The following is a 57671-nucleotide window of genomic DNA, read 5'->3' on the forward strand; positions in this document are numbered from 1 at the left end:
GGCTGCCAGGGCGTCAACGGCGGCGGGTGGGCGCACTATGTGGGGCAGGAGAAATGCCGCCCCATCACCGGGTGGACCCAGCTGGCGTCGGCGCTGGACTGGTCGCGCCCGCCGCGGCAGATGATCCAGACCGCCTACTGGTACCTGCATTCCGACCAGTTCCGCTACGACTGGTTCGGCGCCGACACGCTCTCGGCCGCGCACGGGGGCGGCCGCCTGGCCGGTATGACCACCGCCGATGTGATCGCGCAGGCGGCCCGGCTGGGCTGGATGCCGTCCTATCCCACCTTCGACCGCAATCCGCTGGACCTGGTCGACGCGGCCGCGTCGGACGGCGGATCGCTGGCCGGATACGTGGTCTCCGAACTGCGGGCCGGGCGGATGCGGTTCGCCTGCGAGGATCCGGACGCGCCGGAGAACTTCCCGCGGGTGCTGAGCGTGTGGCGGGCGAATCTACTCGGGTCGTCGGCCAAGGGCAACGAATACTTCCTGGAACATCTGCTCGGCACCGAATCCTCGCTGCGCGCCTCACCCACCCCGGCCGGCGCTCGGCCCCGCGATGTGGTGTGGCGGCCCGAGGCGCCGCGCGGCAAACTCGATCTGCTGCTCACCCTGGATTTCCGGATGACCAGCACCACCCTGTTCTCCGATGTCGTGCTGCCGGCTGCCACCTGGTACGAGAAACACGATCTCAACACCACCGATATGCACCCGTTCGTGCATTCGTTCAACCCGGCCATCGCGCCGCCCTGGCAGACCCGCAGCGATTGGGATGCCTTCCAGGCGATCGCCGAGAAGTTCAGCGAGCTGGCGGGGCCGCGGCTCGGGGTGCGCAAGGATGTGGTCGCAGTGCCGCTGCTGCACGACACCCCGGACGAACTTGCCACACCGCACGGGCGGGTCGCGGATTGGAAGTACGGCGAAGCCGAACCGATCCCCGGCGTCACCATGCCGAAACTCGTCGTGGTCGAACGTGATTACGGCGCCGTCGGCGCCAAAATGCGTGCCCTGGGGCCGCTCGCGGAAAAGCTCGGCGCCACCACCAAGGGCGTCACCTTCGATCTCGCCCCGGAAGTCGACTATCTACGCCACAAGAACGGCATGATCCGCGGTGGCCCCGCCGACGGCAGGCCGTCACTACAGCGCGGGATCCAGGCCGCCGAGGCGGTTCTGGCGCTGTCGGGCACCACCAACGGTCGCCTCGCCACCGAGGGTTTCCGCACTCTGGAGCAGCGCACCGGCGTGCCGCTGGCCGATCTCGCCGCCGAACACGAGGGCAAACGCATCACCTTCGCCGATACCCAGGCCGCGCCGGTACCGGTGATCACGTCACCGGAATGGTCGGGGTCGGAGTCGGGTGGTCGCCGGTATTCGCCGTTCACCATCAATGTCGAACGCCGCAAACCGTGGCATACGCTCACCGGCCGCCAGCATTTCTATCTCGACCACGACTGGATGTCCGAACTGGGTGAGGGGCTGCCCGTTTACCGACCACCGCTGAACATGGCGGCGCTGTTCGGTGAACCGGGTATCGGCTCGGTGGGCGAACTCGGCGTCACCGTCCGCTACCTCACCCCGCACAGCAAATGGTCCATCCACTCCGAATACCAGGACAACCTGTTCATGCTGAGCCTGTCCCGGGGCGGTCCGACGATCTGGATGTCGCCACAGGACGCGGCGAAGGCCGGGGTCGCGGACAACGAATGGGTCGAGGCAGTCAACCGCAACGGCGTGGTGGTGGCGCGGGCCGTGGTTTCGCATCGGATGCCCGCCGGCACGGTGTACATGTATCACGCGCAGGACCGGCTCATCGATGTCCCGATCAGCGAAACCTCCGGGCAGCGCGGCGGTATCCACAATTCGCTCACCCGCCTGCTGATCAAACCCAGCCACCTCATCGGCGGCTACGCCCAGCTCAGCTTCGCGTTCAACTATCTCGGTCCCACCGGAAATCAACGCGACGAGGTGACGGTGATCCGTCGTCGCGGTCAGGAGGTGAGTTACTGATGCGGGTCATGGCGCAGATGGCGATGGTGATGAATCTCGACAAATGTATCGGCTGCCATACCTGTTCGGTGACGTGCAAACAGGCGTGGACCAATCGCTCCGGAGTCGAATACGTCTGGTTCAACAATGTGGAAACCCGACCCGGACAGGGTTATCCACGCACCTACGAGGACCAGGAGAAATGGCGGGGCGGCTGGGAACTCAACCGCCGCGGCAATCTGAAACTCAAAGGTGGCGGAAGGTGGCGGAAATTATTCACCATCTTCAGCAACCCCATCCTGCCCGAACTGAAGGACTACTACGAACCCTGGACCTACGACTACGAGAACCTCACCACCGCACCCGCCCAGCGGCACACCCCGGTGGCCCGGCCGAAATCGCTGATCACCGGCAAGGATACGAAGATCGAATGGTCGGCGAACTGGGACGACGACCTCGGTGGCGCCACCGAATACGGCGACCGCGATCCGCTGCTGGGCAAACTCGCCGAGAAGGTCCGGTTCGAATTCGAGCAGACCTTCATGTTCTATCTGCCCCGGATCTGCGAACACTGCCTGAACCCCTCGTGCGCGGCGTCATGTCCGTCCGGAGCCATCTACAAGCGCAGCGAAGACGGGATCGTCCTGGTCGATCAGGACCGTTGCCGCGGCTGGCGTATGTGCGTTTCCGGCTGCCCCTACAAGAAGGTGTACTTCAACCACCGCACCGGAAAAGCGGAGAAATGTACATTCTGCTTTCCGCGGGTCGAGGTGGGGCTCCCCACCGTTTGCGCGGAAACCTGCGTGGGCCGGTTGCGCTATATCGGCCTGGTGCTCTACGACGCGGACAAGGTACTCGAAGCCGCCGCCACCCCCGACGAACAAGGTCTCTACCAGGCGCAACGTGATGTATTCCTGGACCCGGCCGATCCGGAGGTCCGGCGGGAAGCCGAACGCGCCGGAATACCTTACGACTGGGTGGAAGCCGCGGACAGGTCACCGATCTACGCGCTCATCAACACCTACAAGGTCGCGCTGCCGCTGCATCCGGAATACCGCACCATGCCGATGGTCTGGTACATCCCGCCGCTGTCGCCGGTGGTCGATATCGTCCGCGATACCGGTCACGATGCGGAGGATTACGATAATCTCTTCGCCGCCATCGAGGCCCTGCGCATCCCGGTCGACTATCTCGCCCAATTGTTCACCGCCGGCGATCCCGCCCCGGTCACCGATGTCCTGCGCCGGCTGGCCGCCATGCGCAGCTATATGCGCGATATCAATTTCGGCCGGGAACCCCGGGAGCGGATAGCCGAGGCGGTCGGGATGACCGGCGAAGAGGTCTACGATATGTTCCGCCTGCTCGCGCTGGCCAAATACGATGAGCGCTACGTTATTCCGCCCGCACATGCCGAACAGGCGCACGGTCTGGAAGAACTCGCCACCGAATGCAGCCTCGATTACGAAGGCGGCCCGGGAATGACCGCGTCGGGGCCGTTCGGGGAAAGCTCCGGCGGGCCGGCACCGATCGCCGTCGAGAACTTCCACATGCTGCGCAACCGGCAGACCGCCGATACAACGACCACCGTGCACGGGCAGGGCCGGGTGAACCTGCTCAACTGGGACGGTAAAGCCCCCGACGGGCTGTTCCCGCCCACCGGAGACAACCCGTCCGGATCGGAGCGGCTGTGAAGAAAACCGTGAAAATCGATCCCGCCCTCCGTTCCGCCGCCTGGCAGGCGCAATCACTGCTGGTCGGCTACCCGGACGAAACGCTGCACCGCAACCTGCACCTGCTCGGCGCGGTCGCCGTGGCCCTGCCGCCACCGGTCGGCGATCCAGTCGCCCGGTTCCTCGCTCACGTGCAGCGCAGCTCCCTGTTCGAACTGGCCGCCGACTACGTCGCCACCTTCGACCACCGCAAACGCTTCAGCCCCTACCTCACCTACTTCGCCTATGGCGATACCCGCAAACGTGGAGTGGCGCTGCTGCGTTTCAAACAGGCCTACCAGGCCGCCGGACTCCAGTTGAGTGAGGAAGAGCTACCCGACCACCTCTCCGTGGTTCTGGAATTCGCCGCCTCCGGTCACGCCGAAACCGGGGTGCGGTTGCTCACCGAACATCGCGCCGGCCTGGAACTGATGCGCCGCGGCCTGCACGAAACCGGTTCGCCGTGGGCGGATGTACTCGATTCGGTGATCGCTACGCTGCCCGCCCTGGCCGGTCGCGAAGAAGACGCCATCACCCGCCTCATCGCCGAAGGCCCCCCGGAGGAATCCGTCGGCCTCGCACCGTTCACTCCACCCCAATACCTCCCCGATCCAGCCATGCCCCAACAGCGCCGGAACCATGTTGCCCGCCAACCTGGATAGGCGTCCCAGCCCCCAGGGGCGAGGCGTATCGTCTGCCGCCCTCCGTGAACGGCTCACCCCACCGGGCGGGGCCCGCCCCTGGTCTGGAGCGACGGAGCGGGGGAGCGAAGCGGAGGAGCGCAGGAGTGAAGACCAGGGGTTAATAGGGCCCCGCCCTCGAGACGCGGAGCGTCTCCAAAATTACAGCCCGCCCCTTCACGGTCGGTCCACCCGGTGGAGCTTTCCGGTCGGCCCACTCCGGCAGTGCCTTACGAGTAGTCCAATCCGGCGCCGCCTTCCGGATGATCACCCCGACAGCGCCTTCCAACCTGCCGACCCCACGGCCCTGGTAACCGGACCCCGACTCCACGCCGCCGGTGGCGACGCCGAACTCACAGAGGTGCGTTGATGAATGCGATATTCCACGCCGCGGCGGCCGAACAGCTCACCACAGTCGACATCCTCGTGTGGGTCGCCCTGCCCTACGCCTCCATCGCCATCTTCCTCGTCGGCCATTACTGGCGTTACCGCTACGACAAGTTCGGCTGGACCACCCGTTCCTCCCAGCTCTACGAGAACCACCTGCTCCGCCTGGGCAGCCCCCTGTTCCATTTCGGAATCCTGCTGGTGATCCTCGGCCATATCGTCGGTCTGCTCATCCCCGAAGGCTGGACCGAAGCCGTCGGCATCAGCGAACCCATCTATCACGCAATGTCCGTCGGCCTCGGCGTCCTCGCCGGCGCCGCCACCCTCGTAGGCGCCGCGATACTCATCTACCGCCGCCGCACCACGGGCCCGGTGTTTTCCGCGACCACCCGCAACGACAAGATCATGTATGTCCTGCTCATCGGCACCCTCGTCCTCGGCTTCGGTACCACCGTGATCAGCAACGCCATCGGCCGACCCCACGATTACCGCCACACCGTCGCCCCCTGGTTCCGCTCCATCCTCTCCTTCCGCCCCGACACCGACCTGATCCTCGCCGCCCCCCTCGGCTTCCAGCTCCATGTGATCGCCGCGTGGATCCTTTTCGCTTTTTGGCCCTTCACCAGGCTGGTCCATGTGTTCTCGATGCCTATCGGCTACCTGACCAGGCCCTATATCGTCTACCGGAGTAGGGATGTGGAACTGGGGTCCCGGCGCGAGCGGCGCGGCTGGGAGCGGATCCAGTAGGACTACTCGCTGGACCGGCGGCCTCTGCCGGAGTTGCACGCTGACGGCGTTCCGCGGCCGCTTTGTTCAACCAGACGTCCTTGACGTAATGATTACGTCAACATATCATCGGGTTGTGTTGTATCCGACGCCGGCCCTGACCGTCGGCGATGCGCGTGTGCTGTCCGAAGTCGACGGCATGCGTGAGGAATTGCGGCATCAGTTGCAGAAAGTTCCGGCCAAATGGGCGGGTGGGCTGCGCAGGTTCCTCACAGCGGATGCTGTGGCGGCTTCGAATTCCATCGAAGGGTTCAAGGTCGAAACCATTGATGTCGAGGACTTGATGGCGGGTGAGCGTGATGTGGATGTCTCCGATGAGGACCGGGCGGAGACGCTCGCCTACGAGCAGATGATGACCTACATCCAGACGCTTCACGATGTGGGGGATTTCTGTTACGGCAAAGGTCTGATCAATGCTCTGCATTGGATGTTGCAGGGGCATCGACATTCCACGCGAAAGCCTGCGGGGCAGTGGCGGCGGGGTCCGGTGTATGTCGCCGATGCGCGAGATCCGAGCATTGCCGCGTACACGGCGCCGGAGGCTCCCGCGGTTCCCGAGTTGATGACCGAACTGGTGGAGTGGTTGAACGCCGACGATGGCACACATGCGCTGGTGCGTGCTGCGATGGCGCATCTGCATCTGGTGTCGATTCATCCCTGGGCGGATGGGAACGGCCGGATGTCCCGGTCGCTGCAAACGCTGATGATCGCGCGCGAAGGGGTGCTTGCGCCTGAGTTCTCGTCGATCGAGGCATGGCTCGGTCGGCCGGGTAATACCTGGGAGTACTACCAGGTGCTCGGTCGGCGCGGCAATGAATACCGGCCGGAGCGGGATGTATCGGAGTGGGTCCGATTCAATTTGACCGCCTATCATCAGCAGGCACAAACCGTGCGGGCGCGGTTTGTGCGCTCCGGTCGGGTGTGGGAGCGGTTATGCGAGTTCGCCCGTGTGGAGTCGCTCGATGAACGTCTGGTGACCGCTCTGCACGATGTGGCGATATCGGGACGGGTACGGCGAAGTCGCTACGAGCAGAACGAGAATCTCAACCTTCAGCAAGCTCAGCGCGACCTACGTGAACTGGCGCGCAGGGAGATCCTGGAACCGATGGGCCGCACCCGCGCTCGCATTTATGTTGCCGGCCTGCGGTTCCCGGAAGCGGTGCTGGAGATCGCCAGTACGCCGACGTCGCTGACCGACCCGTACGCGGCTGGATAGTTGTTCGTAACTACTGGCCGGGTCATGCGTGCACCACTGCCGGCCTGGGGCTCATTCTGGCCTGCGATTGCGAATGCGTGTTAACTTATTCTCGAACGGTCACTAACTTGGGAGGCCGTGCCGAGCAGTTCAGGAGGGACCCATGCAGTCCGCGGTCATCGTTGATGTGGTTCGCACGCCGTCCGGAAAAGGCAAGATGGGCGGGGGTTTGTCGGGGGTGCATCCGGCGACCCTTCTGGCGGGGGTGCTCGAGAAGCTGATCCAGCGCAACGATCTGGATCCGGCGCTGGTCGACGATGTGGTGGGAGGGTGCGTCACCCAGAGTGGTGAGCAGGCGTTCAATATTTCGCGGACTGCGGTGCTCGCGGCCGGGTTCCCGGAATCGGTGCCCGCGACCACTGTGGACCGGCAGTGCGGGTCCAGTCAGCAGGCGGCGCATTTCGCGGCGCAGGGGGTGATGTCGGGCGCTTATGACATCGCGATCGCCTGTGGTGTGGAGTCGATGAGCCGAGTGCCGATGTTCTCCAATGCGCAGGGGCAGGACGCCAACGGTGGGCCGATCGCGCATCGATATCCGGAGGGGCTGGTTCAGCAGGGGATCGCGGCCGAGATCCTGGCCGCGCGCTGGAAGCTCGATCGTTCGATCCTCGATGAGTTCGCGGCGCGGTCGCATCGCCTGGCGGCCGAGACCGCGGCGGCGGGCGGGTTCGACCGGGAGTTGGTCGCCGCAGGTGAGCTCACCGCGGACGAAACCATCCGGGCCGGATCCACTCCGGAGAAGCTGGCGGGCCTGAAGCCGGCGTTCGTCGACGAGCAGTACACCCAGCGTTTTCCGGAGATCGACTGGTCGATCACCCCGGGCAACTCCTCGCCGCTCACCGACGGCGCCTCGGCCGCGTTGATCATGAGTGAGCAGACGGCGGCGAAGCTGGGACTGACCCCGCGGGCCCGTTTTCATTCGTTCGCGGTGCTCGGCGACGACCCGCTGCTCATGCTGACCGCGCCCGTCCCGGCGTCGAAGAAGGTGCTGGACCGGGCCGGCCTGACAATCGACGATATCGATGCCTACGAGGTGAACGAGGCCTTCGCCCCGGTGCCGCTGGTGTGGCAGCAAGAATTGGGCGCCGACCCGGAGAAGCTGAATCCGCGCGGCGGAGCGATCGCCCTGGGGCATCCGCTGGGTGCCTCGGGGGTGCGGATTCTGGCAACCATGGTCAATCATCTGGAACAGACCGGTGGTCGCTACGGGCTGCAAACCATGTGCGAAGCGGGTGGACTGGCGAACGCCACCATTATCGAACGGCTCTGATACCGGACGGACCGCACCCTCCCGGCCGTACGCCTGGAGGGGGCGGTCCATCGGTGCGTCGTGGGCCCGGGCTGTGGTTCGGGCTTGCCGCCGGAGAAGGGGCCACGACGCGGCCGCGGGTCAGTAGCGGCGTGCTCCGACCACGGGCGAATACGACATGGGCGAGATCTCCACGATGGAGGTCGCGGCGTGGATCACCTGGCCGTCACCGGCGTAGAGGGCGGAATGGCCGCCGCCGCTGTAGGAAATCACATCACCGACGTGTAGCTGGTCGAGCGGGACCGGTGTGCCGGCGGAGAGCTGGGACCAGCTGGTGCGGGGGACATCCACGCCCGCCTGCTGGTACGCCCACTTCACCAGTCCGGAGCAGTCGAAGGTGCTGGGGCCGGTCCCGCCGGAGACGTACGGGGCGCCGAGTTTACTGCGCGCCGCCTGGATTGCGAGATCGCCCGGGGCGGGGGTGAATTGCGGTGCCGGTTCCGGGGTGGTGATGCCGGGAACCCCGGCCGGTAGCGGAATGTGATCGGGAACTTCGAAAACACCGAGTCCGGGCACTGATACCGGCCGGGCTTCGGCGGGTGCGGCGGTGCAGAGAACGGAACCTGCCGCCGCGGCGAGAACGGCCATGACGGCCATGCGTTTTCGGACTAGCGGTACTGACTCCATAATTGCGGTCCTCCGTGCTCAGGTCGAGAGCCGGTGGATCACAAAACTTTCACCGCCGATTGCGCGGCGAGGAATTCACCGACTACTCGAACAGCGTTGGAAATACACCACAGCTATATGTCGGTCCTGCAAACCCGGGGAGTCATATTTCGCCGTCTGTCGCGCAGAGTTCGGAAACGACACGGACAAGTTGGCTAACGGAACGATAACGGTTCGTCTTTATCCAGCGTACGGCGTGTATCGGGGTTACGACGGCCGATACCGGGCCTTGATGTGGAACCGTTCGCCCTGCGGGCCGAAAAGGCTCAGGTATTCGACGGGGTGTTCGTCGGCATTGCCGAACCAGTGGGGGAGATGGGTGTCGAATTCGGCGACCTCGCCGGGGGTGAGCACCATATCCCGGTCGCCGAGGATCAGGCGCATTTTGCCGTTGAGAACGTAGAGCCAGTGATAACCCTCATGGGTGTGCAGGTCGGGTTCGGCCCAGGATCGGCCGGACAGGATCTGCTTATAGGCCTGCAGGCCGCCGGGTTTACGAGTGAGGGGGATCAGGGTCTGGCCGTGCCGGGTGACAGGGCGGATATTGACCCGGGGGTCGCCGGTTTCCGGTGCGGCGACCAGTTCGTCCAGCGGGACGCGATGCGCCTTGGCCAGCGGAAGCAGTAGTTCGAGGCTGGGTTTGCGCTGGCCCGATTCCAGTCGTGACAGTGTGCTCACCGGTATGCCGGTGAGCTCGGACAGTGTGGCCAGGGTGGTGCCGTTGCGTCGCCGCAGCTCACGCAGCCGCGGGCCGATCGCATCGATGACATCGCCGAACTCCGGATCCATGCCTCTATTGCAGTTATGGCAAATATATTTGTCAAGACTCCGTGTTGTGCGGATGCTGGGTGTCAAGCCCCGAAGCAGATCAGGAGATACGGATGGACCAGCAGTTCTGGGACGATATGTACGGCGAGACCGAGCAGAGATTCAGCGGCCTGCCCAACGACGCCCTGGTCACGGAGGTGACCGGGATGACGCCCGGCCAGGCGCTCGACCTCGGCTGTGGCGAGGGTGCCGATGCCTACTGGCTGGCCGAGCGCGGCTGGCAAGTCACGGCGGTGGATATTTCGAAGGTGGCGATCGAACGCGCGTCGGCCGGGCATCCGGAGATCTCGTGGCGCCACGCCGACATCGCGGTCACGCCACTGCCTTCCCGTTCGTTCGATCTCGTGTCGGCACACTACTTTCCGATCGCACACGAACCCGGCCACGCCACCGTGCGTGGTCTGCTGGATTCGGTCGCGCCGGGCGGCACCCTGCTGTTCGTGACCCACGACCCGACGGAATTCCCCGCGCAGGAACAACATTCGCATGCACAGGAAGGTCATCAGCACCAGTTCGACCCCTACGCCTACTACCTGCCCGCCGATATCCTCGGCCTGCTGGACGACCAGTGGTCGGTGCAGGTGGACGAACGGCGCGACCGTAACCGCCCCGCAGCCGGCCATCAGATCAAGGACCTCGTCCTGCGGTTGCGCCGCGCGCACTGAGGCCGCGGCGGCCTGTGCCGGGATTCCGCCACCGCCACCCGAATCCGGACACCGCGCGTCGGTACACGCTGCGCCGAGAGCTGATTGCTATCGTCGGCGGCATCTGTGCGCAGAAACCGGAACCATGAGGTGGAGGGTTGTTCATGCGGCTGTACCGGATCCACGGGTTCGCGGCCGCAGCGGCGATCACCGTCGTCGCCCTCGCCGTGATCCTGGTGATAGCGCAGGCCGCCCGGCACCCGGTCAGCCGGGACACCACACCGGCCGCCTCCCCGGCCGAGCTGGCGCAGCAGTGGACCGGCACCCACGACGGCCCACAGCCCTACCCCGGCGTACATATCGACAAAGACGTGCACATCACCATGAGCGACGGTGTAGTGCTGAAAGCCGATGTGTACCGGCCCGCCCACGCGGGTGACCGGGTGGAGACCGAACCGCAGCCCACCATCGTCACGATGACGCCGTACTCGAAAATGATGTCCGGTCTCATCGATTCGGCGATGAACAACCCCGAGGCGCAACAGTTCACCATGGACCTGGTGCGCCGGATCAACCTGTCCGGCACCCCGATCAGCGGTTTCGAGGATCTGCTGCACGCCCTCGACGGCGGCACCGTCGCCACGGTGCTCGGGCTCGACAGCAAACTGGTACACGCCGGCTACACCGTGGTCTCGGTGGATGTGCGCGGTACCGGCCAGTCACAGGGTCTGTGGGACACCCTCGGTGCGCGCGAACAACTCGACACCCGCGAGGTGATCGAATGGTCGGCGCAACAACCGTGGTCGAACGGGCGGGTCGCGATGAGCGGCGGCTCCTACTCCGGCATCAATCAATTGCGTGCCGCCGAGAACGCCCCGGAACCGTTGCAGGCCATCTTCCCGGTGGAGCCCGGCAGCGATCTCATGCGCGATGTGGTGGCGCCCGGCGGCGGTGTGGGCGTGACCTTCCTGCCGCTGTGGCTGAACCAGGTGAATCAGGCCAAACTCATGCCGGATGTGCAGTCGATGCTCGACGGCACCTTCGACTGGCAATGGCTCGCCGACCGGCTGGCCGATCCCGCCACCAACTACGACCTGCTCGCCCAGGCACTGCTCACGCCGTCGCTGAACAATATGCCGCCCACGCTGGCCGCGGCACTGGACGAGAACAGCCCGTTCCGGCAGGGCATCATGGGCGATCCGTCGAGGATCACCGTCCCTACCTTCGTCTACGGCGGCTGGCACGATATTTTCGCCAACAGCGCCACCACCCTCTACAACGACATCCCGCTACCGCCCGGCCACAAACAACTCGTCGTCGGCGACACCTATCACGCCAACCCGGGGGCCGGGACCGGGCGACCCGGCGCACCACCGCGGCTGGATGTCCTGCAACGCGCGTGGTTCGACCACTGGCTCAGAGATATGGACAACGGCATCGCCGACTACGGACCCGTGGTCGTCTGGGAACAAGGCGGCGGCTGGGTTTTTCTCGACCAGTACCCGCAACCCGGAATGGCGCATCGACGGGTGTATCTGTCGGGTGCCCCCAGCGGTACCAGCGCGGAAAGCGTGCACGACGGATCGCTGATCGGTCAGCCCGGGGACAAGGCGCAACTCACCGTGGCGCCGGGGCTCACCACATTCTGCTCGCGGGATATGGCGCAGGGGTCGGCCGGAATCGGTGCGGTGTTCGATACCTGCGCCAAGGATTCCCGGATCGCCGAACGCGGCGCACTCACCTTCACCAGCGCCGAGGTCACCGAACGGACGGTGATCTCCGGGCCGATCAACGTCCATCTCAACACGGTGCACGACGCCGCCGACGGCTACTGGAGCGTCACGGTGAACGATGTCTCGCCCGACGGCACCTCCACCGTGCTGAGCACCGGCCAGCTCACCGCTTCCCTGCGCGCGATCGACGAAGCCCGCAGCACCCGCTTACCCAACGGTGACCTCACCGCCCCGTTCAACCCGATCACCCTGGACAGCGTGCAGCAGGTGTCGCCGGGCGAGCAGGTCGCGCTGGATATCGGCGTGATCCCGACCCAGGCCGTCCTCGAACCCGGGCACCGCCTCCGCCTCGACGTATTCGCCGCCAACGCCCCGAAGGCGCTGGCGTTCCGGCCGATGCTCAACGACACCGAACTCAAACCCCAGCATCTCGCGCTGGACCCGGCCGCTCCGAGCTTCGTCAACCTCCCCACCGACCGCCCACTGCCCGACGCCTCCGGCCGCCCGTCGGCGGTTCCGCAACCCGCGGTGGCCCCGGCCGCACCTCCGGCACCGACCCCGGGCCACCCGGGGCCCACCGTCCCGCAGCAACCGGCTGCACCGTCGGTGGAAACTTCCGGGCTCGCCGGAGTTCCGCGCGCCGAGACGCCGCAACCCCAGCAGCCCGCGGTACGGAATTCGCCCGCAGAACCGGGGGCGCAGTCGACGCAACCCGCTGTCCCACCTGCCCGGTCGCCCGAGCCGATTCCGGAATACACCTCACCGCGATCCGCGACTGCGCAGCCATAGCGCTGCCCGGCACCGCTTCGCGCGGCGGCGCGCGTTGTGCTCGGCCGGGACCGCGATCGGCAGGTGCTGCCATCGGCCGGGACGGATTTTCCGCGGGACAGCCACCGGCCGTCCCGCGCGCAGTCGTGCTACTACGCGGCGTTGCGGTGTCACCCGGCATCGCCGGTGCCCGGCTGTACCACCGGCGTTCGATGCCGCGGGCGGCATGATGCAGATCACTGGTCTGTACGGCCGGTTTCCCCGCGTGCAGGCCGGTGGGTCGTAGTGTGGCGCCCATGGTGTCGCAGGAGAGGTCCGAACTGGTTCGGTCGGCGGCGGAGACGAGCCTGCTCGCCGGGAGCCGGCGGTACAACCGCTTGGAGGTGGCGGAGAAGGCGGGGGTGACACCCGAGCTGGCGCGCCGGTTGTGGATATCGCTGGGTTTCCCGGCCAGCGAGGACGACAGCGCGCCGGATTACACCGATTCCGATATCGCGGCCATCCACCGGTTCCGGGAGGTCGAGGTGCTCTCCGCTGCCGGTTCCCGGCAGCAGGCCGCGACCGCCCGCACCATCGGGCAGGCCATGGCGCGACTGGCCGAATGGCAGGTCGACCTGGTGGTCGAGGAGATCGACCGGCGGGTCGCTGCGGCCGGGCCCGGCGCCGACCCCGACGAGATCACCCGCAATGCCACCGCGGAAACGGTGGAACTCATGGAGAGCCTGCTGTCCTATGCCTGGCGGCGCCACCTGGACGCGGCGCTCATCCGGCATCTGGAGGAGACCGGGCCGACCCAGGATTCCACGCGGACGCTGGCCGTCGGGTTCGCCGATATGGTCGGCTATACCCGGCTCACCCGGCATCTGCATCCCGACGAGTTGTCCACATTGCTGGAGGCATTCGAATCCACCACCACCGCCGCGATCACCGAGAACGGTGGCTGGGTGATCAAGAACGTCGGGGACGAGGTCATGTTCGCGGCCGAATCCCCGCTGATCGCGGCCCGGATTGCACTGGAGATCCAGGAATCCACCATGACTGTCGGTACCACGCCGGAACTGCGGTTGGCGATTGCCTACGGGCCTGTGCTGCAGCGTTTCGGCGACCTGTACGGGTCGGTGGTGAATATGGCGGCTCGGCTCACCGGTGTCGCCCGTCCGGGCACGATCCTGGTCGATGACGGCGCGGCAGCGGAGCTGGAAGGGGATACGGAGTTCGATATCCGGCATCTGCGCAGCGTCCGGGTGCGGGATTTCAACCGGCTGCGTCCGCATCTGCTCCGGCGCAACGGCAAGCGCTGAACATCCTGCACGGCGTCCGGATCGCATCGCCCGCCGCCGAGAGTATTACGACCGGTTTCACCATATGGGATTCCCTCTTTCGGAAATATCGTTTTGAGTATGGTCGTCGGGGAGCCGAAAGTATCCGGCTCGTGTGTGAGTGAGGAGTTCCGGGATGGCCAAGGGCTATGTCATCGTGACCGAGTCGATCAAGGACCCGGCGGGGATGGCCGAATACGGTAAGGCGGCCGCCAAGGCGATGGCCAACGGCGTGAAAGTCTTGGCGATCGATACCGAACCGCAAGTACTGGAAGGGGAGTGGCCCGCCACCCAGACCGTGGTGCTGGAGTTCGAATCCCCGGAGGCCGCCCGTGCGTGGTACGAATCCGAGGAATACCAGGCCGCGATTCCGCTGCGGCAGGCGGCGGCCGACTGCAATGCGGTGATCGTCAACGGTCTGTAGCGCCGGCGCATGGCCGGGCGCCGGTGAATCGCACCGGCATCCGGACCGGGCTCGCGCTGCGGGCCGGGGCGCCGGGACTCACCCGTCCGAACGCGGCCGTCCGGCGGAGCCGGAACCTACGCTGGTGCCGTGACCGTATCCGACCCCTGTCCGACCGGGCGCTCGCTTGTACTGGCAGCCGGAGGTGTCCGCGCTGAAATCGGGACGGTGGCCGCCGTGTTGCGCGGTCTCACTGTCGACGGTATCGCGGTGACCGAACCGCTTCCCGCCGGTGCCGCCCCGCCGATGGCCTCCGGTATCGTGCTGGCGCCGTGGCCGAATCGCGTACGCGATGCGGTCTGGATGCTCGGCGGGCGCCCGCAGCAACTCGATATCACCGAGGTCGCGCGGTCGAACGCGATCCACGGTCTGCTGCGTAACACCGATTACGAAGTGCGGGCGCAGGCACCGGATTCGGTGACCCTCGGCGCGCTGATACCGCCCCAGCACGGCTGGCCGTTCCTGCTCGATACCTGGGTGCGCTACGAACTGCGCGCCGACGGGCTGGCAGTGACCCATGGGGTCGTCAATCATTCGGACCGGCCGGCGCCGTACGCGGTGGGTGCGCATCCGTATTTCCGGGTCGGCGCGGTTCCGGTCGAGGAACTGGAACTCGCCGTCGCCGCGACCACCTACTACGAGGTCGATGCCCGGATGAATCCTGTCGCGGAGCATCCCGTCGAGGGCACGCCATACGATCTGCGGGCCGGGGCCCCGCTGGCGAACCTGACGCTGGATACTCCGTTCGGCGGAGTGGTTCCGGGTGTCGCCGCCCGGCTCACCGCACCGGACGGGGCGCGGGTGGAGCTTCTCCTCGATGACGATTGGCGCTATCTCCAGGTGTTCACCGCGAAGGATTTTCCGCGACCGGCGGGGCCCGGGCTCGCGGTGGCGCTGGAACCTATGACCGCGGCTCCGGACGCACTCAATTCGGGGGACGGTCTGCGCCACCTGGCACCGGGAGAGGCGTGGGAGGGGCGCTGGGCGGTGCGCCGGATATCCGGCGGTGGCGCGGATTCCCCTCGATGATCGGCAACCGCCGAACAGCCTTCCCGAACGCCCGCAGATGGCTACCCTGTATTCGACAATCTGCCAGGGGGGCCGGCGAGTGGGTCGCCGGCCGCGGAGTATGCCCGGGGGGCTGATTTTTCAGCGGTCGTACCCGGGGGACGAAAGGGGACCGGGGTGAGCTATGTCGACGACTTGGGGCCGTTTCCGAACAGCCGGATCATCTCCGCGGTATTCACCCGTGCGGCCGAATTCGATCGGTCCGCCGGCGCGGAATTCGGCTGCGCCATGCTCGAATCGCTGGCCGGCCTCGTGGTGGCGCATCGTAGGATGGCCGCGGCGCGACCGGCCTGGGACGACATCGTGCTGCCCTGGGGGCGCCCCGGAGAACCGCCGGGATCATCGGAAACCGGCTCCGATACCGACCCTTTCGCCTGTGCCTGTGATGAAGTGCAGCGCCATATGCTGTCGATAGATCTCGGAGCCCGCCGTATCCTCGGGCCACCGCGGCCCGGTTCGTTGCCACATCGCGAGGGGCTCGGCGCGGTATTCGGCCGGACGGCGTATCTGTACACGATCAGCTTCGACCGCTTCATTCTGGACGGTTCCGAAGGGTCGAACCGCCGGCGGCTCGCTCGTGAATACGCGGCCTACGACGCGCTTGCGCGCGATTTGGTCGCGGGGCGAAAATGCCTCCCCGCCCTGTGTGATCGGCCTGCCCCGTGAAATCCACATCCGGGTGGTGAGGTCGCACGGCCCTCGATCGGTGCGGCCGGATGGTGCGGCGCGGACCGTCACACGGTATCGACCGAACGGCCGCGCATCCCCGCCCGTAGCTGTCCGAGCGAGACCAGAAACGGTTCGTGGACCGCCTGCCACTCCGGTGAACCACCCCCTGTGCCGCCGATCACCACACTGTGTGTAATCAGCAACTCCCGGATATTCCGCAGTCGTTCGTACGCGGACCAGGCCGAGTCGCACACCGCTTTCGGCGCAACCAGTTCCAGTTCGTAGATGGCGGCGACGAGTTGATGGGACCGGAATGCCGCGGTGATATCCCCACGCGCCAGCGGCGTCGGATGATCGATCGCGAGGGCCTGCATCGCATTGTCGGTCTGGGTCAGCGCGGACAGGCAGGTGACGTAGACCTGCCGGCGCGTATCCTCGATGCGCTCGGTGCGTGCCCGTCGAGCGCGGAAAGCCTCGGCCATCATGGTGGAACCCGCTCCGAGCAGCGCACCACCCAACGTTCCGGCCACCGCAAGCCACTCCGTTGCCACCTCCATACTGTAGTCGGCACAAGACCTTTCGGGAATCCTCACCACAGGCTGCGTAGACCTGTCAGGCTCGTCCGGCGGCCGCACCTCCTGAACCCCGGCCCAGGACCGGACGGCTCTATCCTCGACAGCAGCGGGTTCGGACGAGTCCGCGGGCAGGCAGGGGAACGGAATGGATGTCGAGGGCGCCCGGCGGTTCGCGGGTGCAATATGGCGGCGCCCGGATCTGTCCGGGCCGGAGCGGCTGGCCGCCGTCAAAGCGGACGCACATGCCCGCGGTAAGGAGCCCTTCGACCTGGGCCGCCTGGAAGCCTTGTGCGATACCAGCCACGAGGGGCGGATGGACCCGGTGCAGTGGCGGTGGCGCCGCTTCGAACTGGTGTATTACAGCCATCCGGAAATGACGACGATCGAAGACCTGGCCGCGCACGTGATGCTCTCCCAAGGCTGGATGGGTTGAGCTTCGCGCCCCGAGAGGGGCGCCGATCGATCAATACCGCCGGTCGTCGCGCGAATCCTGCCCTGCCGCGCCGACCGGCGGTTCGAACGCCGGCACAGTGCCCGGTCAGGCGGCTGTGGCGTGCCGGATGGCAATGTTGCCGTGGGTATTGCGGGCGTACACGCGCACGGGTTCCGCTTCGGGCTGCGGTCGGTCGACCGGCCCCATCCGATTGTGCACGCTGCCCTGCAGGGCGTTGACCTCCAACCGGACCGCGCTGCCGGGGCTGACCCCGATCTCGAGTTCACCCATGGACGTCTCCAGCCGCAGCTCGCCGCGGATGGCTTCGCCGATACGGATATCGCCCTTGGCGACTTTCGCGGTCACCGAATCACCGGCGCGCTCGACGGTGATATCGCCGGCGGCTATTTCGAGGTCGCACCGCCCGAGTTCGCCGGTCGCCGCGATCCGGCCGACTCCGGCAGTGCTTTTCAACCGGGAACCGGCCGGCACTTCGATGGTCACCACGATCGTCGGATTACCGCCGAACGGGGTGTGGGTGCGCCAGTCCTTCGCCGCCGTCACGGTCAGGACGCCGGCGGTGAAATCGACCCGGGTCCGCTCGGCTGCGCGGATATCGGCCTTCTTGGATTCGTCGGCCGGCCGGATATCGACAGCGGTGTCGGTGCGGTCGGTGGCGTGCACGATGACATCGGCGGACAGCACCTCGACGGTGACGGCGATCGGGTCCGGGGTCTGGAAGGTGGGCATTGCGGTACTCCTCCGACTACGTGTTGTGCTCGGCGAACGGGGCGGCGGGCTCGCACGGTCGGCATTGCCGCCCACCGGACCAGGACGTTTCGGTCCAGGTGACGGGCAGTTCGTGGACGCCGTAGATATTCATGTCGGTCCGCAGCTTCACCTCACTTGCGGGGACGGCGAGGGCGAGAGTGGGGAAGCGGCGGATCAGCGCCGCGAAACCGGCGCGCATCTCTACACGGGCCAGCTGCTGGCCCAGGCATTGGTGCACGCCGTGGCCGAAAGACACCAGTCCGCGGGTCGTGCGGTGGACGTCGAGGGTGTCGGGGGCGCTGAAACGCCGCGGGTCGCGGTTGGCGGCCAGCAGCGAGACGACGACGGTCGAACCCGCGGGGATCGTTTCGCCGCCGAGTTCGAGATCCTCGGTGGCGTAGCGATAGAAAATATCGGCGACCGCCAGATAACGCAGGAGTTCCTCGACGGCACCGGGCACCAGATCGGGATCGGCGCGCAGTTCGGCCAGCTGATCGGGGTGTTCCAGCAGCGCGAACGTACCCAATGCCAGCATGTTGGCGGTGGTTTCGTGGCCGGCGAGCAGCAGCAGGAACGAGATCCCGGTCAGTTCCTCGATGCTCAGGTCATCGTCGCGGGCCAGGTCGGAGAGGATATCGTCGCCGGGTTCCGCGCGTTTACCGGTGACCAGTTCACTCAGGTACGCCATCATCGCACCGTAGGCGGCCATTTTCTCTGCGATCGGCTGCTCCCGGAGCATGAACTTGGCGGAGTTGGATTGGAAACCCACGCGGTCGGCGTAGGGGACGCCGAGCATTTCGCAGATCACCAGGGAGGGCAGCGGTAGCGCGAACTCGGCGACCAGGTCGGCCGGAGGCATCCGGCGCGCCATCTCCGCCAGCTGCCGTTCGGCGATGTCGATGATGTGCTCTTCGAGCTGTTTCATCCGTTTGACGGTGAACGCGCTGATGAGTTTGCGGCGCAATCGGGTGTGGTCCGGCGGGTCCATCGCGATGAACATGCCCGGGATCTGCGGGGACGGTTCCGTCTGGACGGGCATATCGGGGCCGGCGTCCAGTGCGTGCAGCACGCCGAGGTCCTGGCGTGAACTGAACCGGGTGTCGGCCAGTACCTGCCGGACGGCGTCGTAGCCGGTGACGAGCCGGCCCTCGTGCCCGTCGGGGAAGTTCAGCGGGCTGACGGGGCGCACTTCGCGCAGCTCGGTGATTTCGCGCGGCGGGTCGAAGGGGCCGGCGTTGCGTTCGGTGGGCAGGCCGTGCGGTACGGGGACTGTGTGGGTCATCGGGTTTCCTGTTCGTCGGGTGTGGGGTGTTCGGTCAGCGGGAGAGCAGAGCGATCGCACCGGCCGGGCACATATCGGCGGCTTGCCGGATGGCCGTCTCCTGGCCGGCGGTGGGTGCGGTGGTCAGCGCGACCACCCGGCCGTCCGCGTCGTCCTGATCGAAAACCCCGGCGGCGGTCAGTACACACATTCCGGCGCCGATGCAGCGCTCGCGATCGACCCGGAGTTCCCTCGGTGCGAGTCCGTTCCGGTGCGAGTTCTTCCGTGGTTCGGAAGGTGCTGTGCTGTTCATGTGAGTACTGTCGCGGGCCCCGCTGATACCCGCCTGACACCGGCCTGATGCGACCACTGACAGCGCCTTCGGCACCCGAAGTCGCCCCATACCGCCGAAAGAACCGGTCCGGTCTGCCCGGCACAACAACCACCCGTCGCCCGCGCACGGCAGAATGGCCGGGTGCAGATCGTGGTGCTCGGGCCGCTCGAGATCCGGGCAGAGGACGGCGGATCGATAGAGGTCCCGGGTGTCCGGTTGCGTGCGCTGCTGATCGCGCTTGCGCTCGAACCCGGGCGGGTGGTGCCGAAAACCGCTTTGGTCGATTGGATCTGGGGTGAGCAGCCGCCCGCCGACGCATCCAATGCCCTGCAAGCCCTGGTGTCCCGGTTGCGCAGGGTGTTGCCGGAGGGGGTGCTCGAGGGGCAGGCAGGCGGGTACCGGCTGGTGGCCGAACCCGATACGGTCGACGCCGTCCGGTTCGAACAGCTGCTAGACCGGGCGCGCGGCGTCGGCGACGCGCGCCGCGCCGGGTTGCTCCGCGAGGCACTCGACCTGTGGCAGGGGTCGCCGATGCAGGGAATCGAGGCTCGCGACAGCGGAGCCGTCGATGCCGTGATCGCGCGATTCGAGGGATTACATTCCGCCGCGCTCGAGGATGTGTACGAAGCGGAGATCAACCTCGGCCTCGGTGCTCGGTTGGTGCCCGAACTGGCCGATCTGGTGGCCCGGAACCCGGTGCGGGAGCGGCTGGTCGCCGCGTTGATGCGCGCCCTCGGCGCCGCCGGGCGAGGTTCCGAGGCGCTGATCGTGTACCAGAACGCCCGCGAGGCCCTCGCCGACACGCTGGGCGCGGATCCTTCACCGGAGCTCTCCGCGCTACATGTGGCGTTGCTGCGCGGCGAAGGGGGTCCGCCACAGTCCGCCGAGCGCCGGACGAACCTGCGGGCCGAACTGACCGAATACGTAGGCAAATTCGCCGATATCGCCGCCGTCCGTGACCTCCTCGCGAACCATCGCCTCACCACGCTGACCGGGCCCGGTGGTTGCGGGAAAACCCGGCTCGCCGGGGAGACGGCACGGACCCTGCTCGACGATCTTCCGGACGGCGCCTGGCTGGTGGAGTTGGCTGCGGTCGGTTCGAGCGGTGATGTGGCACAGTCTGCTCTCGCCGCGATCGGGCTCCGCGACGCGTTGCTCGGCAATGCCCTGCACACCGAGCCGGTGGACCGGCTGATTGCTGCGGTCCGCGACCGCGAAACCCTGTTGATCCTGGACAACTGTGAGCATGTGATCGAATCCGTGGCCGCGTTCGCGCACCGGGTATTGGGGGAGTGCCCGCGACTGCGGATCCTCGCTACCAGCCGCGAACCGTTGGGTATCACCGGTGAGGCGCTGTGGCAGGTGCAGCCGCTGGCCCTGCCTGCCGCGGACGCCGGCCTCGAGGCGATCGAATCCTCTCCGGCCGTCCGGTTGCTGCGGGACCGGGCAGGCGCGGTGCGCACCGATTTCACGGCCGATCCCCGCACCCTCGCGCACATCTGCCGGGCGCTGGACGGAATTCCCTTGGGCGATCGAACTGGCCGCCGCGCGGTTGCGCACCCTCACGCCGGCTCAGCTCGCCGAACGCCTCGACGACCGGTTCCGGCTGCTGACCGGTGGCAGTCGTACCGCGATCCCGCAGCATCGGACACTGCGCGCGGTGGTCGACTGGAGCTGGGAGCTGCTCACCGAGGCCGAACGGATGGTGTTGCGCCGGCTCGCGGTATTCGCCGGGGGCGCGAGCTTGGAGGCAGCCGAGCAGGTTTGCGCGGATTCCGGCGCCGGGCGGCAGGTGCTCGAGCGGTGGGAGGTGCTCGATCTACTCACCACGCTGACCGAGAAATCGCTGCTGCTCACCCCGGAACGGGGGATACCGGGCGATACGGCCGGCGCCGGACCCGATCTGCCGAATGCTGCGGGGGAGCGCCAGCCGCGCTTCCGGATGCTCGAGACTATCCGGCAGTACGCGCACGAACGGCTCACGGAGTCGGGGGAAGCGGAGACCGCGCGCCGGGTGCATCTCGCCTACTTCACCCGTCTGGCCGATACCGCGGAACCACATCTGCGGCGCGCCGGGCAACTGGAATGGCTCGCGGTGCTGGAAGCCGAGCACGACAATATTTCGGCCGCGCTGCGCACCGCGCTCGCGGTGGGCGATACGACCGGGGCGCTGCGGCTGGCCGCGGCCGCCGGCTGGTATTGGTGGCTCGGCGGACACAAAGCCGAAGGTCAGGAGCTGCTTACGGCGGTCGCCGATGAACCCGCCGACGTCGACGATGCGACCCGCGCGCTGGTATACGGTCTGGTCACACATTTCATGAGCTCCGGCCGCAATGACGCGGCCCAAGTGGGGGAGTGGATTCGCAAAGCCCACCGGTTCAGCCGGGGTGTCCGGACCGGTCACCCCACCCTGGCGTTCATCGATGCGCTGGACGCCATGTTGCAGGGGCCGGCGGCGCTGCCGAGCGCGTTCGAACCGCTGCTCACCGATAACGACCCTTGGGTGCGCGCGCTGTCCCGGTTGCAGATGGGCAAGATGCGGATCGTGGTCGGGCAGGACGGGCCGGATGTGGACGCCTATCTCGAAGGGGCTCTCGCCGAGTTCCGGGCGCTGGGCGAGCGGTGGGGGATCTCGTTCGCGCTGACCGAGCTGGCGAACCGGCGCGCCACTCGCGGCGAGTTCGTTTCGGCCTGCGAACTCTACGAGGAGGGCATCGCCGTCGTCTCCGAGATCGGCTCGGCCGAGGATATTGTGGCGTTGCTGTCGCGTCAGGCCCAGTTGTATTGGCTGGCAGGCGATCCCGATGCCAGCGCGGCCGCCGTGGCCGAGGCGCAGCACCGCGCGAATCGGGTGGCCTGGCCGTTCGCGCTGGCCGAACTCGCCCTGTCCAGGGCGGAGTTGTCCCGCTGGCGCGGCGATACCGAGCAGGCCCTCGAACAGGTCGATATCGCGACCACCGTATCGGGCGGTGAAGCCGGTATGCCGCAGTTCGCGGCGGCCGTTCACACCTTGCGCGGCTACCTCGGTACCGATCTCGAGCAGGCGCGCGAACATCATGCCGCGGCCTTCCGTGCGGCGAGCGAGGCCGGCCATTCGCTACTGGTCGCCCAGGTGCTCGTCGGGATCGCGGACTGGGCCCTGCGTGCGGGCCGCGATCCCGAAGCCGCGCGGCTGCTCGCCGTGAGCGCGGTGGTCCACGGAGTGCCCGATCGTTCCCAGCCCGATGCGGTCCGGGTCGAGCGGACAGTGCGAGATCGCCTCGGTGAAGCGGATTTCACCGAGGCGATGCGGGCGGGTTCGAAGGCGGACTGGCGGGAGTTGGCCGCCACCGCGCTCGCCGTATGGCCACCGGACGGAGTCCCGGCCAGGGATACGGCGGTGCTCGCGTCATGGAGTCACGAGAGTCTTCCACCGGAGACTTGACCTCAACAATAGTTGAGGAAGAAAGGTGGTCTGCGGGCGGCCGATGGGGCCGCCGAACGCAATAGGGGAGACACCGATGACGACGATATCGACCGCCACCACCACCCTCGCGGCACCGTTGCGGCTGGCCCTGGTGATCGGCAGCAGCAGGCAGGGCCGTTTCGCGCCGACCGTTGCGGAATGGTTCCACAGGCAGGCGAGCGCGCGACCGGACCTCACGGTAAGCGTCGTCGATGTGGGTGAACTGGACCTGCCGCACACCTTCGGCGCACCCGCGCCCCGAGCTGCCGAGACCCGGACTGCGCTCGCCGAGGCAGACGCGTTCGTGGTCGTCACGCCCGAGTACAACCACAGCTATCCGGCGGCCCTGAAGAACCTGGTCGACATGCACGGGCGGGAGTGGCAGGCGAAACCCGTAGGGTTCGTGAGCTACGGCGGGATATCGGGCGGTCTGCGCGCGGTCGAACACCTGCGAGGCGTTTTCGCCGAACTCCACGCCGTCACCGTGCGCGATACCGTCAGCTTCCACAACCCGTGGCGCAACAGTGCCGCACAGGACGAACCGATCGCCACCGCGGAAGCCGAAACGGCCGCGAAAACCCTGCTGGATCAGCTGGTCTGGTGGGGAGAGGCGCTTCGCGCGGCCCGTGCTGCCCGCCCCTACGGGCAGTGAGAGGCCGTGATGCGACACAGTGTGGTGCCGGCCCGGAGTCGGGCCGGAACCGGCGGCCCGTAACCCGATGACGGTCGCGCGGTTCCGGTGGTCGGCCCGACCACGGCCACTCTCGACCAGACCATCGTCGACGTGGCAATCAACCGGCTCCCCGCCGAATTCGCGGCGCCGCCCGAGCTCGGCGGCGCGAACAACCGGCCTTGCCGTTACCCCGTCGCAGCATTCAGCGGGCGGCGGCGATGACCGGGGCGAGGCCGTCCTGGCCCAGAAGGGCTTCGGAATCGGTGACTTCTTCGTCGTTTACGTAGACGGTCGGGGTGCCGTTGACGCCGGAGGCGAGTACCTCGTCGGTCTTGGTGCGCAGATAGGTGTCGTACTGCCGGTCGGTGATGCAATCCGCTACCGCGGAGTCGGGGTAGCCGGTGGATTCGGCGATGGCGATCAGCTCGCTGTCGGGCAGGCCGTCGCCGCCTTCCGCCGGCTGTTCGGCGAACATCTCCGCCAGCCAGGCCTGGTAACTGTCCAGCCCCGAGTCGGCGACACAGAATGATGCGTTGCCGGCCCGCGAGGAGTACTCGGTGGTGCTTGCCCGATCCAGGAACGAGATGACGCTGTATTCGACCGCCGCGCTGCCCTCGCGCACGGCGTCCACCAGCACCTTGCCGTTGGCCTCCTCGAAGGCTTTGCAGTACGGGCACTGCAGGTCCATGACGACCCGCACAGTTACCTCGGCGTCCGGTTCGCCGATCCGCACCGCACCGTCGGCCGCGACGTTCGCGGGGGCGGAGCCGCTGCCGGCCGGCGCCGCGGTACCGGGGATCGTCTCCGCCATCGCATTACGGGCCAGCAACCCGGCGCCGACCGCGGTGCCGATCAACAGCACAGCGACCAGGGGGATCAGTACGACGAAAAGCCGGCGGTTCGGCCCCGGGTTCTGCGGCGGTGGCCACCCGCCCGGATAGGTGCTCAAATCGTTGCTCCCTGCTCGCCGGACACTCTCCTCGACACCCTAGTGCGCGAAGGTGACCGCCGGCGGCACCGCGGCGGTCCGGTGGCGGCGCACCGAGCACCCCGGGGACCGGGCGACAACTCGCAGTACCGGCTGCTCAGGGAAGCGGAATCGGCGGCGTAGGGGGGAACCGGACGGGTAGCGCGTCCAGTGCACGGTTGTAACCGCCCACCCGCCAGGACAGTTCGTCCACCCGCTGGGCGAGTTCGATTTCGGGGAGCGCGTCCAGCAGCTGTTCCAGTGCGTAATGGCCGATGACGAAGGAAGGGTCCTGTGCCGGGCAGACATGGGGGCCCGCGCCCCAGGCCAGATGCGACCGGTTGCCGGACCGGTCACCGGTGCCCATGCCGACGATCGCCGGATCGCCGCTGACCGCCGCGGAGCTCACGATCACCGGTTGATTCGCCGGCAGCCACACCTTGCCGACGAGCTGCGGCTGGCGTGGGTACCGGATACAGAAATTCGCCAGCGGCGGGTCGGTGAAGAGCACTTCTTCGATCGCATCCTTGATGGACAGGGCGCCGCCGAGCAGGGAATCGGCAAAACGGGGATCGGTGACCAGCAGTACCAGCGAATTGATGATCAGGTCCGACATCGGCTCGACTCCCGAGCCGAAGAGCATGACCACCTGATGGGCGACCTCCAGATCCGCCAGACCGGCCGGATGAGCCATCATCCAAGAGGTGACATCGTCGGCCGGGGCGCCGCGTTTGGCGTCGAGTTCCTCCAGCAGGATCGTGATCAGCGACTGGTTGGCCGCCTCGGCGGCCTCCGCGTCCGGCGCCACCCGGATACCCCCGATCGCGCCCAGCAGTCGCTGTCCGGTCTCGAGCGAGAAGCCCAGCATATGGTTCACCAGCTGGAACGACAGTGGGACGCTGAATCCGGAAACGAGTTCGGCCGAGCCGGTTTCGCAGAAACTGTTGATCAGTCCGGTGGCGGTGCGCTCCACGGCCGTGTGCAGACCGTAAAGATCGACACGCGACAGGCTGTCGGTATAGACCTGACGGAGCCGGGTGTGTTCGGACCCCGACAACCGCAGGGCGCACGGCCGGAACTGCATGATGTGCGAGACCGGTGTGCCCGGCGCCAGCTTCGCCTGCCAGGTTCGTGGATCGGACGAGAAATGCTCGTGGTCGTTCAGGATCTCCAGCGCTTCCCGGTAGCCGATGACCAGAGTCGCCGGCATTCCGGGCTGGATTTCCACCGGCACCAGCGAACCGTACGTTCTCCGCATTTCCCGGTACGCCGCATGCGGGTCCGCGGCGAACTCGGGGGTGTAGATCGGCACGGCGGGCCCGTCGAGCTCGATCGGTGTGGAAAACATCTGGGTTCTCACGGGTACGAAACTCCTTGTGCGCCGACGGTGGGACCGCAATCGGGCCACCGGCTGTTCCAGCGGCTCGCAACCCCCGGGCCGATCGTTGGCACCAGGTCCGCGGACGCTGAATGTCATTGCGCTCCAGTATGTTCTTCAGCGAAAGTACACGACGCCATACAGTCGGCCCTCGCGGATCCGGTACGGTCACCGAACGTGACTTCGGCCTGCCCCGGGGTCGGCGCGGCGGGCCGGTGGCCGTGCATGTGATGTCGAATTGTTTCGGAGGCTCCGGATGTCCCTTTCCCATGCCGTGGTGCTCGGCGCGAGTGTTGCCGGATTGCTTTCGGCCGCCGCGTTGAGCAAGAACTTCGCGACTGTCACGATCGTCGAACGGGATCAGCTCCCCGACGCTGCCGTGACGCGTCGCGGTGTGCCGCAGGGCAATCAAGTGCATCAGCTGATGCCGGCCGGGTTGACGCGGATCGACGAATTGCTCCCCGGGTTCAGCGCCGCGCTCCTCGAACAGGGTTGTGAACGCTATGAGATCGACCGCGATGTCGCGGTCCTGTACCCGCGGGGCTGGGCGGCGCGGGTCGCCGGCGGCATGGAGGTCATCGGTTTTCTCCGGCCGACCTTCGAATGGGTGCTGCGGCGGCGGGTGCTGGCGCTGCCCAATGTGCGTACCGTGCACGGTATCGCCACCGGACTGCTGGCCGGCACGGACGGCACCACGATCACCGGGGCGAAGGTGACCGGGGTCGACGGCGGGAAACTGGACGCCGATCTCGTGGTCGACGCGACCGGGCGCGGATCCAAGGCACCGAACTGGCTGAGCGAACTGGGCTACACACCACCGGCCGAACAGCTCGTGCGGCCGTACCTCGGCTACACCACGATGGTGGTCCGCTTCCCCGAGGGGGCGCTACCGGAGGGGTTCCGCGGAATCGCCGCCACCCCGAATCCCGCGCATCTCAAAGGCGGAGCCATTCTGCCCTGCGGTAACGGTCAGCATGTCGTGGCGGCCATGGGGATGTCGAAGAACTACCCGCCGGCCGGGTACCCGGAATTGCTCGACTACCTGGACGAGGCCCCGAGCCCGCTTCTGGGCCGCGCCGTGCGCGCCGCGGAATTGATCGTCGAGCCCGACACCTACCGTATGCCGGGCAATCAGCGCAGGCTCTGGGAGCAGCTGGACCGGCGGCCCGAGGGATTCGTCGTCATCGGCGACGCCGTCGCGGCATTCAACCCGATCTACGGCCAGGGGATGACGATCGCCGCCATCGGCGCTTCCGTGCTCGCGCAGGTTGTCGCCTCCGCGGACGGCTCGGTCACCGGAATTGCGGAGAAATTCGCGGCCGAGCTCGCGCCGTGGACCGATTACGCCTTCGCCATGGCCGCGAACACCGATTCGTTCTTCCCCGGCGCCGAATTCGTGAACTACACCCCGCCCGATCCGGAAGCCGTCGCGGGCGAAGCGTTCGCGGTGGCCGCCGCCACCACCGATCCCGCTGTCGCTCAGGCGATGCGCCGGGCCGCCTATTACATGGACCCCTCCGGGATGCAATCACCGGTCGTGCAGCAGGCCATCGCCGAATGGGCGTCCACCGGGCGGCAGCCGGATCCGTCGCTGACCGATCCGAACCAGCCGCCCGCCGCGATTCACGACGTGGGCTGACGCGCTCCGCGAACCCGGTCCCGACCTTCCCGGTTCAGGACGTGGGCTGCCAGGCCGGATCCCGGCCGATGAAGGCCATCAGCTTGTCCTGAGCCGTAGCGTTCTCGCCGACCGGTACGGCCGGACCGTACTGCCCGCTCTCCCGCAGCATCCGGTCCATCGGCGCCATCCCCTCGAGCGTTGCGCGGCAACGCTGCTCGTCGAGGTCGGGCTCGCGGCCGAGGGCCTTGGCCAGATCCCAGGTGTGCATCCATACGTCGGGTGTGTAGAAGTTATCGATCGCCTGGTCCACCGGCTGATCCCCGATGTGCGGGTTGCTGAGTATCCGTCCGGCAGGATTGTCGAGAATGCCCTGGATATCGGCGACGTGCCGCTTCCATGCCGTCACCGGGTCGACGGCGACGTCCAGGGCGGGCAACTCGATTCCGGCGCCGCCGAGGAACCCGCGCGACCACTCGACCAGATGCTGCACGATGTCGAGCGCGGTCCACTCCGGGACCGGGCTGGGGCGTGCCCACTCCCCGGCCGAGGCGGATTCGACGAGTGCGGTGAACCGGGCGGCGTCCGCGAAATGCCGGGTAGCGGGACCGGCGACCGCGGGCGTTGTGGGCTCCTGGGTGAGCAGATGGTCGAGTTTCTCGTAGCCCTCGCGTACACCGGAATCCATTCCGCTCGCCAGCATGCCGTCCCGCGTCGCGAAATCGGCGACGACGCTCAAAGTCCGCAGCCGGGTGCGTTGCTCGCCGAGCTTTTCGAAGGTCACCGTCTCCAGCGCGACTCCGTCCGGCTCGCCGGTGTAGGTGAATGTCCACACGATTCGTTCGGACGGCCGTACCTCGTGGAAACTGCCGTAGAAGGCGGCGATTTCGGTGCCGTCGCTTTCGCTGGCGAATGCCCACGCACCGCCCGTGCGGGCGTCCCATCGGGTGATCTTCGTGCTCATCGAATGCGGACCGACCCACTGCGTGTAGAGATCGGGGTCGATATGGGCGCGGAACACCTGGGCGGGCTCCGCATCGAACTCCCGGATGATCTCGATCGTGGGGACGTTCTCGTCCGCGACGATTCTGGTGTCGTATCCGGTTGTGGTCACGATGCCTCCTTCGGCGGAAGTATCCGCGGCTGTTCGTCGTCGGTCATTCGGGCCAGCACCGCATCGAGGCGCCGGTAGCGCTGTTCCGCGGTATGGCGGTAGCGCTCGATCCATTTGGTCATCAGGTCGAATATCTCCGCGTCCAGGTGCACCGGCCGCCGCTGGGCGTCTTTGCTCCGGGTCACCAGTCCGGCGTCCTCGAGGACTTTTACGTGTTTGGAGATCGCCTGCAGGCTCATCTCGTAGGGCTCGGCCAGTTCGCTCACCGTCGCATCTGCCGCGGCCAGCCGGGCCACCAGTGCGCGCCGGGTCGGGTCCGCCAGTGCCGCGAACATGCGGTTGAGCAGTTCCCCGTTTTCTTCCATGCAACCTTCCTCAACTCAACGGTTGAGTAACAAGGTAGCGCGGTTGCTGAGGTGTGGTCAACCTTTCGGTTGATAACGATGTGCGACCTCGGCCGGGCTGTTGCCTGCTCGGCAGTGCGGCAGTGGGATGGCCGGCGATTGCCGTGCGTGGTGTGCTCGCTCACGAAACGTGAAGAGGGTGCCGTGCGTGGATCCGGTCACAACGGCTTCCCGGCGGGCGGGGCGTACCCGGACGTTGAATTCGGCCGAAAAACCGGCTATTTCAGGCTATTTCACAACAATGGTGCGGTCTACGGTCGACGCCGGGTGCGACTATGTTACCGAAAGGTATTGTGGCACAGCTCTCTTTATCGGCCAAATGCCACTTGACCTGCGGGTGTGGTGTTCTAAGCTGAGGAAAGTCGATGAGCGGCAAGGGCTCATCGGGGATGCGGCGAAATGCGATTCGCACCCCTGATATTCGCGCGGTAAGGCGAAACGGTGGACCACACGGTCGAGACCAGGAATACGTCGGAATACTCACCACAAACCAAGGTCGGAAATATCGATCGACCGGGTTCGCAATTACCATCCGATTGGAAATGCTGGTCCGTTTCTGCGCTCAGCCTGCTCACCCTGATCCTTCTGTTTCAGCCCTGGCTTGCGGCTTCGGGACCGCACGGTGACGTCCAGGCGGACGCTTTCGGCCGGCTCGACGGCACCGTTCCCGCGTTCCGCGGCGTCGGCGAACGCCTCACCGAGGGCGTCGTTTCCATCAGCGGGCTGTGGGGCATCTCGGCCGCCGCGGCCGCGGTGATCACCCTCGCCGCGGCGTGCATGTACCGGGTCTTCGGTATCGGACTGCCGGCGATGGTCGCTGCCGGTGCGGCCAACGCCGTACTCGTCCCGGCGGCGCTGCTGCACCTCAACGGAAAAGCGCCGGAGCTGGGCGCGATGACCGACCAGCACGATGAACTGAAAACCGTGCTCGGCGACCTGCTGGGCACACTGTTCGGCGGCGGCCGGGAATCCGGTGCCGATACAGCACAAGTGGCCACCGCCGTCCTGACGAATCAGGCACTCGCCTGCGGTCTGGCCGCGGTGCTCGCCGCCGCGATCGCTCTCAGTATGCGGAAGTCGATACGGCCGATCACCGGCACTGTCGCTGTGCCGGTGGAGGTTGCGGCCCAAGATCCCGCTGCCGGCCGTCCCGTCGGCGCTCGGCACGCGGCTCCGGCGAGCGTTGCTGTCCTGGAACACGAGCTCGACCTGGCCCTCCCGTACACGCCCGGGGCGCTCGCCGCGGTCCGTACCGATCATGACGACCTCGGCGTCGGTAACCGGCTCCTGACCCGTGCCGAACTGCCCCGTCGGACCGATGGCCCGGCGCGCCGCGACCGGCCTACTGCCCGCCGCGCCCGGCCCCGGCCCACCAACCGGGCCGCCGCTACACCGCAGCCGGGCAGCGGGGCCGCCGCTTCCGCGAAGCGTGCGGCCGGCCATTGTGCTTCGCCCCGATCGGGGCGGCCGGTCGTCTCCGCGTGAAACCGGCGGGTTTCCGCCCGGCAGATGGTGTCGGTTTCGTCCAAGACATCGGCAGCGGCTCTTCCTAGGCTGAGTTCAGCCCGAATCCGACGCCACGCACTGGAGGAATTGATGACACGCGAGCTGGTCTACACGGGTTTCATATCGCTGGACGGCGTCGTGGACTCGCCCGGTGGCGCAGCCGAGGGGCACCGCAGCGGCGGCTGGGTGATGGACACCGAGTTCGTGCCCGAGGCGTTTTCGCTCAAAGGGGAGGAACTCGCCGATACGACCGCGTTGCTGTTCGGCCGCCGCAGTTACGCTGCATTCGCCCCGGTCTGGCGCGATTCGGACGATCACGCCGCCTACAAGGACCTGCCCAAATACGTCGTATCCGCCGGCCTGAGCGAGGACGCTCTGATAGCCGGGTGGGGTCCGACCACGATCCTGCGATCGGCCGACGACATCGCAAAGCTGAAGCAGACCGACGGCGGCGCGATCTACATCCACGGCAGTGCCGAACTGGCCCGCCGCCTCTCCGACGCCGACTTGATCGACCGGTACAACCTACTGATGTTCCCCGTGCTCCTCGGGGCGGGGAAGAGCCTGTTCGCCCGGTCGGACCGAGATAAGCAGACACTGCGATTGCGGGACTCGGCGACCTACTCCAACGGAGTCACCAAACTCGTCTACGAGGTCGCGCACTGACCGGGATCGAGCGCGAGCGCGCCACCGGTCCCGGTGCGCAACTCCTGAGCGGTCCGGCCGACGTACCGGCGTAACGCTCGGGCGAGATGGGGTTCGTCGTAGTATCCGAGTTTGGCGACGACGTCGCCGGGCGTCTCGCCCGCGGTCAGCAGCAGCGCGGCGGTGCGGGCGCGGCCGATCTGCCGGACCGCGCCCTGGGTGAGCCCGGTCGCCGCCCGGAACCGTCGTTCGAGCGTCCGCTCGGTGACTGCCGGCGACGAACCCGCCAGCGTTGCCGCGACCAGGGGGTCGCGGATCACAACTTCCTCGCGGACGAGCCGGCAGGCGAGCGCTTCGGCATCATCGGCCTGCGGGGTTTCCCGGTGGGCGCCGTCGAGCCAGAAGGTTCGCCGTGTCACATCGGGCAGTACGAGCCCACCGTCAACCAGCGCCGCCGTCGCCGTCGTACGCAGTGATGTCCCCACCGCGAATTGGATACCGACGAACTCCGCGCCTTCGGGCACCGGTGCGGTCCCGGTGCGGCGCTCGGGTCCGGTGATCGCCGCATAGCTGCGCCCCTCCAGCTCCCAGAACACCAGGCCCCAGGTTTCGGTCGCCACCGATGTCATCTCCGAGACCTGCTCGCTTCGGCAGATCCACACGGACTCCACCCACGGCGAATCCGATGCCCGTGTCTCGAACAGCAGTCCCATCCCCGAAATCCTAATCCCGGCGCTTCGCGGGCTGCTCGTGTCGCGTTCCCGGTCGCGTGCGGATCGGTCCTCCGGTGCGCGTCTGGCATCTCTCCGATTGACAAATGCGAGAGGGTGCTCGTATTTTGTATTTACGAGCATTCGCTCGTGTTTTACGGATATATCGGTGTTCCACCGGCGTCGAACATGACTGTCGACAACGCAGCGGTGGTCGCCGCGGGCGCCGACCGGGCCCGGCGGTATCCGGATCCAACGGCCGAGAGGATCGCATATGGCACACCGAGTGCTCGTCACCGGCGCAACCGGATTCGTCGCCGGGCACTGCATCGCGGAACTGATCGAGCACGGGTACGACGTGCGCGCGACGGTACGCGATATCGACGACACCGGCCGGCGGGTTCATCTGGAGAAACTGGCGGCCGACCGCGGTGGCAGCATCCAATTCGTGCAGGCGGACCTGGACCGCGACGATGGGTGGATGCACGCGGTCACCGACTGCGATTACGTCATGCATACGGCCTCGCCGTTTCCCGGCGCACCGCCGAAAGACCCCGGCGAACTCGTCCGGCCCGCGGTCGACGGCACACTTCGGGTGCTGCGGGCATCCGCGGCCTCGGAGACGGTGCAGCGCATCGTGATCACCTCGTCGATCGCCGCGGTGTCAGCAGGCCGCGAGCCCGGCGATCACACCGTTCGCACCGAACAGGACTGGTCCGTGCTCGATCGGAGCACCGCCTATCAACAGAGCAAAACTCTCGCCGAACGAGCGGCCTGGGATTTCGTCGCCGGACTGCCTGCGGACCGGCCGCTCGAATTGGTCGTGATCAATCCCGGAATGGTGCTCGGTCCTGTTCAGCATCCGGTGGCGGGAACGTCGGTCAACGCCATCGTCCGCCTGCTGCGCCGCGATATGCCGGGTTCGCCACGGCTCGGATTCGCCCCCGTCGATGTGCGCGACCTCGCCGCCGCGCATCGGCTGGCAGTGGAAAGCCCTGGTGCGGCAGGCAATCGGTATATCTGCGCCGGCGACAACATCTGGATGGGCGGCATCGCGCAGATCCTGGCCGAGGAGCACAACCGGAAAGGTTTCCGCGTTCCCACCCGCACGATCCCTGATCCGCTGATGCGGATCATCGGATACATCGACCCGTCGGTGCGGCTGATTCTGCCGTGGCTGGGCCGTGACGAACGTGTCAGCTCGGACAAGGCCCGCCGAGAGTTGTCCTGGGAGATGCGGCCGGTGCAGGACACGATTCTGGACACAGCCGCGAGCCTGATCCGCCACAACATCGTTCCCGCGCCCTACGGCGCCTCGGTCGAGTGAGACGAGGCCGGAATGCTGATTGCGACCGTTCTGGTCTCTGTCCTGGCGCTCGTTCGCCGTTTCCGCCGGCAACCCACCGCGACTCCGAACCCGTCCGCACGACCCAGTGGGCGGCGTGGCCGACAAGTCGCGGCGGTGGCGGTGGCGGTGGTTGTTCTCCTGGCTGTTCCGGTGCTGGTGGTGACCGGCGGTATGGAGCTGCCGTGCTCGTCCGCCCAGGTTCCCGACACTCACGTAAGCGGTTCGTAGCGAACTCACCGAGAAGCCGACCCCGCACCGAACGGCGGGGTTGGCACTCGGCTCAGATGCTCTCGACCATGTCCGCTGCCCGACCGCAGCGGGTGAACGCCCTCGGCCCGGTCGCCCCCACAGGCTCTCGCCCGTTCGGCAACCGGGCCGATCACAAGGCCGGCCGCCGACGGTGGCCGTCGTGTACGGCCGATGACGGCACCGGCCGGTAGCAATAAGTTCCGGGATATTGTTCCCGAAGCTGCTAGGCCACCACGCCCACCCGTTGCGCCAGCCGGCCCAGTTCTCCCGTGGTGAGGTCGCGGCGCGCTTGACGCAACATCGCACCCACCAGTTCGCGAACCGGGGCCATTCCGCGCACATGCTGGGGGGCGGCGTGCTCACCCCGCAATAGTGCGTGTAGCGCCGCCCGGTGGTCTCGGCGCATCGCCTGTGCGCGACCCATTTCGACGAAGAACTGTGCGTGCCGTACACCGGCCGGGAGTTCGTCCGGGTTCAGCGTTTCGGCGATGCGCAGCGCATCGGCGGGCTCGCGTCGCTCAACCGCCGAACTCATCTGCCACAAGGCAACGTTCGCTGCGCCGAATGTCCGATTGCGTGCGGTGCTCCGGCCGCCGAGTGCATCGGGCAGCCGTGTCGCGATCTGGGCCGCTTCGTCGAGGTGGGGCCGTGCATCGCCCCCGGCCAGTGTTTCGGCGAACCCGATCTGCAATCGGGCCATTCCGACCATCTCCAGTTCGCCGAGGGTGCGCGCATCTGGTGTCAGCCGGTCGGCCGCGCGGCCGGCAATGGCCAGTGCGGCAGGCAGGGCACCGGGACGCGCAGCGAGGATCTGCGATTGGAGGAATGCCGCCGCGGCGACCGGGGCGAGCGAATCGGCGTGTTCTGCCGCGCGCTCGGACTCCTGTACGGCTGTCCAGGCCAACGCATCGTGTCCGCGCTGCCGCAATGCCGAGGCCACACCGTAGGCGGTGGTGGCCAGTAGGTCCCACGCTTGCGCGCTGCCGCTTTCGGTGAGGCGGTAGGCATCGGTCAGCAGATCGGGCAGTAGTGGGCCGAGTGCGGCGTAATCCCCGGCATGTCGTAGCCGGGAGGCCTGGTCGACGGCTGCTGCCAGTTCGTCCAGGTTGCGCGGCGGCCGGGTGTCGGTGATATTGCCCTGGGTCCAGAGCGCGGTTTCGATGGCAGGTACTGCACGGTGGAATGTGCTGGTGGCAGGGTCGATTCGATCGTCACTGCCGGTCAGGTCGCCCAGTGTCACCCCGAGCGCGCCGGCCAGCGCGAGCAATGTTCGGCGGGAGTCGACCGGCCGTAGCCCCGCCTCATATTTCGCGATCACCGATCGGCTCATCCCCGCCCGATCCGCGAGGATCTGCTGGGAGAGACCGCGCCGGGCACGGATCTGACGGATCCGGTGCCCGATGTAGGTATCCGAGTCGTCGCTCATGTCGCGCACCTGCGCTTCCCTGTCGAGTCCATACCTCGAGTGCATTGTTCCACTGGGGAACAAAGTGTGCTTGTGGTGTTGTGACGCTTGCCTCGGCCCCGCCGCCGGGTCGACCGCTGACGCCCCAGTAGGTCCCCGGCGGTGGGTGCATTCCACATTCACCATGGAGGCAGGGGAGCCACGATGCGGCAGCAAAGGGAGCCGATCGCGTTCGGATGGGTCGACGACGAGGTGAGTACGGCGCCGGATCGGGACCGCGCGCAGGTGTCGCGGTTGGCGCGGCGGCTCGGTTACCGCGTGATGTGGCCCGATGTGCGTTCGGTGCTACCCGTGGCCGACCAGGTACGCAACGCGGCGGCGGAAGTGGTGATCATGCCCGAACCGGGCCATCTCGGCCCACTGGAGCTGAACCGGGTCATGGGCGTCGCCGACGTGGAGACGGTGCTCCCTCGCCTGTCCTTCGCCCGCTGGTCGACGGCGGGCACCGGCCGGTGATGGGTCTGGGATGGCTGGTGGTGCTCGGGCTGCCGGTGACCGTGCTGGTCTGGGCGGTGTTCTGGCCGAACGACCGCAGCTGATCGGCGAAACGCCGGGGCCGCCCTCCGTCAGGCGGGGCCGGTGTGGAACCGCAGGTCAGGGGACGATCTGTGCGGTGTTCATTGCTACCGCGCCGCTACCGGCGGACACTGGAGGAATGGTTGACAGGGAGCAGCGCACACCGTTGTACGGGGTGGTACTGATTCTCGCGGCGCTCGGTGCGGCGATGGCGGTCAGCTACTTCGGGCCGACGTGGTTCCGCGTCACCGTCTACATCCTCGCGGTGATGGTTTTCCTGGTCGGCGGTGTGATGACCTTCCGGGACTACTCGCGCTGACGTAGCGGATACCGATGCTCGCCCCGGTTTCGTGGGGCGAGCATCGGTCGTCGCGTCAGTGGGGTTCGGGGATTTCTCCCGGCCGGTATTTCGGCAGTCGCGAGGCGGGTAGCGCGGCGGCGGCACTGATACCGGCGAGGATGAGGAAACCGAGTTTCAGTGTGCGCAGCCGCTGCTCTTCGTTCAGGGTTACGGCGGCATCTATCTGTTCAGGGGTGGCGGTGGTCTGCTCGAGCAGGCCGCGTAATTCGTCGTTGCTCACGAAGTTGACGTTGTCGAGGTTCACCTGCGCGGCCAGGTCCGGCGGCAGTTCCGGATGTTCCTCCACGGACTGGGTCACTCCGAAACTCAGTGTGGTTACGAGTACGGCGCCCATGACGGCGGTGCCGACGGCCGAGGCGAGGTTCTGCGCGCTACCCCGCAACGATCCGACATCGCCGGCGAGTTCCTTGGGTGCGGCGGTGACCAGCACGTTGAACACCAGTGTGACCAGCGCGCCCTGCCCGATACCGAAGACGATGAGCCCCAGGATCGTCGGAACGGTTTCCCAGTTGTTCGTGACCGCGAAGGCGAGCCAGATCAGCGCGACCGTTGTCAGGCCGAACGAGAAGAGGGCGATCACGCGCGGCGGATACTGCTTGTAGAACCGGACGATCAGCGTCGCGGTGACGAAAACGGTCAGGTTGAACGGGATCATCGCCAGCGACGTATCGAACGGGCTACGTCCCTGCACCACTTGGATGTAAGTGGGGATGGTGAAGTTCACCGCGGCTTCCATGGCCACGATGACGAACATCGCGTAGATGGCGGCACGCTCGGTGGGGCGGCTCAGTACGCTCAGATCGATCAGCGGAACCTTGCCCTGCCGCATCCGCCGCCTGGTCCATATGACGAACAACTGCCCTAGGATCACACCGGCCAGGACCAGCACCGGCGCGGGGGACAGGTCGAGAATCGAGAACGGCGCGGCGTCTTTCGCGAAGACGATGCCCCAGGCGTTCAGGTTGTTGAAGCCCAGGGTGAGTACGACGATCGCGGAACCGATCAGCGCCGAGGCGAAGAGATCGATTCGGATATTCGGGTTGCCCTCATCGGTGCGGAGCCCGAAACTCAGTGCGAAAACGGCGACCGCGATGGCCAGCGTGACACCGAATACCGGGCGCCAGCCGACCAGCGTCCCGAGTGTGCCGCCGATCAGGAACGCGCTGACACCGGAGATGGCGCGGGCCGAACCGAGCGAGCCGACCGCCGTTGCTTGCTGATCGCCCGTGTAGTTCTCGGCGATGAGCGCCACCAGCGCCGGAACGATGATCGCCGCGGCGGCGCCGGCCAGCACCTGACCGCCGATGGCCCATTCGATACTCGGTGACAGGATCATCGTCAATGACGAGCAGGCGAATACGACGACCACGACCCGGAAGATGACCAACCAGCCGATACGCTGGCCCAGTTTCGCGCCTGTCATCACCAGTGCGGCAACGGCAATGCCGTAGACGACGATCGTGGAGCTTGCGACTGTCGGCGCAACCCCGAAGTCCTCGACTATGCCGCCCAGGGAGATCGGCAGCGCAGCGACGTTGAAAGACATGAGTACCTGTGCGAGGAACAGTCCGATCATCGGCACCCACGAGCGCCGTTCCGGATCGGACCGGGCGGTGAACGTGTTGTCCGGCACGGTCAGGCTCCTTTCGCGCTGTCGCGGTGGGCGGCGACGGGCTGGTGGACGGAGGACGCGAAAAGGTTGAGGCCCAGGGCCCGCGACAGGTAGGCGCAGGCGCGTTGCCCGCGGACGCTGTTGCCCGCCGGATCCAGCCGCGGTGAGAACGTGCCCAGCGCACCCTTGCCCGGCGATATCGCCACGATGCCGCCCGCGACCCCGGATTTCGCCGGCAATCCGATTTCGAACAGCCACTCACCGGATCGTTCGTAGAGCCCGCACGAGGCGAGCACGGCCAGGGTGTCGCGGCACACTTCGGACGAGATCACCCGCTCCCGGGTAACCGGGTTGACACCACCGCCGGCCAGGGTGGCGCCCATGACGGCGAGGTCTGCGGATGTCACAGCGAGGGCGCACTGGCGGGTGTAGATGTCCACGGTCTCCAGCGGGTCGGTATCGAGGCGCCCGTAACGTTCGAGGAGTCGCGCGATTGCCTTGTTGCGCTGATTGGTGAGCATTTCCGAGTGGTAGACCACCCCGTCGAGTTCGAGATACCGCCCCGCGAAACGGGATATGCCGGTGCGGATGTTCTCCCACTGCTCCGCCGGTGTCGCGCCGGGCATCAACCCCGTCGTCGCTATCGCGCCGGCGTTGACCATCGGATTCATCGGGCTGCCGGCGTTGAGTTCGACGGCCATCACCGAATTGAACGGTAGCCCCGTATTGTTCACGCCGACACGCTCGTGTACCGCCTGGTGCCCGTATCTCTCGCAGACGAGTGCGAAGACGAAGGCCTTCGAAATCGACTGGATCGAGAATGCGATATCGGTGTCACCGGCCGCGTGGGTGCTGCCGTCCACTCCGGCCAGCGTGAGCCCGAACCAGTTCGGGTCGGCCTCGGCCAGGATCGGGATGTAGTCGGCGACCTGCCCGTCGTGCAGGCCGGTGTAGCGCCGGTGGGCCTCGGCAACGAGTTCGCCGACTCGGGATTCGGTGGGAAGATCGCCGGTGAACGCATGTTGTGCGACGTCGAGCACATCCGCCTCGAACATCGTGGCCTCCTCCACCTCGTCCCGTATTCGGCGCGGGTTTGCCCGGGGTTTCCCGGAGGTGCGCCGCCGGGGCTTCCGGGGCCAGGTCGCTGCGGACCATAGGTGCTGCACCGCCCGATTGCCCGAGCGTAACGGTGAGTATGGTCCTGGCTCGGGATGAACCGCCGGTCGAGCGTCGCCCTTCGAAAAAGGGTTATGCGCGCTCGCGGCGACGGGAGCGAACACCGGAGGCCCCGCTGCCCCCTGGTAACGCTCAGATGGTCGGGATCCGTTCGGGGGGCGGTTCGTAGGGATTCGGGTCTTTTCGTTCGAAATAGGCCTTGGTCTCGCGATACACCAGCGGGGACAGGATCAGCAGGCCGATGAGGTTCGGGAGTGCCATCAACCCGTTGGCGACGTCGGAGAAGGTCCACACGGTGGTCAGTTCGGTGGTGGCTCCCAGGTACACCACTGCGATGAACAGGATGCGGTAGGGCAGTACAAGGCTGTTGCCGAACAAGTACTCGATGCACCGGTCGCCGTAATAGGACCAGCCGAGAACGGTGGAGAAGGCGAAGAAGATGATGCTGACGGTGACGATGACGCTGCCCCAGGTCCCGGGTAGTGCGTCGGCGAATGCCGCAGCGGTGAAGGTCGCTGCGTCGGCGTCGGTTTTCCAGACACCGGTCACGACGATCACCAAGCCGGTGAAGGAGACCACGACGAGGGTGTCGATGAAGGTCTGGGTCATCGACACCAGCGCTTGACGCACCGGATGGGTGGTCGAGGCCGCCGCGGCGGCGATACCACCGGTGCCGAGCCCGGATTCGTTGGAGAAAATCCCTCGGGCCACGCCGTACTGGATGGCCGCGGCGACTCCGGCACCCACGAAACCGCCGGTCGCGGCCGTACCGGTGAAGGCGTCGGTGACGATCTCGGCGACCGCTGCCGGCAGATCCTCGAAGCGGAAGATCAGCACGGCGAGCGCGCCGAGGATATACAGGACGATCATGACCGGTACGAAGACGCTGGCGACGCGGCCGATCCCTTTGATGCCGCCGAGGATGACCGCGGCGGCAAGGCCGGTGATGATGAGCCCGGTGATCCAGGTCGGCAGGCCCCATTCCGACTCCACGTTCAGCGCAACCGTGTTGGCCTGGGTCATGTTGCCGATTCCGAACGAGGCCACCACACCGGCCACGGCGAAGAAGCCACCGAGGAAGATGCCGAGCGGCCCCTTGATACCGCGCCGCAGGTAGTGCATGGGGCCACCGGCTTGGTTACCGGCGGCGTCGGTGCGGCGGAAACGGACGCCGAGGAACGCTTCGCTGTACTTGGTGGCCATTCCGACCAGGCCGGTCAGCCACATCCAGAGCACCGCGCCCGGGCCACCCAGGGAGATGGCGGTGGCGACACCGGCGATATTGCCGACACCGACCGTCGCCGCCAGCGCGGTGGACAGCGCCTGATAGTGGGAGATATCGCCCTCGGCATCGGGATCGGCGCGTTCGACGAAACCCAGCCGGAACGCGAGGACGAATCGCCGGAACTGAATGCCCCGCAGCAAGACTGTCAAATACAGTCCGGTCAGCAAGAGTAAGGGGATCAGTAGCCAGGGACCCCAGATGAAGTCGCTGGCGCTGCTGAGCAACTCGCTCATATAGAACAACCGCCTCATTCGGTGACAAGCCGTGGCCGGCACGTGCCACGGTCGAGAGCCACCGGAGATTCACCGATGGCTTGATCATTGTCGAGGAAGACGATTACGTACGCATGACGAGCCGCGTTTCACACCAGGGCGCGACCCCGGGGTGAGATCGGGTGCTGGGATCGGTTGTGGAATGACCCCGTGTGCCGGGACCCTGCGTATCTCCATCAGTGGGAGGGGTTTACGCATTGTTGGACCGCTATCTATCGTACCGTTAATTAACGGCACAGTTCGCTGGTCTTGTGCTCCGCTCCTCGCGACGGAGTGCGGCCGGTGTCGCTACGACGGAAGTAGGTGGATATGTCTCCCAACGCAATTGGCTTCGCCCTGTTGCTGCTGGGCGTGATGATGTTGGTCGCCAAGATCATCAGGGTCAAGTGGCGATTGGCGCAGAAGTTGTTCATTCCCAGTTCGATCATCGGCGGGGCGCTGGCCCTGCTGGTCGGGCCGGATGTGTTCGGCCGGATCGCCGGATTGTTCGGGACCGACCGGTTCGCCGAGTCGGGGTTGCTGACACCGGAGATCATCGAGGTGTGGAAAACCCTTCCGGGCCTGTTGATCTCGCTGGTATTCGCCGGGCTGTTGATGGGTCATAAGCTGCCGTCGCCCCGTAAGGCGTTTCGGGTGGCCGGGCCGCAGATCGCTTTCGGTATGACAGTGGCCAGTGGCCAGTATGTATTCGGTCTGCTGCTGGCGATTCTGGTGCTCGGTCCGGTGTTCGGCCTGCCGGCGATGGCGGGCACGCTGATCGAGATCGGGTTCGAAGGGGGACACGGCACTGCCGCGGGTATGGCAGGCACTTTCGAGGAATTCGGATTCCCTGAGGGACAGGACCTGGCGCTGGGTCTGGCAACGGTGGGCGTTCTGTCCGGCATCGTTTGCGGGATCGCGTTGATCAACTGGGGTGTGCGCACCGGTAAGACCACTGAATTGCGGGTAGACGCAGAGCCTTCGGTTGTCGAGCGCGCGGGTCTGGTGGAGAAGGAGCGGCGTCGTTCCGCGGGCACCTTGACAGTGAATCCGTCCTCGATCGAGCCCTTGACACTGCACTTCGGGTTGCTGGCGGTAGCGGTGCTGATCGGGTGGCTGATGCTGGAAGGGATCCAGTGGGTGGAGTCGAAGCTGTGGGCCGACAGCTTCGAACTGTTCGCGCACGTACCGCTGTTTCCGATCGCCATGATCGGCGGGATCATCGTGCAGGGGCTGATCCAGGCGTTCGACCGCGAGGAAATCGTGGATGTGCAGATGATCGAGCGCTTGCAGGGCTTCAGCCTCGATGTGCTGGTCATCGCCGCCCTGGGCACCTTGTCGCTGACGGCGATCGCGGCGAATATGGGACCGTTCATCCTGCTGGCAGTCACCGGACTGGTATGGACGGCCGGTGCGTTCATCTTCCTGGCGCGCCGAATGCTGCCGGACTTCTGGTTCGAACGCGGGATCGCCGATGTCGGGCAGGCCATGGGTGTGACCTCCACCGGCCTGATTCTGCTGCGCGTGGTGGATCCCGATCTGAAGACCCCGGCCTATCAGGCGTTCGGGTACAAACAGCTGATCATGGAACCGTTCTTCGGGGGCGGCCTCGTCACTGCCGGGGCGATTCCCATCATTGCCAACTTCGGTGTCGGCTGGCTGCTCGCCGGAATGTTTGCGCTGTTCGTCGGCGCCCTCGCCGCCGGACTGTTGTACTTCGGCCGGCGCCCCGTTGCCGCCGAGGAACCGGTAACAGCCGCCCCATGACAGGCCGGGAGGTGACTTGCCTCGGCGCGCGACCCGCGCCGAGGCAAGCTGATTGCGGCCCCGCCGCCGTCCGGCCGAGCCGGAATCACAGGCGTCCGGTGAGGTCGTCCACCAGTTCCACGACGCCGGCCGGGTTGTCGTCGAGGGCCAGGTGTCCACAGCCGGGAAATACGTGCAGTCCGGTTCCGAGCAGGTCGCGGACGGCAGGTTCGAGACGGTCGGGCGGCAGGAAGATGTCCTGGGCTCCGGTGGCCACCACGCAGGGGGCCGACCGGCAGCGGTCGAGCAGTGCGGGCGCCAGCGGTGCGGGCGCCAGGGTGGTCCGGCAATAGCGGGCGACCAGAGTCATCCACTCCACCAGATGCGGTGCCACAGCATGTTCCGGGCCCGTCATCAGGCGCAGGAGGCGGTGTGTGCGGTCGGGTGAGGGCGCGGCGAGCCAGGCCAGGGTTGCCGCGAGCAGGCGGGGCGGCACCTTCAGGCGCACCAGCCCGGCCGGTGCTATGAGCACACGACCGGCGACTCGTTCGGGCGGGCATGCCATGGCGATCGCCCCGCCCAGCGAATGCCCGAGCAGAACGGCCGTATCGGGCACAGTCTGTTCCAGCACCTCGTCGAGCCACCGGCCGTACCAGGCCAGCCGGTCTCGGCGCGGCCGCCGCGGCGCGCTGAGCCCGGGTTGTCCCGGTACATCCAGGGCGATGACCCGGTACCGGGTTGCCAACTCCGCCAGAAACGGGAGCGAGGCCGCGGTGTTCATATTCGTTCCGGGGACAACCACGACAACGGGCGCCGACTCGTGAGTGTGGCCGAGCCCCACGACACGGGTGGACCCCGCCGAGGTCTCGATCGTCCACTGCCGGTGTGACCTACCCCGGTCCTGCAGTTGCTCGGTGCACCACAGGCCGATCACTTCACCGCTGGCCGGGTTGATGTACGCCGAAACCATCGGCCGGTCTCCCTTTTCCGATGTGGGACGGGCGTCGAACGCTGACGGCATGGTCAGGACCCCTGCTGGTAGATGTCGGGAACGCCGTCGTGGTCGTCATCGCGAGTCTCTTCTTCGGCGATCCGGCGGTAGACACGGTTGCGCAGCCGCAACACCACGGTGGCCAGGAACGCCGCGACGAGGGTGCCGACAAGGACACCGATGCGGACGTGGTCTTCCCACCGCGGCTGATCGGCGAAGGCCAGTTCTCCGATCAGCAGCGAGACCGTGAATCCGATACCACCGAGCAGGGCTACCCCGACAACGTCCACCCAGCTCAGGTCGGCGTCCAATTCGGCACGGGTCAGTTTGGCGGTGGCGAAGGTGGTGACCAGAATTCCCAGTGCCTTACCGGCAACCAGACCTACGACGATTCCGAGAGTGACCCGATCGGTGAGCGAATCGACCATCCCGTCGAGCCCGCCGACGGTGACCCCGGCGGCGAAGAACGCGAAAATCGGTACCGCGACGCCGGCGGACAGCGGCCGGATCCGATGTTCGAACCATTCGGCGAGCCCAGGGTCCTGCGCCGAGGGATCACCGTTACCGGAACGTGTGGTGAGCACGGGCACGGTGAAGCCCAGCAGAACGCCGGCGACCGTCGCGTGCACACCGGATTCGTGCACCAGCCACCACGTGAGCAACGCCAGCGGTACCAGCACCCACACCGACCGGACCCCCCGCTGGACAGCGACGGCGAAGGCGGCCAACGGGAGCAGCGCCAACCCGAGATAGGGCAGCTGGAGTTCGTCGGTGTAGAAGATCGCGATGATCGTCACCGCGAGCAGGTCGTCGACCACAGCGAGTGTGAGCAGGAAGGTACGCAAGGCGGTGGGCAGGTGCGAGCTCACCACGGCGAGTACTGCCAGCGCGAAGGCGATATCGGTGGCCGTAGGAATCGCCCACCCCTGCACCGCATCGCCGTTGCCGAGGTTGAAGGCCAGGAAGATCGCCGCCGGTCCGATCATGCCGCCGACCGCGGCCACCACCGGCAGCGCCGCCCGGCGCGGATCGCGGAGATCGCCGGCGACGAATTCGCGTTTGAGTTCGAGGCCGACGACGAAGAAGAACACTGCCAGCAACCCGTCGGCGGCCCAGGTCGCCAGCGAAAGGTCCAGATGCAGGGCCGACGGTCCGAGCTGGAAGTCGCGAAGCGCATCGTAGGCGCCTGACCAGGGGGTGTTGGCCCAGATCAAACCGCCGGCCGCGGCGATGATCAACAGCACGCCACCGGCGGTCTCGGTGCGCAGAAGCGCGGTGATCCGCCGAGCTTCGGGCCAGGAACCGCGAGCGAACAGGGTAGGGCGGGAGCGAGGAGAACGCATCGGCGAGGGGCATCTTTCGTCGGCGGCGACCCCGGCCCGTGTCCAGGCCAGGTGTGCCGACCAGACTTCCCGGCTCTCCTGCTGTAAAGATGCCGTATAGACCCCGGAGAACGCAAACCATGCGGTGTCGTTCATGCGGGCGCTGCCGGTGGCGTTCGAGTCAGTTCAGCGGGTGAAGTGTTTGCGCGGTCGCGGCGTAGGCGGTGTCGAAGTCGACGGCCAGTACTGCTTCGGCGCGCGCGACGACGGCGCGTTGCTCCCACTCCCGGCCGCGGTACGGCTGCGCCAGGCGGTGCCGGTGGTGTCCAGCTGCTACCGGCGTCCGTGCTTTCGGTGAGGCCCAGTGGATTCGGCGCGGTGCTCGATGGTCCAGGGTGTCCGGAGGCGAAAAGGTGATCGGTGCCCGGGGTACCGGTCAATCCCATGAAGTCGTCGTCGGAGGTGCCGATTCGGGTGGTGTTGCCGTCGTCGGCGAGAGCGAACGCCGGTGTGTGTGCCGGCCGGCACTGTTCCGGCAGCCGTCAGGTGCAGGCCGTGCAGGTGGTCCAGTGGCGGTGTCAATGTCACGCCGGGCGCCGATACCGGCGACGGTGCCGGCGGTATGGATGTTGTGGCGGTTTGCTCGGTGGCCGAACAGCCGACGAGCACGGTGACCGCTATCAGCGGAGCGAGGGCACGCGCCCGGATGGGCAGGGGTGATCGGGACATGTGGGGGTGGGGCCCGTTTCAGGGGACGGCCGGAGATGTTCGGGTACGGGTCAGGCGGGCGGGGTCGAGATCGAGGTTGCGCAGCAGTTGGGCGTTGAGCGCGACGACGATGGTGGACACCGACATGAGCACTGCGGCGACGGCGGGGGAGATCGCGATGCCGGCGAAGGCCAGCACACCGGCGGCCAGCGGGACGGCGATGATGTTGTAGCCGGTGGCCCAGAGCAGGTTCTGCCACATTTTCCGGTAACTGGCGTGGGACAGTTCGATGATCGACAGCACCGCGCGGGGGTCGTTCGCGGCGAGGACGACCCCGGCGGATTCGATGGCGACATCGGTGCCGGCGCCGATCGCCACCCCGACATCGGCGCGGGCGAGGGCAGGCGCGTCGTTGACGCCGTCACCCACCATCGCGACCTTGTGCCCGCGATTGTGCAGTTCGGTGACCTTCGCGTCTTTGTGTTCGGGCAGGACTTCGGCGAACACTTCGTCGATACCGAGGTCGGCGGCGACGGCGTCGGCGACCTGACGGGCGTCGCCGGTGATCATCGCGACCTTCACACCGCGGGCGTGCAACGCGTCGATGGCTCGGCGGGATTCGTCGCGGACGGCGTCTTCGAGTGCAATGGCGCCGAGTACGCGATCGCCGTGAACGATATGCAGCACCGAGGCGCCGCGTTGTACCCAGCCGGAAGTGACGGTGGCGACGTCATCGGGGACCGGTAATCCTGAATCGGCGAGCATGGCCGGGCCGCCGACGCTCACCGCGGTACCGTCGACGACCGCGCGTACCCCGCGGCCGGGTACCGACCGGAAATCGGTGGCGGAAAGTTTTTCCGCGTCCGGAACACGCGTTTCGGCGGCAGCGACGATGGCCCGCGCGAGGGGGTGTTCGCTATCGGCTTCGACGGCTGCGGCGAGCGCGAGCAGATGCTCGTCGCTGATGCCGGTGGTGGCGGTGACTCCGGTGAGCTGGTGACGGCCCTGGGTCAGGGTGCCGGTCTTGTCGAACAGCACCACATCGACGGTGCGCATGTGTTCGAGCGCGAGACGGTCTTTGACCAGTACCCCGGCTTTCGCGGCGCGTTCGGTGGAGATCGCGATGACCAGCGGAATCGCCAGACCCAGGGCGTGCGGGCAGGCGATGACGAGGACGGTCACCGTGCGCACCACGGCCTCGTCGAGGTTGCCGAGCAGCGCCCAGATCACGAATGTCAGTACGCCGGTACCGGAGGCGAAATAGAACAGGAACGCGGCGGCTTTGTCCGCGAGCGCCTGCGCGCGCGAGGAAGAGGCTTGGGCGTCGGCGACCATACGCTGGATACCGGCCAAGGCGGTGTCCTCGCCGACCGCGGTGATCCGCACACGCAGGGCGCTGTCGGTGGCGACGGTGCCGGCGACCACGGTTTCGCCGATATCGCGGCTCACGGTTTTGGACTCACCGGTGATCATGGATTCGTCGACCTCGGCGCGCCCGTCGGTGACCGTGCCGTCGGCGGGTACCCGGGCCCCGGCCCGCACCAGCACCAGGTCACCGCGGGACAGCTGAGTCAGCGGTACCTCGATGACACCGCCGTCGGTGATCTTCTCCGCGGTGTCCGGCAGCATCGCAGCCAGGGCGTCGAGCGCGCCGGACGCCGAACCCAGCGCCCGCATCTCCAGCCAGTGCCCCAGCAGCATGATGACGATCAGCAGGGCCAGTTCCCACCAGAAGTCCAGGTCGAACCCGCCCAGCCCGAGCGTGGTGACCCAGGAGGCGGCGAACGCGACCGTGATAGCCATCGCGATCAGCAGCATCATCCCCGGGCGGCGGGAGCGCAGCTCGGTCCGGCCACCGGTGAGGAACGGCATCCCACCGTAGAAGAAGATCACCGTGCCCAGGACCGGCGGAACCCACGAGACCCCCGGGAAATCCGGCAGGTGGTAACCCATCAGATCGGCGACCATATGACTGAACCCGACGACCGGCACCGACAGGACCAGGCTGATCCAGAACCGGCGGCGGAACATCTCCCCGTGGGCCCCGTGCCCGGCATGCCGATCATGGCCACCGCCCTCGCCGTGACCGCCGTGGCCGGTGTGCCGGTCCCGGGCATCCGGCGGTGCGCCTCGAGTGGATATGCCGTGGTCGTGCCCGGCGGACGGCGGGTCCTGCTGGGGGTGCCGGTGCTCGGGATGCGACATCGCGAAGCCTCCTACCTGGTCGGGGCCCTGCGGAATCGAGCGGGTTGTTACAGGGTGGTCAGCAGTTGGCGCATGGTGTCGATTTCTTGCTGCTGGGTATCGACGATGGTGCGAGCCATCTGCACGGCCTCGGGGAACTGTCCGTCCTCGATCTCGTCCTGCGCCATATCGACGGCGCCTTCGTGGTGGGCGATCATCTGGGTGAGGAACAGCCGAGCAGCCTCGGTGCCCTGCGCGTCGGACAGCGCCTGCATATCTTCGGCACTCATCATCCCTTCCATTTCATGGCCGTCGGGCATGTCGTGGCCGGGCATAGAGCTGGGCATCTCGGTGGGTTCGCCCCACTCACCGAGCCAGGTGGTGAGCTGGTCGATTTCCGGGCCCTGGGCGGCTTTGATCTGGGTGGCCAGGGCGGTCACCGGTTCAGGAATGCCTTGTTTGGCCAGCAGAATATCGCTCATCTCGATGGCCTGAGCGTGGTGCGGGAGCATCATCTGCGCGAACATCACATCGGCCGGGTTATGGGCGCCGGCGTCCTCGGCGGCCGGGGTTGTCGCCGATACCGCGGCGCTCGGGGTGGTAGCGGTAGTGGTGTCGGTGTCGGAATCACCGCAGGCGGCCACAGTGAATGCCACCGCGAGCGCGGTGGCGCCGACGGCGAGGGACTTGATCGTGTTGGTCATGAGCAGATCCTTTCTCGAGTGTTCGCAGAACAGGTGAACCAGCGGTCGGGCCCGGCACGTCGTGTGTGCCGGGCCAATGTTCGGTAGGAAACGGTGGTCATCATTGCGGGCTTATTGGTGGTATGCGTTGTGGCAGTGCATCATCCATTGGCCAGGCCCGACCCGGCGCAGGCCGCCGGCACCCGCGAGCACTGACCCGGCCAGGAAGGGCCGACGGCTCGGCTCACCCACAAAAGTGTCCCCTCCGGTTGCCGTCGGTGGCCTCGCTGGTCTGCGCCTCGTTCTCGGGTCCGGTGCCCAGCTTGGTGCGGTTGTCGCGGTACTTCGGTAGAGGTCGTATGAAGATTTGCTCAAGAAGCCGCACCGCGGTGTCGACGCCACCGTGGTCTGGTGATGATGAACAGCATGGCCACCACTGCTCGAACCCCCGCGCCGGCTCGCGACACCGGGCCGGCGCAGCGCCCGCCCACCGGGCTGCGCGCCATGGTCGTCGAGGACGAGGCGGCGCTGGCGAATCTGGTCGGCAGCTATCTGGAGCGCGACGGGTTCGACGCCACGATCACCGGGGACGGCCACGAGGCAGTCTCGCTCGCCCGGGAGGTCGATCCGGATGTTGTGGTTCTCGACCTGGGGCTGCCGGGGCTGGACGGGGTCGAGGTGTGCCGGCAGTTGCGCACCTTCTCCGATGCCTACGTCGTGATACTCACAGCTCGGGCCGAGGAGGTCGACACGCTCATCGGACTGTCTGTCGGTGCCGACGACTACATGACCAAGCCGTTCAGCCCCCGCGAGCTGATGGCCCGCATCCAGGCCATGATGCGCCGCCCACGCACCAGCACCACCCGGCCGGCGAACGCCGTGGCCGCCATGCAGGCCCGTATCTTCGGCGATCTGGCCATCGATGCCGATGGGCGCGAGGTCACAGTCGGGGGCGCGCCCGTGGCGCTCACCCGCACCGAGTTCGACGTCCTCGCCGCCCTGGCGCGCGATCCGGGGGTGGTGCTGACCCGAGCCCAGCTGATCGGCGCGGTATGGGGCCCGAGCTGGGTCGGTGACGAGCACCTGGTGGACGTGCACATCGGTCATCTGCGCCGCAAGCTCGGTGATGATGCCACCCGCGGCCGTTACGTGCGTACCGTCCGCGGCGTGGGCTATCGGATGGGCAGCGGAGCATGACCGCCCGGCCTCGCGAACCCGATGCCGCCCCCGTGGCGGCCGAGCCTGCGGCAGGGTCGAGTTTCGGAACCCGCCTGTTCGTCGCACTGACCGTGGTGGTGATCGGATGCGCCGTCAGCGCCTGGTTGGTCGCCTCGGCGCTGGCCCCCGGTATCTTCCACGACCACCTCGGTCAGGCCGGTATCCACGATTCGAGCCAGGCTGCTCACGTCGAGGAAGCGTTCACCCAGTCGATCGTGCTCGCCTGGGGGCTGGCGGTCGCGATCGCGGTACTGCTGGCCTTGGCGGTGAGCTGGTACATCACCCGGCGAGTCCAGCGTTCGCTGATCGCTGTGACCACGTCCACGGCCCGGATCGCGGGCGGCCGGTACGACACCCGCGTACACAGCCCCGGGCTCGGCCGCGAATTCGACGAACTCGCCGTGACCGTCAACGAACTCACCCGCCGCCTCGACGCCACCGAAACCACCCGTCGCAGAATGCTGGCCGACCTCGGCCACGAAATGCGCACCCCGATCGCCACCCTCGACTCCTACCTCGAAGCGCTCGAGGACGGTGTCCGCACTTTCGACGACGACACCCGGCAGGTCCTGCGCTCGGCCACCGACCGGCTCGAACGCCTCGTCGAAGACATCACCGCCGTCTCCCGCGCCGAGGAACACCTCACCCGGATCCGGCCGGTGCCCACAACCACCGCGGCGCTGGTCATCCACGCGGTGCGGGCCGCGCAGGAGCGGTACGACAACAAAGGTGTCGCACTCCGCACTCATATCCAGGATTCCGCCGTCGTGTCCGTCGATCCGGACCGGATCGGCCAAGTACTGGGCAACCTGCTCGACAATGCCCTGCGCCACACTTCGAGTGGAGGCGCGGTCACCCTCAGTACCCGGCGAACAGGTCACCGGCACGTCGAGATCACCGTTACCGATACCGGGGAAGGTATCGCTTCCGACCATCTCGACCATCTCTTCGACCGCTTCTACCGAGCCGATACCGCCCGCGACCGCCGCCACGGGGGTAGTGGCATCGGCCTGACGATCACCCGCGCTCTCGTCGAAGCCCACGACGGCCGGATCCGGGCATACAGCGGCGGCCTCGGGCAGGGAGCGCAATTCACCATCGAGCTGCCGATCAGCGACCGCTGATCTCCGGGGGCTCGGCGGCCGGATATCGCGGCTGCGGGCGTGGCTGCCGCTCCGGCCGGTGTACACGCTCGGATTCCGGTCCTGCCTGTACTCGCCGCTGCCAGGGCCTTGTTGTCGCCGACTGTGGTGAGTATCGCACCTTCCAATACCCCGGGGGGTATATATTGGATCGAGTTGGATACCCCTGGGGGTATTAATCAGGCTTGTCGACCAGGAAGCGCGACCGGAGAGGCGAAGGAACATGACGGAGACGACGACGGCTCGGCCGCCGGGCTCGGCTGAGCCGGGGCAGGACGGGATGCTGGCGCGACTCGGGTCTGCGATGGCCGGTCGTGCCCGGCTGGTGTTCGGTGTGTGGCTGGTGGTGCTGGTAGCGCTGGGGGCTGCGGCGCCGAGTGTGTTCAGCTCATTGGCCGGTGCCGGGTGGCAGGCCAACGGGTCGGAATCAGTGCAGGTCCGGGAGTTGGCGCAGCAGCATTTCGGCGGCAATTCCTCGGCGGCGGTGCAGGTGGTGGTGCACTCCGATACCGCCAAGATCTCCGATCCGCAGATGCAGACCGTCCTGGACGAGGCTTCCGCGGTATTCGCCGGTGATTCCCGGTTCGGGGCGGTGATCGACCCGCAGCCGGGAATGACTATCAGCCCGGACGGGCATACCGGGATTCTGATCGCGGGTGCGAACGCGTCGGCCGACGATATGGTGCGCGCCGTCGACGAGCACAAAGCCGAGTTGACAGCGCTCTCCGACGAGGGCGTCGAGGTGTATCCGACCGGGGCCTCGGCGTTGTGGAGTGATTTCAACAAAGCCAATCACGATGCGATGATCCAGGCGGAACTGATTTCGTGGCCGGTCACGCTGCTGATCATGGTGCTCGCCTTCGGTTCGCTGGTCGCGGCGGGTTTGCCGTTGCTGTTGACCGTTGCCGGATTGGTGGCATCGGCCGGTGGACTGGTGTTGCTGAACCAGGTGACGCCGATTTCGGTATGGGCGATGAACTTCGCCATGATGTTCGCGCTCGCACTGGGTATCGACTACGCACTCTTCATGGTGGCCCGGTTCCGTGATGCGCTGCGCAAGACCGCCGATGCGCGGCGTGCAGTCGCCGAGACGATGGCCACCGCGGGTAAGGCTGTGGTGTTGTCGGGTCTGACTGTGCTGGTGAGCCTCTCGGCAGTATTGCTGGTTCCGGCGCCGGCGGTGCGCACGATGGCGGTGGGGATCATGCTTGCAGTCGTGTTCGTTCTGGCCGCGACATTGACATTGCTGCCGGCCGCGCTGGGCGCGCTCGGGGGCCGGATCAATGCGGCGGCCTTACCGTATGCGACCCGTCAGCAACACCGCTCGCCCCGGTTCGCCCAGTGGGGACGGCTCCTGCACAAGCGCCCGTGGCCGTTCGCCATTGCGGGGGCAGGAGTGTTGATCGTGCTGGCATTGCCGGTTCTCGGGTTGAAGGTCGCGATGCCCTCGATTCAGGTGGTGCCCGACGACGCGCCGGTGCGGCAGGGCTATGAGCTGGTTCAGCGCCAGCTGGGTGAAGGCGCGCCCGGTGCGCTGCAGATCATCGCCCCCACCGATCAGGCCGAAAGCACCGCCGGGGCGGCGGCGGGATCGGGGATCGCAATGGTGACACCCGCACAGCCGGCTGCCGGCGATCCCGGGTGGGTCATGATGCAGGCCCTGCCGGCCATGGACCCCTCGGACGAGCGTATGGGCACGGTGCTGAACGACTTGCGGGAACGGTTGCCCGACCAAGCCCTGGTCGGCGGCGCACCCGCGGAGAACCTGGACCTGCAGGACGCCCTGAACGACTATCTGCCGATCGTTGTCTCGGTGATTCTGGTGTTGGGGTTCGTGTTGCTGCTGGTGGCGTTGCAGGCCCCGCTGATCGCCGCGTTGGGGACCCTGGTCAGCCTCGGCTCCACCGCCGCGGCGTTCGGGGTGGCGAAGCTGATCTTCCAGGACGGCCACGGCGCCGGTCTGCTCGGCTTCACTCCCCAGGGCTTCCTCGACGGGTGGGGTCCGGTGTTCTTCTTCGCAATGATCTTCGCGATCGCGATGGACTACACCGTATTCCTGCTGGCCAGCGCCAAAGAACAGTTCGAGCGCACCGGCGATGCCCAGACCGCGGCAGTGGAAGGGCTGGCCCATTCCGGGCGCGTCATCTTTGCCGCAGCAGCGGTCATGGTCGCAGTGTTCTTCACTTTCGCCCTCGCCGAACCGCTGCCCCCGAAGGAAATGAGCATCATCCTCGGTGTCGCGGTTCTGCTGGACGCCCTGATCGTCCGGCTGGTCCTGCTGCCGGTCATCCTGCGGCTGACCGGGAGTGCGGCCTGGTGGTCGCCGTCCTGGATGCGCCGGGTTCTGCCGAAGATCAGTTTCGCTCATCACTGACAGCGCAGCTCAAATACCCGCGGGGGTATCGTTGCGGTCGGATGGATATGAAGGAGGACGCCGTGGTCGGCGACGAAGAAAGCATTGCTCAGGTTCTCAACCGGTTGCGCCGCGCACACGGTCAGCTCGCCGGTGTGATCGCCATGATCGAGCAGGGCCGCGACTGCAAAGACGTGGTCACCCAGCTCGCGGCAGTCTCACGTGCCCTGGACCGGGCCGGGTTCAAGATCCTGGCCACGGGACTGCGTGAATGCCTCGACGAGTCGAAGAAGTCCGGGGACCCGTTGACCGTGGCCGAACTCGAAAAACTGTTCCTAGCCCTCGCCTGACCTACGGGTACGGGTGAAGGCGGACTTCGGAAAGGAAGACTCATGCCGAGCTCACCGCTGACCGACAGCGGCTGGACCATTGCCCGGCTGGTACCGCTGCTGGCCGGGATACTGGTCCTGGCCGGCACCGCGGCTGCCGCGACGATATCGGCGTGGTGGCTCATCGTGCCGGCGCTGGTCGGAGCCAACCTGCTGCTCTACAGCGCGGTGGGCTGGTGCCCGGCCACACTGCTCATGCGCCGGGCGGGCATCACCTCCGGAGTCTGCCCGCGCGGCCACGCCTGACAACTCACACAAAGAAAGGTGCACGTCATGGAACTCGCCCTGTCGACCACAATGCAGACCGGCTTCGACGACGCAGTGGACGCGGTCCGGGAAGCCTTGGCCGGACAAGGATTCGGCATCCTCACCGAAATCGATATGGCAGCCACGTTGAAGACCAAGCTCGGCCACGACATGGAGGACTACCGCATCCTCGGCGCCTGCAATCCGCCGCTGGCGCAGCAGGCGGTCGGCATCAACCGCCAGATCGGGCTGCTGCTGCCCTGCAACGTCGTCGTACGCCGCGACCCCGACGACGCCGGTCTGATCCACGTGGAAGCCATGAACCCCGAACTCATGGTCGAAGTCACCAGCGACCCGCAACTCCGCCCGGTCGCAACGGATGCCGGTGCCCGGTTGGCCGCTGCCCTGAAAACCCTCGGCCCCGACGCCTGACCCCAACGCTACGAGGCCGGATCGGTGTCCGTTTCCGATTCGGCACTCGACTCCCGAACTGCTCGGGTTTGTCATTGCCCGTTGGTTCGTCGTGATTTCCGCTCAGCGATATCGGCATGACCGCACTCGCGGGCCTCTACGGGGCCCGATCCGGATAGCTTCAACGGAACCCGCAACGACGAAGGGAACGCCTCGTGCAGATCGATCTCGCCGGCCGCACCGCCCTGGTCACCGGCTCCACCCAGGGCATCGGCCAGGCCATCGCCACCGGACTCGCCCGCGCCGGAGCGCAAGTCGTAATCAACGGTCGCGGAACCGACCGCGTAACCAGCGCAGTCGCCACGGTGCGGACCGATTCCGGCAGTGACGCGGTCACCGGCGCCGTGGGCGATCTCGCCACCGAAGAGGGTGCGGCCGCTGTCGTGGCGGCCGTCCCCGCGGTCGACATCCTCGTCAACAACCTCGGCATCTTCGGTGCTATCCCGCCGCTGGAGATCGACGACGCCGAATGGCGTCGCTACTTCGAGGTCAATGTCCTGTCGGCTGTGCGCCTCATCCGCGCCTATCTGCCCGGGATGAAAGAGCAGGGCTGGGGGCGCGTGCTGAATCTCGCCAGCGATTCCGCCGTAGTGATTCCCGCCGAGATGATCCACTACGGAATGACGAAGGCCTCGCTGCTCGCCATCGGCCGCGGATTCGCCAAAGATGCCGCCGGCACCGGTGTCACCGTCAACTCCGTCCTCGCCGGACCCACCCACACCGGCGGCGTCGAGGATTTCGTCCGCGAACTCGTCGGTGATGACCTGCCCTGGGAGCAGGCTCAGCACGAATTCATGGTCCGCCACCGCCCACAATCGCTGCTGCAACGCCTCATCGAGCCCGAAGAGATCGCCAATTTGGTCGTCTACCTCGCCTCGCCGTACGCCTCGGCCACCACCGGTGGCGCCGTGCGCGTGGATGGCGGCTACATCGACTCGATCCTGCCCTGAGCGGACTCCGGTATGCCGAGACAGCTCAGACCTTCGGCAAACCGGTAGGACAGCCCCGGGCGTCCCCGAAGTCGATGTTCGGGCGTGGCCATTTTTTTCTCCGTTGGGTGCGTTCCCATGTTCGCTGTGCCCTGTACGACGGGACACAGTGGAGCTGTTGAGCGATCGCTGTCACCGTCTCCGGCCTCCGCTACCGGGTGTTCCGGTGTCGGCGCAGGTTGGAGCATTTCTCAGTGATCGGACCCGTCGCCCAGGGACTCCAGCAGCTTGCGCAGCAGGGAGGCGAGCTGCCTCTGTTCGGCGGCGGTGAGTCCATCGACCAGCTCGCGTTCGTGGGAAAAGTGGCCTGCGATCAGGGTGTCGACCAGCTGACGCCCCGGCTCGGTGAGGGAGGTCTGAACGATCCGCCGGTTGTCGGGGTGGGTCGTCCGAACGACCAGCCCTTTGGCGACGAGCCGGTCCACCCGGTTGGTCAGCGCAGCCGGTGACAGCATCGCGGCCCCCGCCAGATCACTCATCCGCAGCGTGCCGTTGTTGCCGGCGCGCCGCAGTGTCGCCAGCACGTCGAACTCCCACGATTCCAGGCCGTGGGCGGCGAAGTGCTCCTTGACCCGCTGATCCAACAGTCGCGAGCTGCGGAAGATCCGCAACACCACGTGGACCGGTGTGGCGTCGAGGTCGGGCCGTACCGCGGCCCACTGCTCGGCGATCTTGTCGGTGGCGTCACCCATGGTGTCCAATCTAGCAAACTTTGACATCGAAATGTTTGACACAGATGTCGTACGCTTCTACTGTTAAAAGTTCGATATCGAAAAGTTCGATATGGAAAAAGGAGCTGAGAATGCACTACGTGGTTGTCACCAGGACCGATGCAACCCCGGACAGCGAGATGGGCCATTACCTCGCCAACGTCGGCGCTACCCTGATGCCCTTCGACGGTCGGCTGCTGGCCTTCGCGGCACCCGAAAAGCTGGAGGGCGCAGTTGCCTACACCAAGACCGCCGTGCTGGAGTTCCCTTCCGGGCAAACGGCCCGCGAGTGGTACAACTCTGCGGCATACCGGGAACTGGCAACCTGGCGGATCGGGGTGATGGGGCACCCGGTCGACTTCAGCCTCGTGCCGGGGGTGGAGTGACTCATCGAGGGCGCGGTCCGGCGTTCGAGGGTCTGCCTGTGGCAGTGGCCCGGTCGATCCATCGGCGACGGACCGCCCACTGAGTCGAGTTCGGCCGCAAGGCAACAAGACTCGATCCATCGGACTTCCCGTACTCCACGGTCGTTCATTCGAGTACGTGAAAAGGTGCCGGTGCGATGACTGGACCCCGCGGGCCACCGTGGGGAAATCTCGCAAGCCCGGCGCAGCTGGGTGTGGACCGGGGTGCGTATCGACGTATCGAGTGGGGGCGAGCCGTGGCTCGCCCCCACTCGACTGTGGCGGAGTCGGTGGCCGAGCGTCACGGTGTGTTTCCAGTGGGGTACCGGATCCTCCGCGTGCTCGAACGTCCTACGTGGAGCCGACCGGGGGTGGGGATCGAAATACGGTGCGATCACGCGGTTGTGGAACAACGCGCGGTGGGGAATTGCCTTACCTCGGCTCGCGGCAGGTGCGGGCCGAGACCGGTCGTGAACTTGCGTAGGCGGGTGTGACGGTCAGCGGGATGCCCCGGTGACACGACCCGTGCCGCCTGGCCGTATATCGAACATATGTTCTATGTGTGGGGTAGGCTCGGCGGCGTGAACACACATTCGACTGCATCGGCATCGCATGCGCCGGCACGGAGATGGTCGGAACTGGCCGATGTCGACTTGCTGCGGACCCTCGTCGAAACCGAGCGCCACCGGCGGCGGCTGGGTGCCGCCATGGTTGCCGCAGTCGCCGAGGCCGAGCGCCGTAGTCTTGCTGCCGACACCGGCTATCGGGACACAGCGGAGCTGTTGAGCGATCTGCTGCGGATCAGTACCTCCGAAGCGCGCCGGCGAATCGAATGCGCCGCTCCGCGGATCCGATCGCGTTCCAGAAAGGCGTGGAAGGCGTTGGCGGCGGTGGGCTGAGGCCGAGCCTGGTTGTAGCCGGACTGCGGAGCGTAGGTGCAGCCATGGTTTCGGAGTTCACTGATGTCGGCGGTGTGGCCGTTTTTCGGCGGCATCGAGTGCGGGGGCCAGTGGTGCGAGTGTGGAACGGAGTAGGTCCGGTAATTCGCCGGATGGCACGACGAGTCCACTGATCGCTGGGGAAGTGCCGGCGGGCTGCAGCCATTGTTGGAGGGCTACGCGAACCGCGGCGGCTACGCTGGCCGCGAGCACGCGGGCGGTGTGCGGGTCGCTATCGCCGATGCGTTCGGCGATCGCCTCGGCGAGGGGGTGTTCGATCGCGCTGGGGGCATGAACGAATGCGGTACGCAGTGCGGGGTGGGTGATGATCAGCAGCAGCGCGTCGCGGTCGGATTCGCCTTGGCTGGTGTATTGATCCACGATCGCGTCGATGACGGCGTCGGCGAGGCGGGCGGCGGGCCGGCCGGCCACTGCCGCTGCGACCCGCCTTTCCCGTTCGGAAGTGACAGCGGCGACGATCGCCTGTTCGCGACTCGAGAAGTAATTGTTGTAGGTCCTCGGTGAGACGCCGGCCACTGCTGCGATGTCATCGACGCGCACATTGTCCGGTCCGTGCTCGAGTGCCAGTCGAAGCGCCGCCGTGCGCAGCGCCTCACGGGTGGCCTGTTTCTTCTGCTCACGCAAGCCTGTCCGTCGTGTCGTCACCGCCTCAGCATCCCATTTTTTACTGCGTGTACGCAAAGTTGCGTGCACGCAGTTTTCTCTTCTAGTCTGGCGCTCTCACCCCCGGCCGACAGGAGCCGGGCCGCGGCTGACCGTGTCGCGGCATGGACAGAAGGAAGAAGACAC

The 57671-nt window shown here is 66.8% G+C and carries 53 protein-coding genes and 1 pseudogene; 32 read left to right on the plus strand and 22 right to left on the minus strand.

Features of this window, described 5'->3' with window-relative positions; translation table 11 throughout:
- The 6 genes from NS6_RS12235 to NS6_RS12260 form a co-directional block, all read left to right on the plus strand.
- Nucleotides 1-2007: molybdopterin dinucleotide binding domain-containing protein (locus tag NS6_RS12235; RefSeq protein ID WP_157112727.1), on the plus strand; the 2007-nt coding region annotated here is incomplete at its 5' end.
- Nucleotides 2007-3677, plus strand: a complete 1671-nt coding sequence (gene narH, locus NS6_RS12240; protein ID WP_068040778.1) for a nitrate reductase subunit beta — start codon at nt 2007-2009, stop codon at nt 3675-3677. The genes NS6_RS12235 and narH, both read left to right, overlap by 1 nt.
- A complete protein-coding gene (gene narJ, locus NS6_RS12245; protein ID WP_068040780.1) occupies nt 3674-4357 on the plus strand; it encodes a nitrate reductase molybdenum cofactor assembly chaperone in 684 nt (227 codons plus the stop codon). Before narH ends, narJ begins: the two co-directional genes overlap by 4 nt.
- A gap of 387 nt (nt 4358-4744) precedes the next feature.
- Nucleotides 4745-5509, plus strand: coding sequence for a respiratory nitrate reductase subunit gamma (gene narI, locus NS6_RS12250; RefSeq protein WP_068040782.1), 765 nt, complete (start codon nt 4745-4747; stop codon nt 5507-5509).
- Nucleotides 5457-6764 (plus strand): Fic family protein, encoded by a 1308-nt coding sequence (locus tag NS6_RS12255; RefSeq protein ID WP_245669285.1) that lies wholly within the window; start codon nt 5457-5459, stop codon nt 6762-6764. The genes narI and NS6_RS12255 overlap by 53 nt, the downstream gene beginning before the upstream one ends.
- A 142-nt stretch (nt 6765-6906) precedes the next feature.
- Complete coding sequence (locus tag NS6_RS12260) at nt 6907-8073, plus strand: thiolase family protein (protein WP_068040786.1); 1167 nt, start codon at nt 6907-6909, stop codon at nt 8071-8073.
- 120 nt (nt 8074-8193) lie between these two features.
- Here NS6_RS12260 and NS6_RS12265 read toward each other — a convergent pair whose 3' ends face one another.
- The gene (locus tag NS6_RS12265; RefSeq protein ID WP_245669287.1) at nt 8194-8709 is read right to left on the minus strand and encodes a C40 family peptidase; all 516 of its coding nucleotides are present in this window, start codon (nt 8707-8709) and stop codon (nt 8194-8196) included.
- 276 nt (nt 8710-8985) lie between these two features.
- Nucleotides 8986-9567 (minus strand): helix-turn-helix domain-containing protein, encoded by a 582-nt coding sequence (locus NS6_RS12270; RefSeq protein WP_068040790.1) that lies wholly within the window; start codon nt 9565-9567, stop codon nt 8986-8988.
- Nucleotides 9568-9659: 92 nt separating this feature from the next.
- On the opposite strand from NS6_RS12270, the gene NS6_RS12275 reads away from it, so the two are divergent.
- The 6 genes from NS6_RS12275 (at nt 9660) to NS6_RS12300 (ending at nt 16267) form a co-directional block, all read left to right on the plus strand.
- A complete protein-coding gene (locus NS6_RS12275; protein WP_068040792.1) occupies nt 9660-10271 on the plus strand; it encodes a class I SAM-dependent methyltransferase in 612 nt (203 codons plus the stop codon).
- A gap of 143 nt (nt 10272-10414) precedes the next feature.
- Nucleotides 10415-12772 carry a CocE/NonD family hydrolase gene (locus NS6_RS12280; protein WP_084470988.1) on the plus strand — a complete coding sequence of 786 codons (2358 nt, stop codon included), beginning with the start codon at nt 10415-10417 and terminating at the stop codon, nt 12770-12772.
- 275 nt (nt 12773-13047) lie between these two features.
- Nucleotides 13048-14052: an adenylate/guanylate cyclase domain-containing protein gene (locus NS6_RS12285; RefSeq protein ID WP_068040794.1), complete on the plus strand. Its 1005-nt coding sequence runs from the start codon at nt 13048-13050 to the stop codon at nt 14050-14052.
- Between the two features lie 154 nt (nt 14053-14206).
- The gene (locus NS6_RS12290; protein ID WP_068040795.1) at nt 14207-14494 is read left to right on the plus strand and encodes a DUF1330 domain-containing protein; all 288 of its coding nucleotides are present in this window, start codon (nt 14207-14209) and stop codon (nt 14492-14494) included.
- A 129-nt stretch (nt 14495-14623) separates the two neighbouring features.
- Nucleotides 14624-15562, plus strand: coding sequence for an aldose 1-epimerase family protein (locus NS6_RS12295; RefSeq protein WP_068040797.1), 939 nt, complete (start codon nt 14624-14626; stop codon nt 15560-15562).
- Nucleotides 15563-15718: 156 nt separating this feature from the next.
- Nucleotides 15719-16267, plus strand: coding sequence for a hypothetical protein (locus NS6_RS12300; RefSeq protein ID WP_068040798.1), 549 nt, complete (start codon nt 15719-15721; stop codon nt 16265-16267).
- A gap of 68 nt (nt 16268-16335) precedes the next feature.
- Here the strand turns inward: NS6_RS12300 and NS6_RS12305 are convergent, their stop codons facing one another.
- Entirely contained in the window at nt 16336-16821 is a 486-nt protein-coding gene (locus tag NS6_RS12305) for a hypothetical protein (protein ID WP_157112728.1), read from the minus strand.
- Nucleotides 16822-16990: 169 nt separating this feature from the next.
- Here NS6_RS12305 and NS6_RS12310 point away from each other — a divergent pair, with 169 nt between their 5' ends.
- Complete coding sequence (locus NS6_RS12310; RefSeq protein ID WP_068040801.1) at nt 16991-17278, plus strand: hypothetical protein; 288 nt, start codon at nt 16991-16993, stop codon at nt 17276-17278.
- Between the two features lie 105 nt (nt 17279-17383).
- On the opposite strand, the gene NS6_RS12315 is transcribed toward NS6_RS12310, so the two are convergent.
- From NS6_RS12315 to NS6_RS35775, 3 genes are read right to left on the minus strand one after another with little or no spacing between them, the layout of a single operon-like run.
- Nucleotides 17384-18028: a DUF4097 family beta strand repeat-containing protein gene (locus tag NS6_RS12315; RefSeq protein ID WP_068040804.1), complete on the minus strand. Its 645-nt coding sequence runs from the start codon at nt 18026-18028 to the stop codon at nt 17384-17386.
- A gap of 16 nt (nt 18029-18044) precedes the next feature.
- The gene (locus NS6_RS12320; protein WP_084470989.1) at nt 18045-19331 is read right to left on the minus strand and encodes a cytochrome P450; all 1287 of its coding nucleotides are present in this window, start codon (nt 19329-19331) and stop codon (nt 18045-18047) included.
- 34 nt (nt 19332-19365) lie between these two features.
- Nucleotides 19366-19623, minus strand: coding sequence for a ferredoxin (locus tag NS6_RS35775; protein ID WP_084471012.1), 258 nt, complete (start codon nt 19621-19623; stop codon nt 19366-19368).
- Nucleotides 19624-19905: 282 nt separating this feature from the next.
- Between NS6_RS35775 and NS6_RS35780 the strand changes: the two are divergent.
- Nucleotides 19906-20439 (plus strand): annotated as a pseudogene (locus NS6_RS35780) (AfsR/SARP family transcriptional regulator); the annotation flags it as partial.
- Nucleotides 20440-20481: 42 nt separating this feature from the next.
- On the opposite strand, the gene NS6_RS35785 reads toward NS6_RS35780, so the two are convergent.
- Complete coding sequence (locus NS6_RS35785; RefSeq protein WP_245669310.1) at nt 20482-21210, minus strand: hypothetical protein; 729 nt, start codon at nt 21208-21210, stop codon at nt 20482-20484.
- On the opposite strand from NS6_RS35785, the gene NS6_RS35790 reads away from it, so the two are divergent.
- Together NS6_RS35790 and NS6_RS12340 are read left to right on the plus strand one after the other, a co-directional pair.
- Nucleotides 21197-23068: an ATP-binding protein gene (locus tag NS6_RS35790; protein ID WP_068040808.1), complete on the plus strand. Its 1872-nt coding sequence runs from the start codon at nt 21197-21199 to the stop codon at nt 23066-23068. The genes NS6_RS35785 and NS6_RS35790 overlap by 14 nt on opposite strands.
- Nucleotides 23069-23153: 85 nt before the next feature.
- Nucleotides 23154-23741, plus strand: a complete 588-nt coding sequence (locus NS6_RS12340; protein WP_218024268.1) for an NADPH-dependent FMN reductase — start codon at nt 23154-23156, stop codon at nt 23739-23741.
- A 223-nt stretch (nt 23742-23964) separates the two neighbouring features.
- On the opposite strand, the gene NS6_RS12345 is transcribed toward NS6_RS12340, so the two are convergent.
- Both NS6_RS12345 and NS6_RS12350 read right to left on the minus strand, forming a co-directional pair.
- Complete coding sequence (locus NS6_RS12345; RefSeq protein WP_068040812.1) at nt 23965-24711, minus strand: DsbA family protein; 747 nt, start codon at nt 24709-24711, stop codon at nt 23965-23967.
- Between the two features lie 136 nt (nt 24712-24847).
- Entirely contained in the window at nt 24848-26089 is a 1242-nt protein-coding gene (locus tag NS6_RS12350; RefSeq protein ID WP_245669289.1) for a cytochrome P450 family protein, read from the minus strand.
- Between the two features lie 274 nt (nt 26090-26363).
- Here NS6_RS12350 and NS6_RS12355 point away from each other — a divergent pair, with 274 nt between their 5' ends.
- Nucleotides 26364-27746 carry an FAD-dependent oxidoreductase gene (locus tag NS6_RS12355; protein WP_068040815.1) on the plus strand — a complete coding sequence of 461 codons (1383 nt, stop codon included), beginning with the start codon at nt 26364-26366 and terminating at the stop codon, nt 27744-27746.
- Nucleotides 27747-27780: 34 nt separating this feature from the next.
- Here NS6_RS12355 and NS6_RS36330 read toward each other — a convergent pair whose 3' ends face one another.
- Together NS6_RS36330 and NS6_RS12365 are read right to left on the minus strand one after the other, a co-directional pair.
- Nucleotides 27781-28839, minus strand: a complete 1059-nt coding sequence (locus NS6_RS36330) for an SRPBCC domain-containing protein (RefSeq protein WP_068040817.1) — start codon at nt 28837-28839, stop codon at nt 27781-27783.
- Nucleotides 28836-29204, minus strand: coding sequence for an ArsR/SmtB family transcription factor (locus NS6_RS12365; protein ID WP_068040819.1), 369 nt, complete (start codon nt 29202-29204; stop codon nt 28836-28838). The genes NS6_RS36330 and NS6_RS12365 overlap by 4 nt, the downstream gene beginning before the upstream one ends.
- A 480-nt stretch (nt 29205-29684) precedes the next feature.
- Here NS6_RS12365 and NS6_RS12370 point away from each other — a divergent pair, with 480 nt between their 5' ends.
- The gene (locus NS6_RS12370) at nt 29685-30728 is read left to right on the plus strand and encodes a hypothetical protein (protein ID WP_068040820.1); all 1044 of its coding nucleotides are present in this window, start codon (nt 29685-29687) and stop codon (nt 30726-30728) included.
- Between the two features lie 111 nt (nt 30729-30839).
- A complete protein-coding gene (locus tag NS6_RS12375) occupies nt 30840-31415 on the plus strand; it encodes a dihydrofolate reductase family protein (RefSeq protein WP_068040822.1) in 576 nt (191 codons plus the stop codon).
- Here the strand turns inward: NS6_RS12375 and NS6_RS12380 are convergent.
- Nucleotides 31397-32107, minus strand: a complete 711-nt coding sequence (locus tag NS6_RS12380; RefSeq protein ID WP_068040824.1) for a helix-turn-helix transcriptional regulator — start codon at nt 32105-32107, stop codon at nt 31397-31399. The genes NS6_RS12375 and NS6_RS12380 overlap by 19 nt on opposite strands.
- Before the next feature lie 271 nt (nt 32108-32378).
- Between NS6_RS12380 and NS6_RS12385 the strand changes: the two genes are divergently transcribed.
- Complete coding sequence (locus NS6_RS12385) at nt 32379-33431, plus strand: NAD-dependent epimerase/dehydratase family protein (RefSeq protein WP_068040826.1); 1053 nt, start codon at nt 32379-32381, stop codon at nt 33429-33431.
- 493 nt (nt 33432-33924) lie between these two features.
- Here NS6_RS12385 and NS6_RS12395 read toward each other — a convergent pair whose 3' ends face one another.
- Nucleotides 33925-35127, minus strand: coding sequence for a helix-turn-helix transcriptional regulator (locus NS6_RS12395; protein ID WP_068040830.1), 1203 nt, complete (start codon nt 35125-35127; stop codon nt 33925-33927).
- A gap of 183 nt (nt 35128-35310) precedes the next feature.
- Here NS6_RS12395 and NS6_RS12400 point away from each other — a divergent pair, with 183 nt between their 5' ends.
- Together NS6_RS12400 and NS6_RS12405 are read left to right on the plus strand one after the other, a co-directional pair.
- Nucleotides 35311-35622 (plus strand): hypothetical protein, encoded by a 312-nt coding sequence (locus NS6_RS12400; protein WP_068040832.1) that lies wholly within the window; start codon nt 35311-35313, stop codon nt 35620-35622.
- A gap of 199 nt (nt 35623-35821) precedes the next feature.
- Nucleotides 35822-36001, plus strand: coding sequence for a hypothetical protein (locus NS6_RS12405; RefSeq protein WP_068040834.1), 180 nt, complete (start codon nt 35822-35824; stop codon nt 35999-36001).
- Nucleotides 36002-36056: 55 nt separating this feature from the next.
- Here NS6_RS12405 and NS6_RS12410 read toward each other — a convergent pair whose 3' ends face one another.
- From NS6_RS12410 to NS6_RS12420, 3 genes are all read right to left on the minus strand, one after another.
- Entirely contained in the window at nt 36057-37676 is a 1620-nt protein-coding gene (locus tag NS6_RS12410; protein WP_245669291.1) for an MFS transporter, read from the minus strand.
- 2 nt (nt 37677-37678) lie between these two features.
- The gene (gene glsA / locus NS6_RS12415) at nt 37679-38710 is read right to left on the minus strand and encodes a glutaminase A (RefSeq protein WP_068041024.1); all 1032 of its coding nucleotides are present in this window, start codon (nt 38708-38710) and stop codon (nt 37679-37681) included.
- 253 nt (nt 38711-38963) lie between these two features.
- Nucleotides 38964-40349, minus strand: coding sequence for an alanine/glycine:cation symporter family protein (locus NS6_RS12420; protein WP_068040836.1), 1386 nt, complete (start codon nt 40347-40349; stop codon nt 38964-38966).
- 348 nt (nt 40350-40697) lie between these two features.
- On the opposite strand from NS6_RS12420, the gene NS6_RS12425 reads away from it, so the two are divergent.
- A complete protein-coding gene (locus NS6_RS12425; RefSeq protein ID WP_068040838.1) occupies nt 40698-42134 on the plus strand; it encodes a sodium/glutamate symporter in 1437 nt (478 codons plus the stop codon).
- Nucleotides 42135-42219: 85 nt separating this feature from the next.
- Here NS6_RS12425 and NS6_RS12430 read toward each other — a convergent pair whose 3' ends face one another.
- From NS6_RS12430 to NS6_RS12450, 4 genes are all read right to left on the minus strand, one after another.
- Nucleotides 42220-43083 carry an alpha/beta fold hydrolase gene (locus NS6_RS12430; protein ID WP_068040840.1) on the minus strand — a complete coding sequence of 288 codons (864 nt, stop codon included), beginning with the start codon at nt 43081-43083 and terminating at the stop codon, nt 42220-42222.
- A gap of 53 nt (nt 43084-43136) precedes the next feature.
- Nucleotides 43137-44447, minus strand: a complete 1311-nt coding sequence (gene nhaA / locus NS6_RS12435; RefSeq protein WP_068041026.1) for a Na+/H+ antiporter NhaA — start codon at nt 44445-44447, stop codon at nt 43137-43139.
- Between the two features lie 726 nt (nt 44448-45173).
- Nucleotides 45174-47339 (minus strand): heavy metal translocating P-type ATPase, encoded by a 2166-nt coding sequence (locus tag NS6_RS12445; protein ID WP_084470993.1) that lies wholly within the window; start codon nt 47337-47339, stop codon nt 45174-45176.
- A 47-nt stretch (nt 47340-47386) separates the two neighbouring features.
- Entirely contained in the window at nt 47387-48022 is a 636-nt protein-coding gene (locus NS6_RS12450; protein WP_068040844.1) for a DUF305 domain-containing protein, read from the minus strand.
- Nucleotides 48023-48505: 483 nt separating this feature from the next.
- Between NS6_RS12450 and NS6_RS12455 the strand changes: the two genes are divergently transcribed.
- The 7 genes from NS6_RS12455 (at nt 48506) to NS6_RS12485 (ending at nt 54770) form a co-directional block, all read left to right on the plus strand.
- Nucleotides 48506-49198, plus strand: a complete 693-nt coding sequence (locus NS6_RS12455) for a response regulator (protein WP_068041032.1) — start codon at nt 48506-48508, stop codon at nt 49196-49198.
- Entirely contained in the window at nt 49195-50343 is a 1149-nt protein-coding gene (locus tag NS6_RS12460; protein ID WP_068040847.1) for a sensor histidine kinase, read from the plus strand. Before NS6_RS12455 ends, NS6_RS12460 begins: the two co-directional genes overlap by 4 nt.
- Nucleotides 50344-50584: 241 nt before the next feature.
- A complete protein-coding gene (locus tag NS6_RS12465) occupies nt 50585-52735 on the plus strand; it encodes an MMPL family transporter (protein WP_084470994.1) in 2151 nt (716 codons plus the stop codon).
- A 62-nt stretch (nt 52736-52797) separates the two neighbouring features.
- Nucleotides 52798-53064, plus strand: a complete 267-nt coding sequence (locus tag NS6_RS12470) for a metal-sensitive transcriptional regulator (protein ID WP_068041033.1) — start codon at nt 52798-52800, stop codon at nt 53062-53064.
- A gap of 42 nt (nt 53065-53106) precedes the next feature.
- A complete protein-coding gene (locus NS6_RS12475; protein WP_084470995.1) occupies nt 53107-53349 on the plus strand; it encodes a YgaP family membrane protein in 243 nt (80 codons plus the stop codon).
- 27 nt (nt 53350-53376) lie between these two features.
- The gene (locus NS6_RS12480) at nt 53377-53781 is read left to right on the plus strand and encodes a DUF302 domain-containing protein (protein ID WP_068040850.1); all 405 of its coding nucleotides are present in this window, start codon (nt 53377-53379) and stop codon (nt 53779-53781) included.
- A gap of 194 nt (nt 53782-53975) precedes the next feature.
- Complete coding sequence (locus NS6_RS12485; protein ID WP_068040852.1) at nt 53976-54770, plus strand: SDR family NAD(P)-dependent oxidoreductase; 795 nt, start codon at nt 53976-53978, stop codon at nt 54768-54770.
- 230 nt (nt 54771-55000) lie between these two features.
- On the opposite strand, the gene NS6_RS12490 is transcribed toward NS6_RS12485, so the two are convergent.
- Nucleotides 55001-55501: a MarR family winged helix-turn-helix transcriptional regulator gene (locus NS6_RS12490; RefSeq protein WP_068040854.1), complete on the minus strand. Its 501-nt coding sequence runs from the start codon at nt 55499-55501 to the stop codon at nt 55001-55003.
- 110 nt (nt 55502-55611) lie between these two features.
- Here NS6_RS12490 and NS6_RS12495 point away from each other — a divergent pair, with 110 nt between their 5' ends.
- Together NS6_RS12495 and NS6_RS12500 are read left to right on the plus strand one after the other, a co-directional pair.
- Nucleotides 55612-55905 (plus strand): DUF1330 domain-containing protein, encoded by a 294-nt coding sequence (locus NS6_RS12495; protein ID WP_068040856.1) that lies wholly within the window; start codon nt 55612-55614, stop codon nt 55903-55905.
- Nucleotides 55906-56504: 599 nt separating this feature from the next.
- Nucleotides 56505-56822: a DUF222 domain-containing protein gene (locus NS6_RS12500; RefSeq protein WP_245669293.1), complete on the plus strand. Its 318-nt coding sequence runs from the start codon at nt 56505-56507 to the stop codon at nt 56820-56822.
- A gap of 57 nt (nt 56823-56879) precedes the next feature.
- Here NS6_RS12500 and NS6_RS12505 read toward each other — a convergent pair whose 3' ends face one another.
- Nucleotides 56880-57527, minus strand: a complete 648-nt coding sequence (locus NS6_RS12505) for a TetR/AcrR family transcriptional regulator (RefSeq protein ID WP_068040860.1) — start codon at nt 57525-57527, stop codon at nt 56880-56882.
- Nucleotides 57528-57671: the final 144 nt, after the last annotated feature.

This window comes from Nocardia speluncae NBRC 108251, assembly GCF_001613245.1.
GTDB classification, from domain to species: Bacteria; Actinomycetota; Actinomycetes; order Mycobacteriales; family Mycobacteriaceae; genus Nocardia; species Nocardia speluncae.

Excerpts from the sequence above, each read along its gene's own strand:
- NS6_RS12405 (WP_068040834.1), top strand. The coding sequence starts at position 35,822 with ATGGTTGACAGGGAGCAGCGCACACCGTTGTACGGGGTGGTACTGATT.
- narI (WP_068040782.1), top strand. The coding sequence starts at position 4,745 with ATGAATGCGATATTCCACGCCGCGGCGGCCGAACAGCTCACCACAGTC.
- glsA (WP_068041024.1), bottom strand. The coding sequence starts at position 38,710 with ATGTTCGAGGCGGATGTGCTCGACGTCGCACAACATGCGTTCACCGGC.
- NS6_RS12275 (WP_068040792.1), top strand. The coding sequence starts at position 9,660 with ATGGACCAGCAGTTCTGGGACGATATGTACGGCGAGACCGAGCAGAGA.
- NS6_RS12385 (WP_068040826.1), top strand. The coding sequence starts at position 32,379 with ATGGCACACCGAGTGCTCGTCACCGGCGCAACCGGATTCGTCGCCGGG.
- NS6_RS12375 (WP_068040822.1), top strand. The coding sequence starts at position 30,840 with ATGACACGCGAGCTGGTCTACACGGGTTTCATATCGCTGGACGGCGTC.
- NS6_RS12425 (WP_068040838.1), top strand. The coding sequence starts at position 40,698 with ATGTCTCCCAACGCAATTGGCTTCGCCCTGTTGCTGCTGGGCGTGATG.
- NS6_RS12285 (WP_068040794.1), top strand. The coding sequence starts at position 13,048 with ATGGTGTCGCAGGAGAGGTCCGAACTGGTTCGGTCGGCGGCGGAGACG.
- NS6_RS12315 (WP_068040804.1), bottom strand. The coding sequence starts at position 18,028 with ATGCCCACCTTCCAGACCCCGGACCCGATCGCCGTCACCGTCGAGGTG.
- NS6_RS12265 (WP_245669287.1), bottom strand. The coding sequence starts at position 8,709 with ATGGCCGTCATGGCCGTTCTCGCCGCGGCGGCAGGTTCCGTTCTCTGC.
- NS6_RS12260 (WP_068040786.1), top strand. The coding sequence starts at position 6,907 with ATGCAGTCCGCGGTCATCGTTGATGTGGTTCGCACGCCGTCCGGAAAA.
- NS6_RS12445 (WP_084470993.1), bottom strand. The coding sequence starts at position 47,339 with ATGTCGCATCCCGAGCACCGGCACCCCCAGCAGGACCCGCCGTCCGCC.
- NS6_RS12310 (WP_068040801.1), top strand. The coding sequence starts at position 16,991 with ATGGATGTCGAGGGCGCCCGGCGGTTCGCGGGTGCAATATGGCGGCGC.
- NS6_RS12365 (WP_068040819.1), bottom strand. The coding sequence starts at position 29,204 with ATGGAAGAAAACGGGGAACTGCTCAACCGCATGTTCGCGGCACTGGCG.
- NS6_RS12455 (WP_068041032.1), top strand. The coding sequence starts at position 48,506 with ATGGTCGTCGAGGACGAGGCGGCGCTGGCGAATCTGGTCGGCAGCTAT.
- NS6_RS12380 (WP_068040824.1), bottom strand. The coding sequence starts at position 32,107 with ATGGGACTGCTGTTCGAGACACGGGCATCGGATTCGCCGTGGGTGGAG.
- NS6_RS12475 (WP_084470995.1), top strand. The coding sequence starts at position 53,107 with ATGCCGAGCTCACCGCTGACCGACAGCGGCTGGACCATTGCCCGGCTG.
- NS6_RS12465 (WP_084470994.1), top strand. The coding sequence starts at position 50,585 with ATGACGGAGACGACGACGGCTCGGCCGCCGGGCTCGGCTGAGCCGGGG.
- NS6_RS12490 (WP_068040854.1), bottom strand. The coding sequence starts at position 55,501 with ATGGGTGACGCCACCGACAAGATCGCCGAGCAGTGGGCCGCGGTACGG.
- NS6_RS12420 (WP_068040836.1), bottom strand. The coding sequence starts at position 40,349 with ATGAGCGAGTTGCTCAGCAGCGCCAGCGACTTCATCTGGGGTCCCTGG.
- nhaA (WP_068041026.1), bottom strand. The coding sequence starts at position 44,447 with ATGCGTTCTCCTCGCTCCCGCCCTACCCTGTTCGCTCGCGGTTCCTGG.
- NS6_RS12255 (WP_245669285.1), top strand. The coding sequence starts at position 5,457 with ATGTGGAACTGGGGTCCCGGCGCGAGCGGCGCGGCTGGGAGCGGATCC.
- NS6_RS12480 (WP_068040850.1), top strand. The coding sequence starts at position 53,377 with ATGGAACTCGCCCTGTCGACCACAATGCAGACCGGCTTCGACGACGCA.
- NS6_RS12495 (WP_068040856.1), top strand. The coding sequence starts at position 55,612 with ATGCACTACGTGGTTGTCACCAGGACCGATGCAACCCCGGACAGCGAG.
- NS6_RS12395 (WP_068040830.1), bottom strand. The coding sequence starts at position 35,127 with ATGAGCGACGACTCGGATACCTACATCGGGCACCGGATCCGTCAGATC.
- NS6_RS12450 (WP_068040844.1), bottom strand. The coding sequence starts at position 48,022 with ATGACCAACACGATCAAGTCCCTCGCCGTCGGCGCCACCGCGCTCGCG.
- NS6_RS12430 (WP_068040840.1), bottom strand. The coding sequence starts at position 43,083 with ATGGTTTCGGCGTACATCAACCCGGCCAGCGGTGAAGTGATCGGCCTG.
- NS6_RS12280 (WP_084470988.1), top strand. The coding sequence starts at position 10,415 with ATGCGGCTGTACCGGATCCACGGGTTCGCGGCCGCAGCGGCGATCACC.
- narH (WP_068040778.1), top strand. The coding sequence starts at position 2,007 with ATGCGGGTCATGGCGCAGATGGCGATGGTGATGAATCTCGACAAATGT.
- NS6_RS35775 (WP_084471012.1), bottom strand. The coding sequence starts at position 19,623 with ATGAACAGCACAGCACCTTCCGAACCACGGAAGAACTCGCACCGGAAC.
- NS6_RS12400 (WP_068040832.1), top strand. The coding sequence starts at position 35,311 with ATGCGGCAGCAAAGGGAGCCGATCGCGTTCGGATGGGTCGACGACGAG.
- NS6_RS12270 (WP_068040790.1), bottom strand. The coding sequence starts at position 9,567 with ATGGATCCGGAGTTCGGCGATGTCATCGATGCGATCGGCCCGCGGCTG.
- NS6_RS12355 (WP_068040815.1), top strand. The coding sequence starts at position 26,364 with ATGTCCCTTTCCCATGCCGTGGTGCTCGGCGCGAGTGTTGCCGGATTG.
- NS6_RS12290 (WP_068040795.1), top strand. The coding sequence starts at position 14,207 with ATGGCCAAGGGCTATGTCATCGTGACCGAGTCGATCAAGGACCCGGCG.
- NS6_RS12320 (WP_084470989.1), bottom strand. The coding sequence starts at position 19,331 with ATGACCCACACAGTCCCCGTACCGCACGGCCTGCCCACCGAACGCAAC.
- NS6_RS12460 (WP_068040847.1), top strand. The coding sequence starts at position 49,195 with ATGACCGCCCGGCCTCGCGAACCCGATGCCGCCCCCGTGGCGGCCGAG.